This window comes from Streptomyces sp. GL_148, assembly GCF_057834205.1.
The window spans coordinates 8010289-8066417 of sequence record NZ_CM174396.1 but is presented as its reverse complement, the minus strand read 5'-3'; the positions used below and the strand labels follow the sequence as shown (position 1 = coordinate 8066417).

Below are 56129 nucleotides of genomic sequence, written 5' to 3'. Positions count from 1 at the left end.
CTGGTGGTGCTGGCAGATCGGCGCACCCCAGGCGCTGCTCGACACCGTCGTCCTGATGTACGGCCAGCTGTCGGCGGCCCAACTCGCCGGATACTGCGCCGCCGTCGACCACTTCGTCCCGGATTCGTCCGTCGCCTCCTATACGGGGATCAGTACCGGAGCGAACCGGGTGGACCTGTGCCGGGTGCTCGCGCTGCGCGGCGTGGTCGGCGGTGCCGACGCGAAGATCGCCCTGGCCCGGGACGCGCTCACACCGGTGTTCCCGTACGTCACCTCCGGTGACGGGCTCTACCGGGACGGCTCCTTCATCCAGCACACCTATGTCGCGTACACCGGCTCCTACGGCTCGGTCATGCTCGGCGGACTGGGCATGCTGTTCGGCCTGTTGAAGGGGACGACGTGGGAGGTCACCGACCCCGGCGCGCAGATCGTCTTCGACGCGGTGGAGCACGCGTGGGCCCCGTTCCTCTACAACGGGCTGATGATGGACGCCGTATCGGGGCGGGCCCCCAGCCGGGGGGTCCAGGTCGCCGATACCCTCCAGGCGCAACTGGACGACCACACCCGCGGGCACTCGGTCCTCGCCGCGATCCTGCTCCTCGCCGAGGGCGCGAGCACCGCCGAACGGACGCGCTGGCGTGGCCTGGTGAAGGGCTGGACGGCGCGGGACTACTACAGCCCGCCGCTGGCGGACGCCACCCAGAGTCTGTCGGCCCTGGCCCGCCTCTCCGAGGTCCTGGCGGACGCCGCGGTCACGGCCGCGCCCGAGCCGGTGGCGCACCGGCTGTTCCCCTCGATGGACCGGGCCGCGCACCGCAGACCGACCTGGGCGGCCTCCCTGTCCATGGCCTCGAAGCGGATCACGCACTACGAGACGGGCAACGGCGAGAACCTGCGCGGCTGGCACACGGGCAGCGGCATGCTCTCCTGGTGGGGCTCCACTTACGGGAACGGTCAGTACTCGGACGCGTTCTGGCCCACGGTCAATCCGTACCGGCTGCCCGGAACCACCGCCTCCCGCAAGGCGCTGGCCGACGGAGCCGGGGGCGACTGGGGCGCTTCCCGGCCGGATGCCACCTGGGTGGGCGGCACCACCGACGGGGAGTTCGCGTCGGTGGGCCAGCACCTGAAGGGACTGGGCAGCACCCTCACGGCCCGCAAGTCCTGGTTCTTCCTCGACGACACGGTGGTCTGCCTGGGCGCCGGGATCAGCTCCACCGACGGCGCCGCGGTCGACACGGTCATCGACAACCGGAACCTGGGCGCGACCGGCACCCACGCCCTGACCGTGGGCGGCACGGTCCAGCCGGCCACGCTGGGCTGGACCGCCTCCTTCCCCGGACCCGGCTGGGCGCACCTGGCGGGCTTCGGCGGCTATGTGATGTCGGGTTCGAACACCTTCCGGGCGCTGCGGGAGGCCCGCACCGGCCGGTGGAGCGACATCAACCGGAGCGCTTCCACCACGGTCCTCACCCGGCGCTACCTGACCCTCTGGTACGACCACGGGACGAATCCGGCCGCCGGCAGCTACGTCTACCAGCTGATGCCGGGCGCCTCGGCCGCCCAGACCTCGGCGCGGTCCGCCGCCACCGGTTGGCTCACGGTGCTCGCCAACAACCCGACCGCCCAGGGGGTCACGGTGGGCTCGCTCGGCTTCACCGGGGTGAACTTCTGGCAGCCCGCGACGATCGGCGCCCTGCAGGCGAGCGCGCCGTGTTCGGTCACGGTGCGGGAGCCCGGCGACGGCACTGCCGTGGTCTGCGTCTCCGACCCGACCCGCACCCTGTCGGGGCTGACCCTCGTGTGGAACCGGCCCGTCACCCAGGTGCTGTCCCAGCCGCCGAGCGTGGTCTCGGCGAGCACCGGGAGCACGCTCCGGCTCGACTTCGGCAGCCTCACCGCTCGGGAGGGGGCGAGCCAGGTGGTGAAGGTCAAGCTGGGGTGATCTCCGGGCAAGCCGATCCCGGACACCCCGCAGGGCGGTAAAAGCGGAACCCACAGGGTGACATAGCGTGACCTGCATGGATCAGGAGCACATATCCGGGGACGGCGAAGGCGCGGGCAGGCGGCGGTTCCTCGCCCTGGCGACGGGGGCGGCGGCCACCGCCGCCGGGCTGGGAGCCGTGGCCGGCTGCGCGAACGGGGACGCCGGGGAGGCGGACGGAGCGGACGGGGCGGGGCCCGGCGGGAGCCGGGAGCCGTCCGGTCACCCGGACAAGCAGGAGGGGCCGCGCGGCTTCGACGTCCGGGCCGAGAACGCCCGCCCGGGCAACGCCGACTGGCAGGTCGCCAAGGCCGGCCCGGCCCACGCCATCGAGGGCTTCGCCGACCGGGTCAGCGTGCTGCCCGGCGAGTCCTTCGGCCTGCACGTCTCCACCACCGCGCCCCGGTTCACCGTATCCGCCTACCGCATGGGCTGGTACGGCGGCGCCCGGGCCCGCCTGGTCTGGCGCTCCGAGGCCCTGCCCGGGGTGCGCCAGCCCGACCACACGGTGGACACCGCGACCCGTACGGTGCGCACCCGGTGGGCCCGTAGCACCACCGTGGAGACCAAGGACTGGCCCGAGGGCTGCTACCTGCTGCGCCTCGACGCGCAGGGCGGCGAGGGCCAGCGGTTCGTCCCCGTCACCGTGCGGTCCGCCGCCACGGCCGGGCGTACCGTCGTGGTCAACGCGGTGGCGACCTGGCAGGCGTACAACCGCTGGGGCGGCTACGGCAGTTACGACGGCCCCAGCGGCGGATACGCCTCGCGCTCGCTCGCCGTGACCTTCGACCGGCCCTACGAGTACGACGACGGCGCGGGCCTCTTCCTCGTGTACGAGGCTCCGCTGCTCGCGCTCGCCGAGCGGCTCGGCATCCCCCTGGCCTACACGACGACCACCGACGTGGCCCGGGAGAAGCGACTGCTGGAGGGCGCTTCGGCGGTCCTCTCCCTCGGCCACGACGAGTACTGGTCGCCCGAGCAGCGCGCGCACGTCACGGCGGCCCGGGACGCGGGCACCAACATCGCGATCCTGGGCGCGAACTGCTGCTACCGCCGGATCCGGCTGGAGGCCTCCGAGCTCGGACCCGACCGTACGGTGGTCTGCTACAAGTCCTCCTACGAGCAGGATCCCGGCTTCAAGCGGGGCCACCCCGCCACCGTCGACTTCCGTTCCCCACCGGCCGCCGACCCCGAGAGCACGCTGCTCGGCGTGATCTACGACGGCTACCCGGTGGACGCCCCCTACGTGGTGACGAACCCGGGCCACTGGCTCTTCGAGGGCACCGGCGCGAAGGCAGGCGACAGCTTCCCGCACTTGGTCGGCGTGGAGTACGACAAGGTCAACACCGGTTTCACGACCCCGCGCCCGATCGAGATCCTGGCCCACTCCCCGGTGGTCTGCGAGGGCCGGCCCAGCCACCAGGACACGGCGTACTACACGACCCCGAGCGGCGCCGCCGTCTTCGCGACGGGGACGATGCGCTGGGTGGAGGCCCTCGACGCGAAGGGCGACGGCCGCAGCCGGGCCAACCACGGCCTCGACGCGCGCTCGGGCGCCCTGACCACCCGGGTGACGGAGAACCTGCTCCGCACCTTCGCGGCGGGCCCGGCGGGACGGACGCATCCGGCGCAGGACAACCTGAAGGCGGTATACGGGCGTTAGGCCCCACCCCGAACGCACTGGACTCCACCCGTAAGGGGTGTTTAGGATCATGTCGCGGCATCGCGTGTCGGTCACCGGCTGGGTGAGGCATGGAGGTGCCGGGACGTGCCTTTCGGAGGCATCCACATGACGGTTCAGCTCAATCACACGATCATCCACTCCCGTGACCGCCGGGAGTCGGCCGAGTTCCTGGCGTACTTCCTCGGCCTGGAGGTCGGAGCCCCCTGGGGCCCCTTCATCCCCGTCGAGATCGCCAATGGCGTCACCCTGGACTTCGCGACCATTCCCGCCGAGTCCATCACCGCACAGCACTACGCGTTCCTCGTCTCCGAGGCCGAGTTCGACGAGGCCTTCGAGAAGATCAAGCGAGCGAAGCTCACCTACTTCGCCGACCCGCACGGACAGCGCCCCGGCGAGATCAACCACAACGACGGCGGCCGCGGCGTCTACTTCGAGGACCCCTCGGGCCACGGCATGGAACTGATCACGGTGCCGTACGGCGGCTTCAAGGAGTAGGACCGGCCCGGCAGCGGGGGGGCTCGCGCGTCCCCGCCGCCGGATCCCGTGCACGACGCGATGGCGTTCAGTCGAGGATGCGCCGCATGACCCACACCGGCAGCGCCGGGTTCCGGGCCGCCGCCCGCGCCGTCTCCTCATCGCCGAGCAGCCCGACCAGCGCGGGCACCGGCAGCCGCGGATGCTCCGCAGCTTCCCGGCGGACCGACGGGGACGGGTCGCGGAGCAGCCGCTCCGCCGACTCCGCGGACAGCCGGGGGTCGGTCGCCGCCCGGGCCCGGACCTCCTCGTCCTCGTCCCGGCTGAAGCGTTCCACCAGCTCCGCCGTGGAGTCCGGGTCGTCCAGCGCGAGCTGCCGCAGCCTCCGGTTGGGGTTCTCGGCGTAGCGGAGCAGGTCGCGGCCGGGGAAGTTCGGATGGCCGTAGGGGCGGTTCGGGGTGGACAGGCTGCCGGTCCACCAGGTGAAGACCTCGAGCAGCATGTCCGCCGGGGCGTCGTCGCAGCGCTCCGCGAGGAACAGCCGCACGGTCCGGTCCTCGTCCCGGGCCAGCCGCTCCACGACATCGGCCGGCAGCCGCCGGGCCATCGCCACGCTGCCGCGCAGTACGGGGTGGACGGAGCCGGCGAGCCGGCGCATCGCCTCGGGATCACCGTGCAGGGCCGTCACCCACGCTGCGGGGTGGCGCATGCCGTCCAGTTCCAGGCCCGGCAGGAAGCCGGCCCGCTCCTCCTCCGTCAGCTCGGGCCGCAGCGATACGGCGAGGCGTACGGAGTAATCCGGATCGGCGGCGAGTACGGCGACCTGGTCGGGTTCCAGGTACGGATTCTCCGCGAGGAACCTCCGCCAGGTGGGATCCGGGCTCCCGGTCAGGCGCAGCACGAGGTCCCGGGCCAGCCGCCGGCTCTCCACCAGGTCGAACGTCTTCCTCACCCGGTCGAAGAGCTCGCACGTGACCGGGACCTCCTCGTGCCGGGCCAGCGCGACCGCCGTCCGCACCACCTCGGCGCGGTCCTCGGCCAGGCGGGCCCGGATCCCCTCGTCGAAGCCCGCCCAGGCCGCCTCGGCCGCCGCCGCGCGCACGGTGGCCTCCGGATCGGCGGCCAGGGCCCGGAGCAGCCGCTCCGGCATGCGGGGCAGGCTCGCGGCGTCCGCCCGGGCCTCGGCGGAGCGGGCCGCCGCCAGCGCTTCGTACACGTCCTCGGCGAGCAGGCCCCCGGCGGCGTCCGCCAGGTACGCCAACGCGTACCGGCGCCCGTCGTCCGGCTCTCCCCGCACGAGCCGGGACCACTGTTCGGTGGTGAGGGTGACGCAGGTTCGGGTGCCGGTCCTGAGGAACCGCAACGTGACGCCCCGGTGCTCGGCCAGGCTGCCGCGCACGCGCCGGTCCGGGTGCGCGATCGCGGCCTCCAGCACCGCTTGCGGCAGGTCCGCCCGGTACAGCAACTGGTCGCTGATGCCGAGCAGCCCCACCAGGATCTCGTCGGGCGCGGCCCGGTTCATGCTCAGGCCCTCCCGTCTGTCCTGGCGCAGCCGCCGGCTCACCGCCTCCCCGAACTCCAGGGCGTCCCAGCCCGCCGTCACGTCCGTCTCAGTGCCCCGTCCGGTCCCCATCCTCCGGAAGGTAGACGATGTTCGGCGCGCCCGTCGTCGGGTGGGTGGCGATGCGGGTGCGGACCCCGTAGACCTCGGCCAGCAAGGACTCCGTCAGTACCTGGGCCGGAGTGCCCGAGGCGGCCACCCGGCCGCCCGCCAGGACGTACAGGCGGTCGCAGTACATCGCCGCCAGGTTGAGGTCGTGCAGGACCAGCAGGGCGGTGGCGGGCAGGGCGCGGACCAGGCCGAGGATCTCCAGTTGGTAGCGGATGTCCAGGTGGTTGGTCGGTTCGTCCAGGGCGAGCAGGCCGGGGTCCTGGACGAGGGCGCGGGCCACCAGGGCGCGCTGGCGCTCGCCGCCCGAGAGCCCGTCGAAGCGGCGGCCGGCGAGGGCGCCCGCGCCGACGGTGTCCAGAGCCCGCGCGACGCGGCGTACGTCGTCGGGTCCGTCCTGCTCCCAGAACCGTTTGTGCGGGCTGCGCCCCATGGCCACCACCTCGCGCACGGTCAGCCCGAAGGTGCCGGCCGCGTCCTGGGGCACCACCGCCACCCGCCGGGCACGGTCCTTGACGCCCAGCGAGGCCGCGTCCACGCCGTCCAGTAGGACGCGCCCGCCGGTCGGGCGCAGGGTGCCGTAGACGCAGCGCAGCAGTGTCGTCTTGCCGCTGCCGTTGGGGCCGACGACTCCGACCGTCTCGCCGGGGCGGGCGGTGAGGTCGATCCCGTGCAGCAGCGGCTGCCCGTCGATCTCGTAACGCACGGCCTCGACGGCGAGTTCCGCCGGCCCGGCCGCCCGCCCAGCCGCCGGCCCGGCCGCCCGCCCAGCCGCCGGCCCGGCCGTGCGCCCCGCCGCCGGACCCGCCGGCCGTCCCGCCGTCATCCCACGACCCCTTCGGTACGGGTGGACCTGCGCAGCATCCACAGGAAGAACGGCCCGCCGACGAGCGCCGTGACCACGCCCACCGGGATCTCCTCCGGCGCGGCGGCGGTACGGGCGATCAGGTCGGCCAGGGTCAGGAACACCGCCCCTCCCAGCGCGGCCACGGGCAGCAGTGCCCGGTGCCCGGCGCCGACGACCATCCGGGCGGCGTGCGGCACCATCAGCCCCACGAAGCCGATCGCCCCGCTGTAGGCCACCAGTACGCCGATGACGAGCGAGGTGAGGACGAACACGGCGGCCCGGAACCGGCTCGTGTCCAGGCCGAGCGTCTGGGCGCCCTCCTCCCCCGCCAGCAGCAGGTCGAGCGGCCGGGCCAGGGCGATGAGCAGCCCGGTGCCTAGGAGCAGGGCCCCTGCGGGGAGGGCCAGTTCGCCCCAGCGGGCCCCGCCGAGCCCGCCGAGGGTCCAGAACAGCACGCTGCGGATCTGGTCCGGACGGGCGGCCAGCACCAGGATCAGGCTGGTCAGGGCGGACAGCACGTACTGGACGGCGACTCCGGCGAGGATCAGCCGGCCGGTGGTCATGGCGCCGCCGCGCCGGGCCATCGCGTAGACGGCGACGAGCGCGCCCATCGATCCGGCGAACGCGGCGAGCGGGACGGCGGTGCCGCCCGCGAAGCCGAGGAATCCGGCGCCGAAGACGATCACCAGCACGGCTCCGGCCGAGGCCCCGGAGGAGGCTCCGAGCAGGAACGGGTCGGCGAGCGGATTGCGCACGAGGGCCTGGAGCACGGTTCCCGCGACGGCGAGTCCCGCGCCGACGACGGCCCCGAGCAGGACGCGCGGCATCCGGACGTCCCACACGATCGCCCCGAAGGCGCCTGCTCCCCCGCCGGGTCCCGGCCCTGCGAGCACGATGTCGAGCACCTGGCCCGGACGGATCCGTACCGGTCCCAGGGCCAGCCCCGCCAGCGCCGACGCGGCCAGCGCGGCGGCGAGCAGAGCCAGTACGACCGGGGTACGGGTGAACGCGCGGGCGGCCCGGAGCCTCACGGGGCGACGGGGTGGAGCTGGCCGCCCAGCGACTCGACGGCGTCGGCGACGCGTACGCCGAGCACGGCGGAGGACAGCGGCAGCACGACGAACCGCCGGTTCTTGATCGCGGGTACCTGTGCCAGCGCCGGATCGTTCAACAGACGCTGCTTCTTGGCTTCGACGGTGGTCCCGCCGTAGTCGTAGATGAGGACGACCTCGGGCCCCCGCTCGATGACCTTCTCCCACGACACGTCGCCGAAGGTGTCGTCGAGGTCGGCGAACACGTTCGTCCCGCCCGCCAGCGAGACGATCTCGTTGCCGATGCCCCTGCCGCCCGAGGTGAAGGCGGAGGCCTCGCCCGAGTCGTAGACGAAGACGGCGGGCTTGGCCCTGTCCTTCACACGTGCGCTGACGGCTTCGATCCGGCGCTGTTCGTCCGCGAGGAGCCGCTCGCCGCGCTCGGGCACGCCGAAGGTCCGTGCCACCTCGGTGATTTCGGTCCTGAGCTGGTCGAGGCTGACCTTGCCCTCGGTGCAGTACTCCACGCTGAGCCGGGAGTTGATGCCGGACTTCGCGAGTCCCTCGCGGTCGCGGCCCTGCGCCTTGTCGAAGGCGCTGGAGTAACCCCCGTACACGAAGTCGGGGTTCGCGCCGAGGAGGATCTCCTTGGCGGGGTAATCCTTCGCCAGCACCTTGATCTTGTCGTACGCGGGCCGGTAGGCGGGCAGCACGGCGTCGTCCAGGTAGGCCGTCCCGACCGTCCTCCCCTCCAGCCCGAGGGCCAGGAGGATCTCGGTGGCGTGCTGGTTCATGGCGACCGCACGCTGAGGCGGCGCCTGATAGGTGCTGGTGACACCGCAGTTGGTGACCGTGTACGGGAAGCCGGGCGCGGCTCCCACCGCCTTCACGTCCTGCGGTCCGGGAGACCCCCCGCACGCGGCCAGCGGTATCAGGAGGGGGACCGGCAGGAGCGCGCGCAGCAGCGCACGGGAGTACGAAGACATGGTGAAGCCTCTCCGGGGGATCCGCGTCCCCTGGTCGAACCGAAAAGGCGGTGCTTCAGTGTCTGACTCCCGGGTCCCCGTGCGGGGGCGTCCGGTCACAGTGGCGGGACCGCACCGGATTCACACCGGTTTCCTGTCTCGCACCGCCTGGATAACCCGGCCAGTCTGCCAGAAGGCGCGGGGCGTCATCGTCCCGGGCGCACCGCGCCGGCCGGCCGGGACGCCCGCGGCGCCCGGGACGCGAGGGTCCGCAGCGCCTCGTCGGAGGGTGATCCCGGCTCGGCCGTGTAGAGGTAGAGGGTCTGGTCGGGGTCGTCCGGGAAGGTGAGGGACTCGTACTCCAGGGCCAGTTCGCCGACAGCGGGGTGCCGGAAGCGCTTGGTGCCGTGGGTGTGCTCGAGCACGTCGTGCCCGGCCCACCAGCGCCGGAAGTCACCGTCGAACGCGGCCAGTTCATCGACGAGGGGGCTCAGCGCCGGATCGTACGGGTGCCTGCCCGCGTAGAACCGCAGCGCGGCGACGGCTCCGCGCGCGGCGCTCTCCCAGTCGGCGAAGAGCGCCCGGGCGGTGGGGTCCAGGAAGAGGAACCGGGCCAGATTGCGGCGGCGTTGATCCGGTGTACCCGACGTCTCTGTGCCCGAATCCGGTGTGCCCGACTCCGCTTCACCGGACTCGACTGTGCCCGACTCGACTGCGTCCGACTCCGCGGCGCCCGACCCCACCGTGCCCGACCCCGCCATGCCCGACCCCGGCGCCTCCGCGCCGAAGCCGGCGTAGAGGGTCTCCGCGAGCCGGTTCGCGGCCAGGACGTCGAGCCGGCGCCCCATGATCATCGCTGGGGTGCCGTCGTCCAGGGCGTCCAGTACCCGGTAGAGGCCCGCCCGGACCCGCTGCGGGCCGGCCGTCTCCACGGGGCCGGGGGCGCCGGCCGCCGTGTCGGTGGCGCGCCCGGGCCCGGGCGCCCGCTGCGGCCGGGCCAGGCCGAAGAGGTGGGACCGCTCGGTGGCATCGAGTCGCAGCGCCCGGGCCACGGCGTCGAGGACCTCGGCGGACACGTGCAGGGTGCGGCCCTGCTCCAGCCGGGTGTAGTAGTCCACGCTGACCCCCGCGAGCTGCGCGACCTCTTCGCGCCGCAGCCCGGGCACGCGGCGCCTTCCCGGATGAGCGGCGACGCCCACCTCCTCGGGTCCGATCCGGGCGCGGCGGGAACGCAGGAAGTCCCGCAGGTCGGACTGGGGCACGCGCTCGGCGGTGGGGGTCATCCCCCCAGGCTAGTAGTGCTTCGTTACGTCGGGTGATCTATCGCCTGGTGGTGGGCATCCTCCGGTTATGAGGCTTGGGGAGGTGGAACGGCTCCGTGGTGAGTTGGCGGAGTTCGTTGCTGATGTGTTCGCGTCGTTTCCGCGGCGGGATCAGCGCAGGTGGGGCGGGTGTTATCTGCGGGGTTTGATGCTGGACGGGCGGCGTAAGTCGATCCAGCCGATGGCCGAGCGGTTACCGGACGGGAACATGCAGGCCTTGCAGCAGTTCGTGAATCAGTCGCCGTGGGATCCGCTGCCGGTGCGGCGGCGGATCGCCGAGCGGCTGACGGAAGCTGTCGGGCCCGAGGTGTGGGTGGTCGACGACGTGTCGTTCCCCAAGTGCGGGACGGCGTCGGCGGGAGTGGCCCGGCAGTACTGCGGCGCGTTGGGCAAGACGGCCAACTGCCAGGTCGCGGTCAGCGTCCACGCAGCGACCGACTTCGCGTCCTGCCCGTTGGAGTGGGAGTTGTTCCTGCCCGAGGACTGGGCCGGGGACGAGGGGCGGCGGCAGAGGGCCGGGGTGCCCGACGAGATCGGGCATGTCTCCAAGATCCGTCTTGCTCTGGGTCTGCTCGACCGCCTCGCCACCTGGCTGCCGAGGGTGCCGGTGATCGTGGCCGATGCCGGCTACGGCCGCAGCGTCTCCTTCCGGCTCGCGCTGGAGGAACGCGGATGGTCCTACGTGATGGCGGTCGATCCCAAAGAAGTCGCACGGCCTGCCGCCGCCGAGCCCCTCCAGCCGGCTTACGGCGGGCTGGGGCCGCCCACACTGCCCCGCTACCGCGAGGCGGCCCGGTCCCTGCCGGATTTCATCGATGCCGGCACCTGTTTCCGGGAAGTCACCTGGCGCCAGGGCAGCAAGGGTGCGATGACCTCGCGTTTCGCTGTCCTGGAAGTGCGTCCGTCGGGCAAAGAGGCCTGCCGGACCGCCCAGGAACAGGCCGGTGGACGCAACCAGTGGAACGGGGTCCTGCCGCTGCGAACCCTGCTGGTCGAACAGCCCGCAGGAGCGGACGGGCCGACCGCTACTGGATGACCAACCTGCCCGCCACCACCCCGATCGCCGACCTGGTGCGGTGGGCGAAGATGCGCTGGCGGATCGAGCACGACTACCGCGAACTCAAGCACGGACTGGGCCTGGACCACTTCGAAGGCCGGACCTGGCGCGGCTGGCACCACCACGTCACCCTCGTCACCGCCGCCCAGGCCTTCCTCACCCTGCGACGGCTCGACCCAAAAGCACACACGCCGGCCTGACCCTCTACCAAGTCCTCGACACGCTCCAGGACCTGCTCAAGTGCTGGACCGGCACCTGCACCACCTGCGGCCACCCCCTGCCCCGCAACAGAACCAGACCCAGAACCTAACGAAGCACTACTAGGCCGTCCCTTTCGGATCTTGCCCGGCCCGCGCCGCCCGGCAGATCCGGAAGAGACGGCCCAGGCGCTCCGGGATGCCGTGTCACAGCCCCGTCACAGCGGCCCCGTGGGTGCCGGACCCGGGCGACCATGGCCCGATGCGCAGACACCACGTGATCATCGCCCTCACCGGCGCCGGACTCCTCGCCCTCACGGGGTGCGGCAGCGACTCCGACGCGCCGGCTCCCGGCAAGACCTCCGGCCCGGCCCCGGCCTCGACCGTGCCGAGCACCGATCCGAGCGGCAGGCCCAGCGTCGATCCGAGCGCGGCCCGCCCCGACAGCGGCCTCCCGCCGAGCCCCGCTCCCGCGCAGCGCGCCGCCTATCTGGCCGCGCTGAACACGATCGACCCCGAGATCGTCAACGGCAAGGACGACAAGGCCGTCTCGCGCGGCCTCGACCAGTGCCAGTCGATGAAGGGCGAGAAGGACCCGGCCAAGCGAGTGGCCGGCGCGAACCAGCGCTTCATCGGCCCCAACCACCCCGACGGCTTCGGCCCCGTCAAGTCCGCCCTGATCGTCGCGGCCGTCCAGGCCAACCTCTGCCCGACCTACTGAGTCCCTCCAAGCGTGAGGGCAGAGCCGGCCGCAGGCAGCTCGGCCAGTGCGCCGAAGCGCGGCGCGATCATGTCCGCACACCCGGCCTGCCTGTCTGCCATGGATTAAGACATGCTGTCCGAATCCGACGCGCCTTCCTCGGTCTTGAAGGTGCGGAAGCCGCGGCGGTGGTAGTTGGGCAGCGCGTTGGAGTTGTCGGCCGACGACGTGTGCAGCCATACCCGGCGCACGCCCGGCACCAGTTTCCAGCCCTGCCGGACCGCGAGCGTCAGCGCATGACCGCCGAGCCCCTTCCCAGTGAACTCCGGCAAGAGCCCGAAGGTCCTGATCTCGACGTCGGCGCCCGGGTGGAGGTCGTAGCAGACCATGCCGGCGGGCTCGTCCGCCAAGGTCAGCAGCCAGCACGTCCGGTCCGGATGCCCGGCGAACCACGCCTGCCACTCCTCGGGGCCACGTCGGGCGCTGCGCCACTGGTACGGCGCACCGATCCTGGCCATCAGGCCGGGAACCAGCGCCAGGTCCTCGCCAACGGCGACGAGCGCCAGTCCCGGGGCCGGAGCACCGGGAACGAGCTGACTCGGGTCGGTCATCTCCACATACGTCACGGTCTTCGCCACCCAAGGGAGGCTACGCCCCCGGGGCAAGCGAAAAGGGACTCCGGGAGCGTTCTCCCGGAGTCCCTTTTCGATGAATACCTGGTCAAGCATGGCAGGGGTGGCAGGGCTCGAACCTACGACAACCGGTTTTGGAGACCGGTGCTCTACCAACTGAGCTACACCCCTTCGGTGAGACCAACCATGTCACGGCGGACGCCGAAGATCCACTGAATTCGGTGATCAAACACGAGGAATTTCGTCCCGGGTCTGCACGCCGGCACATCCGAGCCGGTCGACGACCGGGCCGTCTTCGCTGGTCAGAGCGATGCCGACAGGGGTCGGCCCGCCGCGACCGATCCTATTTGATGTCCAGATTTTGAGACAACAAGTGTCGCGCCGTGGACAGTTGACCCCGCGGCACGCCCACCGGAGGCACCGCGCGAAGCCGCCCAGGGGAGGCGCCCGGCCACGCCCTGGGGTGCATCTCTCCGGAACGCACCCTCCCTCTTGCGGCCGTGGAGAACCGCACCCCGTCCCCGGTGCGTGGTACCGGCGAACGCGCTGGCGCACACACCGAATTGGGGGAAACGGGTGGCATCCAGAACGAGGGCGGGCACGGCGGCACTCACAGCCGCTGTGGCCGGGACGCTGATCATGGGGACGGCCGCGGCCGGCATCCAGCCGGCACTGGCCGCGAACTCCACCGCACAGGACGCGCAACAGGACACCTATCAGGACTCGCAGGACACGCAGGAGTCGCAGGAGACGACGGGGAGTTCGGCCGGCGCGAAGCCGCCGGCCGACGCGACGGTGACGCTGATCACCGGTGACCGCGTGGTCGTCGGCGGCGACGGCGCCGTCGTCCGGATCACGCGTGGTGCGGGCCGCGAGAAGACCACCTTCTCGGTCCGGCGCGAGGCCGGGCACACGTACGTCATTCCGATGGACGCCCTGCGCCTGCTCGGCGACGGCGTCCTGGACCGGCGGCTGTTCGATGTCGCCCAGCTGGCCAAGGACGGGTACGACGACGCGCACCGCGGCGCACTGCCCCTGATCATCGGCTACCGGAAGGACGGCGCCCCGGTGGGTGCCTTCGCGACCGGTGACCCGCTCGCCCGGGTCGCGCGCGAGCGCCGTCCGCTGCCCTCCGTGGACGGCGAGGCCTTCGAGGTGCCCAAGGCCGAGACGGCGGCCCTGTGGTCGGCGGTCACCGGCAGCATGGACGCCCGTGCGCGGGGAGCCGCTCCCACCACGCCCATCGCCCACGTGTGGCTGGACGGCAAGGTCCGCGCCTCCCTCGACACGAGCGTGCCGCAGATCGGCGCGCCCGTCATGTGGAATGCGGGCTACACCGGCAAGGGCGTCAAGGTGGCGGTCCTGGACACGGGCGTCGACCAGGACCACCCCGACCTCAAGGGCGTCGAGATCGCCGAGAAGAACTTCAGCGACTCCCCCGACTCCCTCGACCGGTTCGGGCACGGCACCCACGTGGCCTCCATCGTCGCCGGGACCGGCGCACGGTCGGGCGGCCAGTACAAGGGCGTGGCGCCCGGGGTGCGGCTCCTGGACGGCAAGGTCATCAACGACGACGGCTGGGGATCCGAGTCGGGCATCATCAGCGGCATGCAGTGGGCCGTCGACCAGGGCGCGAAGATCGTCAACATGAGCCTCGGGGGCCAGGACGACCCGGGTGTGGACCCGAAGGAGGCGGCGGTCGCCCGCCTCTCCGCCAAGGCCCTCTTCGTGATCAGCGCGGGCAACAGCGGCGACCGGCCCGGGACGATCGGCTCGCCCGGAAGCTCCCCGGCCGCGCTCACGGTCGGCGCGGTCGACAAGCAGGACCGGATCGCGGACTTCTCCAGCCGCGGCCCGACGGCCGACGGGGCGTCCAAGCCGGACATCACCGCTCCGGGCGTCGACATCACCGCCGCCCTGAGCACGCACAGTTGGAATCCCGACGACAAGAGCTACACCACCATGTCGGGCACGTCGATGGCCGCCCCGCACGTCGCGGGCGCCGCCGCCCTGGTGCTCCAGCAGCACCCCACCTGGAGCGGAGCCCAGCTCAAGGCGCTGCTCACCGGATCGGCCCGCCCCGACCCGGCGCTCACCGCCTTCGAACAGGGCTCCGGCCGGGTCGACCTGGCACGGGCCGCCACGGCCGTCGTCGTCTCCGAGTCCGGCTCGCTCAACTTCGGTACGCGGCTCTGGCCGCACGCCGACGACAAGCCGGTCGGCAAGTCCCTCACCTACCGCAACTACGGCACCAAGCCCGTCACCCTCAAGCTGAGCACGGCCGCGACCGGCCCGGGGGGCGGCCCGGCCCCGGCGGGAATGTTCACCGTCAAGGACGCCCAGCTCACCGTCCCCGCCGGTGGCACCGCGACCACCACCGTCACCGTCGACACCCGCAAGGGCACGGCCGACGGCACCTTCGGCGGCAGCGTACGGGCCGAGGGCGGCGGCCAGTCGGTGCGCACCGGCATGGTGGCCGTCCGCGAGGTGGAGTCATACGACGTCACCCTCCGGCACACCGATGTCGACGGCAAGGCTCCGCTGAGCTACTCCAGCGCACTCGCCAAGATCGACAGGGAGGTGCCGGGACGCATCGATTTCCCGGTCGTGCCGGGCGGGACCGTCGTGAAGCGGATACCCAGGGGCAACTACCACTTGGAGAGCGTCGTCTTCGGCGCGGGCGGCCGGATGGCCGTCTTCGTCCAGCCGGTCGTCAAGGTGACCGCGAAGACCACAATCGTGCTCGACGCCCGCAAGGCCAAGCCGTTCACCGTCACCACCCCGGATCCGGCAGCACGGCTGGTCGGCGGCACCCTCGGGTACACCGATCCGAACGCGCGGGTGGCCAGCTCCTGGACCTTCGACGGACGGACACCGGTCCGCACCGCCGCGCTCGGCACGACGAGCACCGGCATGCAGGCGCAGTTCAACGGGGTGTGGAAGAACCCCGGCGCGGCCGGCAAGAACGTCGACTACCGGCTCGCCTTCAACCGCACGGGCAGCTTGTTCACCGGCCTGACCAAGACCGTCACCCGGTCCGAGGTCGCCGAGTTGAAGCTCGGCTTCGCGGCGTCCGTCACCGGGGCGAAGGGCTTGCTCTGGATGACGCCCTACGACGTGACCGGTACGTCCGCCTTCGGCATGCGCGACCCCATCGAGCAGGACCTGCCGATGTCCGGCGTCCAGTACGTCAGCACCATCGGGGTCCGCTGGACCTGGAACGTGTACCAGCTCAACGCCCAGGGTGACTCGCGCCTGGGCTACGACACCGACCTCATCACCTACAAGCCGGGCAGCAGCAAGGCCGTGAGGTTCAACTTCGGCGTGGTCGGTCCCAGCATGGAGAACGGGTTCCAGGACGTCGGCGTCCACCGGACCGGCGACAACATCTACGCCAACCTCCGGCTGTTCAACGACGGCAGCGGCCACGTGGGCGGCTCATACGTCACCGGGGGTTTCACCCGACTGGAATCCGGCGGCAAGGTCATCGCCGAGGGGGCGGAAAACGGCCAGGTGAGCGCAGACGTTCCGGCCGGCTCGGCGGCGTACCGACTGAGCGCGGAGTCGAGGCGCTCTCCCCTGGACACCACGACCAGTACGAAGGTGGCCGCGGCCTGGACGTTCACCTCGGCCCGGCCTCCCACGGACGAGTCGGTCAGACTGCCGCTGTCCACGGTGCGGCTCTCCCCGACGCTGAGCCTGCGGGGGACGGCCCGGGTGGGCGACGCCCTGAAGGTTCCGCTGCACCTGGGCGGGCCGGCCGCGGGGGCCGGGCAGGTCGCCGCACTGACCGTCCGGGTCTCCTTCGACGAGGGGAAGACCTGGAAGCTCCTCGCGGTGACGACCGATGCGAAGGGGGCCCGCTCGGTGATCGTGCAGCACCCGGCGGCGGCCAAGTCCGTGTCCTTCCGGGTGGACCTGAGGGACAAGGCCGGCAACACCGTGCGCGAGACGATCACGAACGCCTACCGGCTCGTGCCGTGAGGTGACCACAGCACCGGTCCGTCCAGTCTGACGTGACCGTGGCGAACACAGGTGGGCCCCGCCGGCGGCGGGGCCCACCTGTGTTCGCCCACCACGTTTCACCCCACCCCCTTGACCCGCTGTGGTCCAGACCAATAGTTTCCGCATGTACAGCGCACGCGCCCCGGCACCACTCACCGCATCCGCAAAGGAAGCCCATGCGCCGCAGCATGCTCGGCAGGCTGGCCGTTGCCGCCTGCTCCCTCTCCCTGCTGACCGCCTTCGCCCCCGCCCACGACGGGGGCGGCCACGACGGCTCCGGGCACGGCCGCTCGTACAAGAAGGTCGGCTACTTCACCCAATGGGGCGTCTACGGACGGGACTTCCAGGTCCAGGACCTGGAGAAGAACGGCAGCGCGAGCAAGCTCACGCACATCAACTACGCCTTCGGCAACATCGGCGCGGACGGCAAGTGCTTCACCGGCAACGTCCCCGGTGAGGCCGACGCCTGGGCGGACTACGTCCGTCCGCTGGACGCCGAGAACTCGGTGGACGGCGTCGCCGACGACTGGGTGCAGCCGCTCGCCGGCAACTTCAACCAGCTCCGCGAGCTCAAGGCCAAGCACCCGGACCTCAAGGTCCTGATATCCCTGGGTGGTTGGAGCTGGTCCACGCACTTCTCGGACGCCGCGCTCACCCCGGCCTCGCGCAAGGCTCTCGTGTCCTCCTGCATCGACCTGTACATCAAGGGCAACCTTCCGCAGGACGGCAGCCGCGGCGGCGCGGGTTCGGCCGCCGGGATCTTCGACGGGATCGACCTCGACTGGGAGTGGCCCGGCTCCTCGGGCGACGCCGACACCACCTACCGCCCCGAGGACAAGAAGAACTTCACGGCGCTGGTGAGCGAGTTCCGCACCCAGCTCGACGACTACGCCCGCAGCCAGAAGCGGAAGGCGAAGTACGAGCTGTCCGCCTTCGTCCCGACCGCCCCCGCCAAGATCGACGCGGGCTTCGACGTCCGCCGGATCATGCGCGACCTCGACTTCGTGACCCTCCAGGGCTACGACTTCCACGTCTCCGGCGAGGCGACCACCGCCCAGCAGTCCGCGCTGTACGCGAGGAACGACTTCAGCGTCGACGGGACCGTGGACGCCTGGGAGCGGCGCGGCGCGCCCGCGCATAAGCTCGTGATGGGCATGCCGTTCTACGGGCAGGGCTGGACCGGCGTCAGCGGCGGCGGGGACGGCATGGGGCAGCCCGCGACGGGCCCGGCTCCGGCCGCCTGGGCATCCGGATACGCGGACTACAAGGAGCTCAAGCAGCTGGCGGCGTCCGGCAGTTACACGCTGCACCGGGATCGCCCGGGCGGCAGCGCCTGGCTGTTCGACGGCACCACCCTGTGGACGTACGACGACCCTCAGGTGCTGCGCACCAAGACCCGGTACATCCGCGAAGAGGGCCTCGGAGGCGCGATGTTCTGGTCGCTGGACGCGGACACCGCCGACGGTGAGCTGATGACCGCGGTCGACGAGGGCCTGCGCGGCCGCTGACGGCCCCGCCCCTGAACAGCGCCGCCGGGCCGCGGAAAAACGACGCGGCCCGGCGGCGCCCCAACCCTTACGCTCCCCGCATGAAGACGAAGACGGTACGCGCGGTCAACGCGCTCACCTCCCGGTGGGCCGGTCACACCGCGGCGGACGGCACGGGCACGGTGTTCACGGCCGCCGGGGTCTGGCCGCTGCTGGCCCTGCTGGCCGACGGCGCCGCCGGACCCGCCCGCACCGAACTGGAACAAGCCCTCGGCATACCCGCCGACGCGGCGGCCGAAGCCGCCCGGGAACTACTGACCGCCCTGGACGGCGTACGGGGCCTGCGCGCGGCCACCGGCCTGTGGGCGCGACGGGACCTCGCCCTGGAGACGGCCTGGTCGGACCGCCTCCCCGCCGGAGCCCGGGGCACTCTGACCGGCGACGAGGACACCGATCGCAAGGCCCTCGACGCCTGGGCCGCCGAACGCACCGACGGCCTCATCGAGAGAATGCCGGTGCCCGTCGACGAGGAGACACGCTTCGTGCTCGCCTCCGCGCTCACGCTGCGCACGCGGTGGATCCAGCCCTTCCACGCCTGGACCACCGAGATCGACGAAGGCCCCTGGTCGGGGCGGACCGTGCAGGGCCTGAGCCGCAGTACGCCCCTCCTCGACCGGGTCCGCGTGGCCCGGGCGCCCGGCGGCCCGGTCACCCTGCTGGAGGTGGTGGGCGACGGCGGAGTCGACGTCCATCTCGTCCTGGGCGAGCCGCAGGCCCCGCCGGGCCGGACCCTCCAGGCCGGTATCGCGGCCGTCACCCGGGCAATCCCGACGACGGGCGCGAGCCTGCTGCCCGAAGGGAACCCTGGGCCGGGCCTGCACATCGGCAGCATTCTCTCGGAACGCCGCGAACACCGGCTCGTCATCAGCACGGTGGCCTTCGAAGTGGAGGCGGACCACGATCTCCTCGACTCGGCCGGGCTGTTCGGCCTGGAGAGCGCCCGCGACAGCCGCAGCGGCCACTTCCCGGGCATCAGCGGCGAACCGCTGGCCGTCGGCTCCGCCCGGCAGTCGGCGGTGGCGCGCTTCCACTCCGAGGGCTTCGAAGCCGCCGCCGTGACGGCGATCGGGGCCGTCGGCGCCTGCGCGATGCCCCGGCTGAGGTACCGTGTCCGACACGCCGAGGTCGCCTTTAACCGCCCCTTCGGCTTCCTCGCCGTCCACCGGACCTCCCGCCTGGTGCTCGCCGCGGGCTGGGTGGCGGACCCCCTCCCCTACGAGGAGATGGACCACGAGGCGGAGGAAGCGGAGGCCTGGGCCAAGCTGGATGCCGAGGAGTGGGGTTGAGCAGTTCCCGCTCCGCCCGGCCCTTGCCCGTAGGCTCCGTTGCATGGACAACTCGACGGTGGAGGCGGTCAACCGCCTGACGGCACGCTGGGCGGCGGCACGGTGGCGGGCGCAGTCCCCGGACACGGCCGAAGGCACGGTGTTCACGGCGGCCGGGCTCTGGCCGCTACTGGCCCTGCTCGCGGACGGCGCCGACGGCCCGGCCCGCACCGAACTGACCGAGGCCCTCGGCATACCCGCCGACACCGCGGCCGAAGCCGCCCGGGAGCTGCTGACCGCATTGGACGGCGTACGGGGCCTGCGCGCGGCCACCGGCGTGTGGACCAGGCGGGACCTCCCGCTGGAGGAGGCCTGGTCGGCCCGGCTCCCCGCCGGGACCCGGTCGGTCCTGACCGGCGACGAGGACACCGACCGCAAGGCCCTGGACTCCTGGGCGGCCGACCGAACCGGCGGCCTCGTCGAGAAGATGCCGGTGGAGGTCGGTCCGCACGTCGACCTGGTCCTCGCCTCCGCGCTCGCGCTGAACCTGACCTGGGAACAGCCTTTCTCCGAGCGGCCGGTGCAGCCGCCCCACGGCCCCTGGACCGGGCGCTCGCTGCGCGGACTGGCCGTCACCCACGCCCTCCCCGAGCGGATCCGGGTGGCCCGGGGGCCCTCCGGCCCGGTCACCCTGCTTTCCGTACCCGGTGCGCCCGGCGCACGCGGCGTGGACGTGCACCTGCTGCTCGGGGAGCCCGGGACCGCGCCGGGAGACGTGCTGACCACCGGGATCGCCGAGGTCACCGGCGCGCTGGCCTCCTCGACCGCGAGCGCGCTTCCCGACGGCGCCGCTGGTCCCGGGCTGTCGCTGCGCACCGTGGACTCGACCAGCCCCGACCCCGTGGTCCGGATCGGCACGGTGGCCTTCGACATCCGCGCCGAGCACGACCTGCTGCTCCACTCCGAGCTGTTCGGGCTCACCTCCGCGGCCGCCCGCCCCGGCCACTTCCCCGGCATCTCCCGCGTCCCGCTGGCGGTCGGCTCGGCCCGCCAGTCGGCCGTGGCCCGCTTCCACGCGGAGGGGTTCGAGGCCGCGGCCGTCACGGCCGTCGGCATGTTCCGCGGGGCCGCGAGGGTCCCGTCGTACCGGGTCCGGCAGGCCGACTTCGAAGTGGACCGGCCCTTCGGCTTCCTCGCCGTCGACCGGGACTCCGGTCTGGTGCTGTTCGCGGGCTGGGTCACCGACCCCGATACCCTCGTCCGATGACTTCCGACAAGATCACCGCGGCCGATTCCGGCACCTGGCTCCTCGGCGACCTCCCGGTCCGCCGCATCGGGTTCGGCGCGATGCGCCTCACGCACCTCGCCGACGGCTCCCCCAGCGACCGGGACCGGGTGACCGGGGTGCTCAGGCGGGCGGTCGAACTGGGGGTCAACCACATCGACACCGCCGCCTTCTACTTCTCCGCGACCCGCTCCGCCAACGAGCTCATCAACCGGGCCCTCGCCCCGTACGCCGACGAGCTGGTCATCACCACCAAGGTCGGGCCGGGCCGCGACGCCGCCGGCGACTGGTGGTGGGCCACGCCCGGGCAGCTGCGCGGGCAGGTCGAGGAGAACCTGCGCCAGCTCGGCCGCGACCACCTGGACGTGGTCAACCTGCGCGTCCCGCGCCAGGCGGAGACCGGTTCGATCGCCGAACACTTCGGCGCCCTCGCCGAGCTGCGCACGGCCGGGCTGATCCGGCACCTGGGCGTGTCCAACGTACGGCCGGACCACCTCGCCGAGGCGCGGGCCATCGCGCCCGTGGTCTGCGTGCAGAACGCGTACGGGATCGGTTCGCCGGCCGAGGAGCACGCCTTCCTCGACACGTGCGGCGAGCAGGGCATCGCCTTCGTCCCCTTCTTCGCGATCGCGGGCGCGGGCAAGGAGGCCGGCGGGGTCACCGAGGAGGGACCGGCGGTACGCGATCTCGCGCGGGCCCACGGTGTGTCCCCGGCCCAGCTCCGCCTGGCGTGGACCCTGAGCCGGGGCGCGCACGTCCTCGCCATCCCGGGCACCGGCAACCCGGAGCACCTGACCGAGAACGTCGCCGCCGGCGCGCTGCGACTGTCGGCCGAGGACACTGCCCTGCTCGCAGCCGCGTAGCCGGGCGGCCGGGGCCCGCTCCCTGCCAGTCGTGGACCGAGCCGTCGGCGATGGGCGTCCTTGCTGTCCACCGTGCTCATGTCGTCGCCTGTCCTGTGCCGAGGAGGTGGTCTCGGTGGGCGGCCGCCAGGGCGGCCGTGTCGGTGAAATCGGGGATGCGTCCGGTGCCGCCGCGGCCGGACACGGAGAGGGAGGCGGCCGCCATCGCGTACCCGACCGCGTCCGCGAGGCCGTCGCCCAGCGCGAGCCGGGCCGTGGCGGTGCCGGTGAAGCAGTCCCCGGCACCGGTCGCGTCGACCGGGTCGGGATTGACCGGGACCGGGAGGTACGCCGCTGCCGTGCCGTCGTCCAGCAGCAGCCGGCCGGCGCCCGCGGTGACCGCGACCGTACGGGCGCCCAGGGCCCGGTAGCGGGCGGCGGCCTCGGCCGGGTCGTCGGTGTCGACCATGGCCAGCGCGTCGGCCGGGCAGGAGGTCTTCAGCAGCCCGGTCAGCGGGGCGATGATGGCCAACAGCGTGCGGGCCTCGGCCCGACTGGTCAGCCGGGAGCGGAAGTTGGGGTCGTAGGAAAGGTGTCCGCCGGCCTCGTGCACGGTCCGGGCGGCGAGCAGGACGGCTTCACGGCTGCTCGGCGACAGGGCTCCGGTGATACCGCTGGTGATGAGGGCCTTGGCGCCCGCCAGCAAGTCCCGCCAGGACTCGACGTGTTCCACCGAGAGGGTGGAACCGGCGCTGCCGGTGCGCCAGTACACGAACTCGCGGTCGCCCTCGGTGTCGTCGCAGAGCAGGTAGGCGCCGTTCGGGCGCGGGGAGCGGCGTACGTGGGAGACGTCCACGCCGAGCTCGGCCGCGCGGGCCAGCAGCGGGACGCTCAGCTCGTCCTCGCCGACGACGGCGAGCAGGGCGGTGCGGGCTCCGGCGGCGACCGCCGCGGCCGCGGCGTTGAGGGCGTCCCCGGAGAAGGAGACGCGGGCGAGGGTGCCGTCGGCGGCGTCCCGCAGGGCGGTTTCGGCGTGGATCTCGACGAGGACTTCGCCGAGGACGAGGACGTCGTACCCCTGCGGGTCGGTCCCTGCTGCGGTCCCTGCCGCGGTCGCGGCCACAGCCCCGGTCAGGGGCCCGGCCCCGGTCACGGTCGCCGCTCCGTACCCGCGCAGTCGCCGCAGCAGGGCTGGGCGAGGGCGGCGAAGACGGCGGCCAGTTCGCCCGGGTCGGCGGGCAGGCCGCTGCCTATCCCGACGGCGGCGGCGCCGGCGGCGAGCCAGTCGCCGGCCTCGCCGGGCTTGATCCCGCCGGTCGGGATGATCAGGGCGTCGGGGAGGACGGCCTTGAGGGAGCGGATGAACTGCGGGCCGCCCACGTGGGCCGGGAACACCTTCGCCGCACCGCCGGACCGGACCGCGGAGGCGATCTCGCCGGGGGTGAAGCCGCCTTCGATGAAGACGGCCCCGCGCTCCCGGGCGACCTCTCGCACCTCGGGGGCCGGGTAGGGGGAGATGAGGAAGGCGGCGCCCGCGTCGAGTGCGGTCCGCGCGGACTCGGCGGTGGTGACGGTGCCGACGCCGATGAGGGCGGAGCGCCCCTGTGCGTCGGCGAGCGGCACGGTGCGGGCCACCGCCTCGGCCCAGCCGGGGGTGGAGGTGGTGAGTTCGACGGCGCGGCAGCCGGCTGCGAGCAGGGCGGCGGTGTTGCGGACGGCCTCGTCCGCGTCGGCGTTGCGCAGGACCGGCAGCAGTCGCTGCGCGACGATGACCGCGTACGGGTGACAGGACAAAGGAGCCTCCATTTGTTCCACGTAACGGAACTTGGTATCGTGTAACGGAACTTCTGGTGCAGACCATACCCACCCCTGGAGATCCCTTGTCCACGGACGAAAGGCCCGAGTCGGCGGAGGCCGAAGGCACTGCCCGAGGCGGCCGGACCTCCGCCGCGGGTACGGCGCTGGAGAAGTCGATGCGGATCCTGGAAGCCGTGGCCGCGCCCGGCGGCCCGCACCGGCTCACCGATGTCGTGGCCGCGGCGGCCGTGCCGAAGTCGAGCACCTTCCGCATCCTGGCCTCGCTGATCGAGCAGGGCTTCGTACGCTCCGAGGGCGAGAGCCGCTACGGCGTCGGCCCCCGGCTGCGCGGACTGTCCGCCCTGGTCAGCGGCGGGGAGCCGGTCAGCATCGAGCAGATCCTGCGGGAACTGCAGGAGGCCACCGGGCAGGTGGTCCATCTCGCCCTGCACAGTGGGGAGACCATCACCTACATCCGGAAGCTGGAGAGCGAGCAGCCCTTCCAGACCGCCTCGCGGGTCGGCATGCGGATGCCGCTGCACACGACCGCGATCGGCAAGAGCATCCTGGCCCAGCTGCCCGGGGACGAGGCCCGCGAGCTGGTCGCCGCGGCCGGGCTGCCGCGCCGCACGCCCAAGACGCTCACCACGCCTCAGGCCCTGGAGGCGGAGCTGGAGAGGGTGCGGGATCGGGGGTTCGCCCTGGACGACGAGGAGAACGAGGCGACCATCCGCTGCATCGGCGCCGCGATCCTCGACTCCCGCGGCCGCCCGATCGGCGGCGTCAGCATCACCACCGTGACCTTCCTGGTCTCCCGCACGGAGATCGAGGCCTACGCGCCCGCGCTGCTCGCGGCCACCCGGGCCCTGGCACCGCTGCTGTAGCCCGCCACCGGGGGCCGCGAGCCGGCCAGCGGGGCTGCGAGCCGGTCAGCCGGGGCCGTGAGCCGGTCAGCGGGGGCCGCGAGCGGTCAGCCGGGGTCGGCCGCGCGCCGCGAGTCCTCGGGCCAGTCGGCGGCCGGGGCCCGGCCGGCGGTCCGCGCCAGCAGTTCCCGGGCCGTCCGCAGGTGCCGGTGGCCCGGTTCCAGGACGGACTCGGCCCGCGCGAGAGCGCCGGTCAGCACCTCGGCCGCCTCGGGGGCCCGGTCCCGGGCGAGCAAGGCGCGGGCCCATTCCAGGCGGGAGTAGAACACGTGCGGGTGGTCCTCGCCGAGTACCCGGGTCCGGTCGGCGGTGAGCTCCGCCCAGGCCACGGCCGCCTCGGCGGTGCGCCCCGCGCGGGCCGCCAGCGCCGCCAGGCTCCCCCGGACGGCGAGCGTGTGCGGATCGTCCGGCCCGATCCCCTCGGCGGCTTCGGCTTCGGCCAGCAGTCGCCTCAACTCGGCTTCCGCGTAGACCGGTTCACAGGGCCGGAACCAGATCAGGCTGCGCCGGGTCGCGAGCACCTGCGGATGGCCGCCGCCGTGGACCCGTAAGCGGTCGGCCAGCAGCCCCTCCAACTGGCGGGCCGCCGCGCGGGGATCGCCGCCCTCGCCGGTGAAGTAGGCCAGCTGATGGCGGGCCGCCAGGGTGTCCGGGTGGTCGGGCCCCAGCACCTGCGCCACGTCCGCGAGCAGCTCTGCGAACTGGGCCGCGGCGGCCAGATGGTTTCCCGATTCCCCTACGAAGAAGGCCAGTTGATGCCGCGCCGCCAGGGTGTCGGGGTGCCTCGGCCCGAGCCGGCCGGCGCGCCGGTGGGCGATCCCGGCCAGATCGGCGGCGGCCCGTCGCGGTTTCCCGGAGTCCCCGATGGCGATGGCCAGCGGCAGTTCGACGCCGGGGACCCCGCCGCGAGAGGCGAGGCCGAGGGCTTCGACGGCCCGCGCGAGGCGGCCCTCCTGATGGGCGACGAGCCCCATGTCGTAGGCGTCGGCGGGCTCCACCAGCGGCAGCAGTCCGCGCCACAGGTGGTCGGGCACCGGCCCGTTGCCCGGGGCGTTCAACAGGTAGTCGAATGCGGTGAATCCGGCCCCGAAGTTGCCGATGAGCAGCCCGCTCGTGGCGTAGGCGGCGGCGCACGCCCAGTCCATCGCCTCCGCGAAGGGCTCGGGCTGGAGGTCCCCGCCGCCCCGGGCCGCGAGGTAGGGGGCGTGCAGTTCGCGCAGCCAGGCGCGGCTCACCGGGCGGCGCAGTCCGGCCCGGCGGCAGTCCACCGCCGCCGCGACCACTGCGGCGCCGCGTGGATTGGCGCCCGGGGCCCAGGCGTTCTCCCAGGCCGCCAGGAGTTCCGGACCGGCCGCGAGCACCTCGGCCACCCCGAACCGCTCGCCCGCGCGCAGCGCGGCCCCGATGCGCGGATCGCCCCGGTGGGCGGCGGCCCGGCCCCGCTCCGACGCGGACCAGTGGCGGGGCAGCCTGATGACGGCCGCCTGGTGGAGCAGGTCGCGCTGGGCCCGCCAGGCGTCCCGGTCGGAGCCGGTGAGCCTGCTCTCCTCACGGGCGTCGTAGCGCCGGTACTCCTGGACTCGCATCGTCGCGATGACCACCGCCGTGCGCAGGGAGGCCAGTTGTGCGCCGCCCAGGCCGCCCGCGCCGAGGAAGTCCTCCAAGTCGTCCAGCCAGAGCACGGCGCGGCGCCGCCGCCCGGCGATCCGTACCGCTTCGGCCAGCGCGGCGCGGGAGAGCGGGCGGACGAAGGCGTGCCCGGGGTAGCGGGCACGGGCCACCTCGTAGGCGAGCCGGGTCTTGCCCGCAGTGGACTCCCCCACCACGAGGACGAAGCGGGTCCGCTCCAGGGCGGCGCGCAGCTCCGGTTCGGCGTCGCGCCGGATGTACGGGGGCGGGGCCGCGGCGGCCTCGGCCGGGTGTACTCCGGCCAGTTCGGGGCGGTCCACGTGGCGCAGCAGTGGGAGCCTGCCCGCCGCCGTGCGCAGCACCTCCCCTGCGGGCCGGGGGTCGGCGCTGGGCCGCATCCGCTCGGCGGCCAGTCCGGACAGCGTGGTGACGGCCGCGCCGATCCCGGCGGCCCAGGGCCCCGAGGTCCACACCGCCGCCAACGCCACCGCACCTGCTCCGAGCCCTACCGAAGCGAGGTATCCGGCCCAGCCCCGCGCCCGGCCGGATCCCCTGAAGAGCAACGCCGGCATGCCGCCCCCAACACGTCCCGTGGGAGCCCCATTGTCACCCCGTACCCGGCCGGCGGAACCCCAACGGAGCTACTGGGTGGGGATGTTCGTCAGTACGTGACGAAGACGCGGCGGGCCGGGCCGTCCACCGGATCCGGCCCCCGACGGGGATCACGAGCTGCGGGTCGGTGTGCCCGAGGTCCACGTCGAAGACGGCCATGGTGTCGGGGGCGTACGCGCCGAGGGCCCGCAGGACCGCCTCGCGCTGCTCGTGGCGGTAGCGCTCCCGCTCCTCGGTGTCGAGGCGCTTCTCGAAGGACCAGCTCTTCGCCCGGCCCATCAGCAGCGCGGGGAACTGCCGCAGCAGTCCGCGCTCGCCCATGCTGCGCAGGATCCAGTAGACGTCCTGGGCGCGCGGCATGTCCTCCGAGGTCTCCAGGAAGAGCACCCCGCCCGCGTACTCCTCGACGGGCCGTACGAGGCGGTCGGCCATCAGGAGCCAGGAGATGATCTCCAGATTGCCGCCCCAGCTGTTGCCCTGAACCACCCGGTCGGCGTTGTGCCACGTCCAGCCCTTGGCCGGCTCCAGGTCCGGTTCGGCGTCGAAGGTGCGGGGGTCGTCCCAGTGGCCGCCCACGTCCCCGCTGGCGCCCGCGGCGGACAGCTCGTACTCGCCCGAGGTGAACAGCGCCGCCCGCAGGGACCCGGCCGTCAGCGGATGCATGGCGCCGGGCCGTCCCAGCTCGACCATCACCGAGCTCCCGTGGTAGCCGACCAGCCCGAGGCTCCTCAGGTACAGGAGCAGGTTGGTGTTGTCGCTGTAGCCGAAGAACGGCTTGGGGTGGGCGCGCAGCAGATCGGCGTCGAGGTGCGGGAGCAGCGTGATCTGGTCGTCGCCGCCGATGCTGGCGATCACGGCCTTGATCTCGGGGTCGGCGAAGGCGGCGTGCAGGTCGGCGGCCCGCTCCTGCGGGCTCGCGCCCATCTTCCGGGTGGTCGGATACTCCACCGGTTCCAGCCCGAACTCCTCCCGGAGCCGGCGCAGGCCCAGCTCGTAGGGCTGCGGGAAGAGCGCGGGCAGCCCGGCCGAAGGGGAGAGCACCGCGACGCGGTCTCCGGGGCGGGGCTTGGCGGGGTAACGAGGATCCGTCATCGCCTGATCTTAGGAGCGGGCCCGGCCGCCCCCGTAGGGAATTTCCGAGCCTCCCTCTTCCCTAACATTCCCTATCATGCTGCATTCGCACCTCCTCGGGTAGGATCCGGACGTATGAGTGATGAAGGACGCGAGCTGTACTCGGTCGGCGAGGTCGCCGAGCTGCTCGGGCTGCATGTGCGCACCGTCCGGAACTACGTGCGCGACGGCCGGCTGAAAGCAGTCCGGATCGGCAAGCAGTACCGGATCAGCCGGGCGGACTTCGAGGCCCTGACGAGCCGCCCCGACCCGGGCGCCAAGGATCCCTCCGGCGCCGGGGAGGCGCCGAGGCGGCACCTGGAGGTGTCGAGCATCGTGCAGATCGACGCGATCGGTCCCGACGCGGCGAACCGGCTCGCGAACCTCGTCACGGCGAGCGCGCAGTCCCCCCGGGCCACCCCGGCCGCGCTGCGCGTCCAGACGGTCTACGACAAGGAGCGGGCCCGCATGAAGATCGTGATCCTCGGCGACGCCGCCACCACCGCCGATCTGCTGCAGCTGGTCGACGGGGTGCTCGGCCCGGGCAACGGCATGGGGAACGACCTGGACCACGGCCTGGACCACGACGCGGAGGCGGTGCACCGTGGCTGACCTCCTGGTGGAACACCACGGCGTACCGGTCCTGGTCTGCGCCGCCGACGGACCGCCGGTCGCCACCGAGCAGGACGCGCTCGACCAGCTGATCGGCGGCGCCTTCTACCGGACCGACGTCGTCGCCGTCCCGGTGGAGCGGCTGGACGCCCGCTTCTTCGACCTGCGCAGCGGGCTCGCCGGGGCGATCATGCAGAAGTTCGTGAACTACCGGGTCCGCCTGGTGGTCGTGGGCGACCTCTCGCGCCACCTGGGGGAGAGTTCGGCCCTGCGCGATCTCGTACGGGAGTCGAACGAGGGCCGCCACATCTGGTTCCTGCCCGATCTCGACGCCCTGGCCGCCAGGCTCGCACCGGCCGGGGAGGCTCCGGATTGCGCATCCGCAGAACCGTTCGGCGGATAAGCGTTATCAAAGTCCCCCTCGACGGTCTCCCAGGTATTGGGCATCATCGAGCGCCGGTACGGACAGGGACTTTTCTATGAGCACTCAGCACACGGCAGCGCTGGTCGCCGCGGCCCGCGCGGGCGATCCCCGCGCTCAGGACGACCTGGTCAGCGCCTATCTGCCGCTGGTCTACAACATCGTCGGGCGGGCTCTGAACGGCTCGGTCGACGTGGACGACGTGGTCCAGGACACGATGCTGCGGGCACTCGACGGGCTGGGCGGCCTGCGCGACGACCACAGCTTCCGGTCCTGGCTGGTCGCGATCGCCATGAACCGGGTACGCGCCCACTGGCAGGCCCGCCGGAGCGCCCCCGGCGAGAGCGGACTGGAAGCGGCCTGGGAGCTCGCCGATCCCGGCGCGGACTTCGTGGACCTGACCGTCGTACGGCTCCAGCTGGAGGGCCAGCGCCGCGAGACGGCCCGTGCCACGCGCTGGCTGGAGCCCGACGACCGGGCGCTGCTGTCCCTGTGGTGGCTGGAGTGCGCCGGGGAGCTGACCCGCGCGGAGATGGCGCAGGCGCTGGAACTGTCCGCGCAGCACACAGCGGTACGGGTCCAGCGGATGAAGGCCCAGCTGGAGGCGGCCCGGGTGGTGGAGCGGGCACTGGGTGCCCAGCCGCCCTGCGAGGACCTGCGGGTGGTGGTGGCGAGCTGGGACGGCCTGCCCTCGGCGCTGTGGCGCAAGCGCATAGCCCGGCACGCCCGCGCGTGCCTGCGGTGCGGCGGGTTGTGGAACGGCCTGGTCCCGGCCGAAGGACTGCTGGCCGGGCTGGCGCTGCTGCCGGTCTCGGCGGCGCTGCTCGCGGGCGTACGGGCGGCCACGGCCTCCGGCTTCACCGCCGCGGGGCCGGCCACCACCGCTTCGGCGTACGACGCGGGCGGCTCCTTCGCCCCGGGCGGCGGCCCCGGCCCCTCCGACGGCGGCGGGGCGCAGTTCGCATCGGCGTCCGTCCCCGGGGACGGACGCGCCTCGCTGCGCAGGCAGCGGCGCACCCGCGGCCGGCGCCGGGTGATCGGCGGCGCGGTACTCGCCGCCTGTGTCGTGGGAGGCGGGCTGACCTACCTCGCCACCCGGCCCCCCGCCGACTCCCCCGAGGCGCCCGCGGCCGCGCTCGTGGCTCCGCAGGCGGGGGCCGCGTCGCCCCCGGAGCCGGCCTCCCCCACCCCGAGCCCCTCGGCGTCGGCCTCCGCGAGCGCCTCGCCGAGCCCCAGCCCGAGCCCGACTCCGAGCCCGACTCCGAAGCCGACCCCCACGCCCACCCCGAAGCCGAGCCCGAAATCCACCCCGCCGAAGAGCCCCGCTCCGGCCCCGCCGGGCGGCAGCACCGTCGCCCAGGTGATATCCCTGGTCAACTCCGAGCGCGCGAAGGCCGGCTGCGGGCCGCTCAAGGACGACGCGCAGCTGCGTACGGCCGCCCAGGGCCACTCCGACGACATGGCGCGGCGGGACTTCTTCTCGCACACCAACCCGGACGGCGCGGACCCGGGCAAGCGGACCACCGCCGCCGGGTACCGCTGGTCCACCTACGGGGAGAACATCGCGAAGGGACAGCGGACCGCGGCCTCCGTCATGGATTCCTGGATGAACAGCCAGGGCCACCGCGAGAACATCCTCAACTGCTCCTTCAAGGACATCGGCGTGGGCATCCACCAGGGCGACGGCGGCCCGTGGTGGACGCAGAACTTCGGTGCCCGGATGTGACCCTCACGGCCCGGCTTCCGGGCCGGGTCCGCCGACACTCTCCCCCCGGTCCCCTGCTCTGCCCGCTCCGCCGCACCCCGCCGGTGCGATCTCCCCGCAATGATTCAAAATGAGGGCAAGATAGGAGCTGGAAGCAAACCGGCAGATCACGGTGGAGGTGGGGCGCATCAGCAGGCAGAAGCTCCGTCCGCACCAGCGCGAGGCCGTCGACGCCGCCGTGCGGGCGCTGGAACTGCCCGCCGGGCGCAGGGTCCCACGGACCGGGCTCCGTACGCAGGTCATCATGGCAACGGGCTCCGGCAAGTCGCTGGTCGCCGTGCACACGGCCGAGGAACTGCGGGCCGGCCGGGTCCTGGTGCTGGTGCCCTCCCTGGATCTCCTCGTGCAGACCGCGTCGGCCTGGCGGGAGGGCGGCCGGACCGGCCGCGCCTTCGCCGTGTGCTCGCTGCGCGGCGAGGACGCGGGAGTGCCCACCACCACCGACCCGGCCGAACTGGCCGGCTGGGCGGGCCCGCCCGTCGACCGGGTCACGGTGTACGCCACGTACGCCTCGCTGGGCCTCGGCACCATCGAACGCGCGCACCGCGAGGGGCTGCCCGGCTGGGACCTGATCGTGGTCGACGAGGCGCACCGCACCTCGGGACGGATCGGCAAGCCCTGGGCGGTGGTGCACGACAACCTCCGGATCCCCTCGGTCCGCCGGCTGTACATGACGGCCACGCCCCGGGTCTGGCAGTCCCCCGAGGATTCCGCGTCCGCCGGGAGCTACGAACCCGCCGAGGGCTCCGGCCGGCTGGAAGCAGTACGCGGCCGGGGCGAACTGGTGGCCTCCATGGAGGACGATCCGGACGGGCCGTTCGGCGCGCGCTGCCACACCCTGACCCTCTCGGAGGCCGTCGACCGGGGCATCTGCGCGCCCTACCGGGTGGTCTGCGTGGACGTCAGCGATCCGGAGTTCCAGGCGGCCGTGCTGCTCGGGCCGGACGGACGCTCCGACGCCGTGCGCGGGGTGCGGCTCGCGGCGCTCCAGACGGCGCTGGTGACGGCGGCCGTGCGGCAGGGGTTCCGGCGCACCCTCGTCTTCCACCACCTGACCAAGGAGGCCGAGGCCTTCGCCGCCGGGCTGCCGGCGGTGGCCGCCCGGCTGCGCGCCACGAGCTGGTCCCCGCGGCCGGTGTACCCGCGTACCGTCTGGGCGGACTGGCTGTGCGGGCAGCACACGGCGGCGCACCGGCGCCGGGTGCTGAGCGCCTTCGCGGACGACCGGGTCGCCGACAAGGCCTTCCTCGGCAGCGTCCGGGTGCTGGGCGAGGGCGTGGACACCAAGGAGTGCGACTCGGTCTTCTGGGCCGACGTACGGGGTTCCATGCCCGACCTGGTCCAGGCCGTCGGCCGGGCGCTGCGCATCAGGCCCGGGGAGGGCAAGGTCGCCTCCCTCGTGGTGCCGGTGCTGCTGGGGCCCGGCGAGTCCCCCGAGACGATGCTGACCTCACGGGCGTACGGGGACCTCGCGCGGCTTCTGGAGGCGCTACGGGCCCACGACACCCGGCTCGTCGAGGCCCTGGCGCAGCCCCAGGCCCCGAGCCGGCGCGCGGCTCCGGGCTCGGGCGGCGCGGAGTCCGTGGGCGGCCCCGGTCTGCGCGGCGGCGCGCAGTCGCTGCTGAGCTTCTCCACCCCCCGCGACCCGGCGCTGCTGGCGGCCTTCGTCCGGCTGCGCGTCCTGCACCCGGAGCACGAGCACTGGCGGCGCGGGGTGGAGGCGGCCCGGATCTACGCCGGGATCGCCGGGGACCTCAAGGTGCCGTTCGCGTTCAAGGTGCCCGGGAGCGGCGGGGCCGGCGCAGTCCCCGGGGCGGGCACGGCCGGCGCGGCGGCCGGTGAGATCCTCGGCGGCGAGGCTCCGTGGCCGCCGGGGCTGGCCCGGTTCCCGCTCGGCCAGTGGATCGCGGATGCCCGGCGCACGTACCGCCGCGGGGCGCTCGGCCGCCGGCGGGTGGCGCAGCTCGACGAACTGGGCATGGTGTGGAGCCACTTCGACGTGGCCTTCGAGGAGGGGCTGGCGGCGGCGAGCGGCTGGGCGGCCGAGCACGGTCACCTGCTGCCTCCGGTGGACGCGACCTGGCGCGGCGCCCCGGTAGGGGTCTGGGTCAAGAACCAGCGGGCGGCTGCCCGTCGGGAGGGCCCCGGAGCCCTGTCCGAGGAGCGCCGGGAGGCCCTGGAGGCCATCGACGCGTCGTGGTGTCCGGCCTGGGACATCTCCTGGCAGCGGGCCTTCCACCTGACCCGGGTCCACCTGGACGCGGGCGGCCGGCTCCCGACGCGCCCCGGGGAGGCCGTCGTCCAGGGCGAGGACCTCGGTGTGTGGGTGCGCGGCCAGCGCACCTCCTGGGAGCGCCTCGCGTGGGCCCAGCGCTGGCTGCTGGAGCACACCCTCGGGGTGACCCCGGCCGAGGGCGCGGACCGGCCGAAGCCCCGGGTCGCCCACGCGGACGCGTGGGCGGCGCACCTGGAGGCGGCCCGGCGGTTCCACGACCGCGAGCGGCACCTGCGGGTCCCCCGTACGCACGTGGAACGGGTCGGCGACCGGGACCTGCGCCTCGGTTCCTGGATCGCCAACCAGCGCTCCCGCGCCGCGACCCTCACCCCTGAGCGGACGGCCGCGCTGACGGAGCTGGGGATGCGCTGGCCGGCGTCCTGAGCGCGGGACCCACGGCGGACGGGCACGGACCCACCGGCGCACAGGCGCGGGCCCGCCGGCGGACGGGCACGGGCCCGTCCGGGTGGCGGCCCGTCCGGGCGGCGGACCCGCCAAGCCGGGCCCGGACGCCGCGCCGCGTCAGTGGTGGAAGCCGGACTGCGGCGGGGCCGCGGGCACGGGCTGCGGGTGCGCGATGAGGTGTTCCACGGCGAGGCGCAGATCGGAGACGAGCAGCGCGATCTGGTCCCGGGTCACCCCGTGCCGGATCAGGACCCGCTGGATGACCGTGTCGTCGCGCTCGGCGGGCAGCGGGTACGAGGGCACCTGCCAGCCGCGCATCCGCAGCCGGTCGGAGAGGTCGTAGAGGGTGAAGCCCGCACCCTCCGGGTCGGTGAGCCGGTAGGAGACGGCGGGCAGCGCGCCCTGGCCGTCGTAGAGCAGGGTGAAGGGGCCGATGGTCTCGATCTCGCGGGCCAGGTACTGGGCGGTGTCGGCGCAGGCCTGCTGGACCCGGCGGTAGCCGCCCCGGCCCAGGCGCAGGAAGAGGTAGTACTGGGCGATGATCTCGCCACCCGGCCGGGAGAAGTTGAGGGCGAAGGTGGGCATGTCCCCGCCGAGGTAGTCCACGGAGAAGACGAGGTCGGCCGGGAGCAGGTCGGCGGTGCGCCAGACGATCCAGCCGACGCCCAGCGGGGCGAGACCGTACTTGTGCCCGGAGGTGTTGACGGAGACCACGCGCGGCAGCCGGAAGTCCCAGACCACGTCGGGGTGGAGGAAGGGGGCCACGAAGCCGCCGCTGGCGGCGTCCACGTGGATCGGCACGTCCCAGCCGTGCTCGGCCTGGATCCGGTCGAGTTCGGCGGCGATCTCGGCGACGGGCTCGTAGACGCAGGTGTAGGTGACGCCGAGGATGGCGACGACGCCGATGGTGTTCTCGTCGACGTGGGCGGCGAGCTGCTCGGGGCGCAGGCCGGTGGCTCCGGGCTCCAGCGGAACCTGGCGGAGCTCGACGTCGAAGTACCGGGCGAACTTCTCCCAGCAGACCTGCACCGGCCCGCACACCAGGTTCGGCCTGTCGGTGGGCAGTCCGGCGGCGCGGCGGCGCTCGCGCCAGCGCCACTTGAGGGCGAGGCCGCCGAGCATGGCGGCCTCGCTGGATCCGGTGGTGGAGCAGCCGGTGCCGGTGGTGCCGGCGGGGGCGTTCCACAGATCGGCCAGGATGTTGACGCAGCGGGACTCGATCTCGGCCGTCTGCGGGTACTCGTCCTTGTCGATCATGTTCTTGTCGAGGCACTCGCTCATCAGCCGGTGGACCCCGTCGTCCGACCAGGTGGTGCAGAAGGTGGCCAGGTTCTGGGCGGCGTTGCCGTCGAGGAGCAGCTCGTTGTGGAGGAGCTGGTAGACCACGTCGGAGGGCGAGTGGTCTTCGGGCATTCGGTACTTGGGGAGGACCTCGCCGCTGAGGGCGGACGCGAACACGTCCGTCTCGGCGTCGCGGGCACGCAGGTCCTTCGTCTCATGGAGAGCCATGTCGGGACTATAACGGGACAGAACCGAACAGATCATCCTGAAGCCGACTTCAGGATCCTTCAGGGAGGGTTCAGGAGGGGCTCCGAGAGTGGAGTCATCACCAGCCGGTGAGACAGACAGTGAGCCAGGCGGTGAGACAGCCGCTCGGGAGGGCCCCATGAACGTCCGTACGACCGCCACCACGAAGACCCCGGCCACCGCCCGTCGGCGCCGGCTGCTGGCCGCCACCCTCACGGCCGGGGCCCTCACCATCTCGCTCACCGCGTGCGGCGGTTCGGGCTCCGACGCCGGCGTGGACAAGGCGCGCGCCGCCGGCAACGCCGCCCCGGCCGCGGCCGCCGGCTCCTCCACCGCCGCCGAGTCCCCCTCGGCGACCCCGGAGCGGGCGCCGGCCGAGCAGGGCGGACCGAAGACCTCCCGCGCCCGGGCCATGGCGACCGCCGAGAAGTCGGTGCCCGGCGGCAGGATCACGGACGTGGAGCTGGAGACCTAGGACGGCACCCAGGTCTGGGAGATCGACGTCGTGACCGCCGAGCCGCGCGTGCACAACCTCTCGGTGGACGCGGCCACCGGCGCGCTGCTGGGCAACCGGGCCGACCGGATGTCGTCGAGGACGAGGTCTCCCTGACCTCCGTCCTGCGCCGCGGATTCGAGGCCGAGGGACTCCGGGTCGACGTGGCCCACGACGGGCACGAGGGCCTGCGGCTCGCGCTCACCGACGCCTACGACGCGATCGTCCTCGACGTGATGCTGCCGGGCCTCGACGGACACCGGGTGTGCCGGACCGTACGGGCCGCCGGGCTCTGGACGCCGATCCTGATGCTGACCGCCAGGGACAGCGAGTACGACGAGGCCGAGGGCCTCGACACCGGCGCCGACGACTACCTGACGAAGCCCTTCTCCTATCTGGTGCTCCAGGCCCGCCTGCGCGCCCTGCTGCGCCGCGGGGGCGCAGCCCGGCCGGCCGTCGTCGAGGCGGGCGACCTCGCACTGGAGCCCGAGAGCAAGCGGTGCACGCGAGCCGGGACCGACATCCCGCTCACCGCCAAGGAGTTCGACCTCCTCGCGGTGCTCGCGCGGCGGCCGGGGGTCACGGTCTCCAAGGGGGCACTGCTGGAAGAGGTCTGGGACCTGCCGGCCGACAGCGATCCGAACGTGGTGGAGGTGCACGTGAGCGCGTTGCGCCGCAAGCTCCAGGGCCCCTTCGGGGACACCGCCCAGCCGCTGCTGCACACCGCCCGCGGGATCGGCTACCGGCTCGTCCCGCAGCCCGCCGCGACCCCGTGAAGCGCCTCCGGCCGCGATCGATGCGCCGGCTCCCCGGGCTCCGGCTCCCCGGGCTGCGACGCCCCGAGTTCCGGCTTCCCGAGTTCCGGCTCCCCCGGCTGCGGCTCCCGCTCGGCTCGGTCCGCGTCAGGACCACCCTCGGCGCCGTCGCCATCGTCACCGTCGCCCTGCTCGCCGCCTGCGCGGGCCTGCTGGGCGTGATCCGCCACGGACTGGTCGGCTCCGCCGAGCGCACCGCGCTGACCCGCGCCGAAGCCGTCGCCGGGGTGACCGGGTCGGGGCGGCTCGTCGACCGCCTCGCCGTCCCCGAGGGCGAGGACAGCCTGCTCCAAGTGGTCACCGACGACGGCCGGATCCTCGCCGCGAGCCACAACCTGGCCGGCCGCGGCCCCGTGGCCTCCTTCGAGCCCGCCGACGGCCACGACTCGGCCGCCCGCAGTCTGGACCTGGCACTGCGCCCCGATCCCCGCCCCCACCCCTTCCGGCTCGTCGCCGTCCGGGCGACGACCGCCGACGGCGCGGGGGCCACCGTGTACGCCGGCACCAGCCTGGAGACCGCCCGGTACACCCAGGACCTGATCCTGCGCTCCATGGTCCCCGGCATCCCGCTGCTGCTCCTCCTCGTGGCCGCCGTCACCTGGCGCTCCACCGGCCGGGCCCTGCGCCCGGTCGAGGCGATCCGCACCGAGGTCGCGGAGATCACCGAGCGGGACCTGGGCCGCCGGGTGCCGGTCCCGGCCTCGCGCGACGAGGTCGCCCGGCTCTCCCGAACGGTGAACTCCACCCTGGACCGGCTGGAGGAGTCCATGGACCGTCAGCGCCGCTTCGTCGCCGACGCCTCGCACGAGCTGCGCAATCCCATCGCCGCGCTGCGCGCCCACGTGGAGGTGGGCATCGCCCATCCGCAGCTCCTGCACGGCGGTGAGCTGCTGGAGGACGTGATCCGGGTTCAGCAGCTCGCGGACGACCTGCTGATGCTGGCCCGCCTCGACGCGGGCCAGTCCCCCGAGCGGGGCCCCCTCGATCTCCGCGACCTCGTACGGGACACCGTGGTCCGGCGCCGCGAAGGGCGGGTGCCGGTGTCGGTGGAGACCACCGGACCGGCCCTGGTCCGCGGCAACCGGGGGCAGTTGGCCCGGGTGCTGGACAACCTCCTCGACAACGCCCAGCGGCACGCCCACGAGGCCGTCACGGTGACCGTCACCGCCGGGCACGGCGCGCCCGCCGGGGTCCTCCTGGAGGTCGGCGACGACGGCGCCGGGGTCCCGGAGGCCGACCGGGAACGGATCTTCACCCGTTTCACCCGGCTCGACGCCTCGCGCAGCCGGGACGCGGGCGGGACCGGGCTCGGGCTGGCCATCGCGCGGGACATCGCAGCGGCGCACGGCGGCACGCTGAGCGCCGGACCGGGTCCCGGGGGGGCGGTTCCGGCTGCGGCTTCCAGCCGACTCTGCGGTGTGATCCCTTCCATACCCACCCCGTGCGACCGCAGGATTTCCCGTCAGTTAATCTTTTTTATATAGGTCTTCCCGTCCGGGTCGCAGGAGTCAGTCCGGACGGGAAGATCATCCAGAGAGCTCGACCTGCCAGTTATCCGTGCATGTCCGGATAACGGCCCTCCGTTCTCCGCCGTTCTCCGCGCCCTGATACCTCTTCGGGTCATGAACAAGATCACCCGCCGACAGGCCTTAGGCACCACCGCCGGCGCACTCACCGTCCTCGGCCTCGCCGGCGCCACCGCGCACGCGGCCGTCACCCGATCCCGTCCCGCCGCACCCGCCACCCCCGCGGGCACCGTCGACGAGGTCTACCAGGGCCGCCGCATACGGATAGTCCCCGCCTCGGGCGGCACGGGCGACCACGGCGGCCACCACGGCGGCCACCAGTCCCCCGGTCAGCCGACCGTCTTCATAGACGGCCGCGAACTGCACGTGATGCGCAACGCCGACGGCAGCTGGATCAGCGTCGTCAACCATTACGAGACCTTCTCCGGCCCGCTCCCGCTCGCCCGCGCCGCCGTACGCGAACTCCAGGGTGCCTCCCTCGTCCCGATGGGCGGCATGCGATGACGATCCGCAAGAACCAGGCCTCGCTCACCCCCGAGGAGAAGCGGGCGTTCGTCGCGGCGCTCCTCGAACTGAAGCGGACCGGCCGCTACGACCGCTTCGTCACCACACACAACGGCTTCATCATGAGCGACACCGACTCGGGCGACCGGGTCGGCCACCGCTCCCCCTCCTTCCTGCCCTGGCACCGCCGGTTTCTTCTGGAGTTCGAGGCGGCGCTGCAGGCGGTTGATCCAGCGGTGACCCTGCCGTACTGGGACTGGACCGCGGACCGGACCGCGCGCTCCTCCCTCTGGGCCGCCGACTTCCTCGGCGGCACCGGACGGGCGCGCGACGGTCAGGTGCTCGACGGACCGTTCGCGTACGCGACGGGCAAGTGGGAGATGGCCGTACGGGTGGACGGGCGCTCATACCTGCGGCGCGCGCTCGGCACCGGGGTGGCCCAGCTGCCCACCAGGGCCGAGGTGGACTCCGTCCTCGCGATGCCTGTCTACGACCAGGCTCCCTGGAACAGCTCCTCCGGCGGCTTCCGCAACCACCTGGAGGGCTGGCGCGGGGCCAACCTGCACAACCGGGTGCACGTGTGGGTGGGCGGCCAGATGGGTACTGGGGTCTCCCCCAACGACCCGGTGTTCTGGATGCACCACGCCTTCGTCGACAAGCTGTGGGCCGACTGGCAGGCGCTGCACCCGCAGTCGGCGTACCTGCCCGCCGCGGGCACGGCGAACGTCGTGGACCTGCACGACACCATGCGGCCGTGGAACGACGTGACCCCGGCCGACATGCTGGACCACCGGAAGTTCTACACCTTCGACACCGAGCCGGTCCCGGCGCCAACCGGGGCCGCCGCCAGCCAGCGGTAGTGCAGTTCGGGGCGGCCGACCTGGCCGTACCGGGGGGTGCGGTCCGCGCGGCCGGTGTCCACCAGGTGCTCCAGGTACCGGCGGGCGGTGATCCGGGAGATCCCGGCCGCCTCGGCCGTCCCGCCCGCGGTCAGCCCCTCGGGGGCCGCCCGCAGCAGCGCGGCGACCCGGTCCAGGGTCGGGCCGCCGATCCCCTTGGGGAGTTCGGCCGGCCGGGGCGAGCGCAGGGCCGCCATGGCGCGGTCCACGTCGTCCTGGCCGGCGGCCTCGCCCGCCGCCGTCGCGCGGAACTCGGCGTAGCGCAGGAGCCGTTCGCGCAGGGTGGGGAAGGCGAAGGGCTTCAGGACGTACTGCACCACCCCGAGCGAGACGCTCTCGCGGACGACCCCCAGGTCCCGCGCCGAGGTCACCACGATCACGTCGGCGGGATGGCCCGTGGCCCGCAGGCCGCGGGCGAAGCGCAGCCCGTGGCCGTCGGGCAGGGTCAGGTCGAGCAGCAGCAGGTCGATCCGGGTCCGTTCCAGGACGCGGGTGGCCTCGGCGAGGGAGTGGACGACCGCGACGGCGGTGAAGCCGGGCACGCGCCCGACGTACAGCGCGTGCGCGTCGGCGGCCACCGGATCGTCCTCGACGACGAGGACCCGCACCTCGGGCGTGCTCATGCGTCCGCCTCCCCGCGCGTCGGCAGTCGTACGGTGAACCGGGCGCCGCCGTCCGGCAGTCGGTCGGCGTCCGCGCTGCCCCCGTGCCGGTGGGCCACCTGCCGCACCAGCGCGAGGCCCAGACCCCGCCCCTCACCCTTGCCCGACCAGCCGCGCCGGAACACGTCCTCCCCCTCGGGGAGTCCGGGGCCGTTGTCGGCCACGCTCAGCAGCAGCCCCTGCCCGTGGGGGCCGGACGCGCCGTCGGGGCGGATGGTGACGGAGATCCGGCCGCCGGGCACACCGGTGAGGGCGTCGACGGCGTTGTCGACGAGGTTCCCGAGGACGGTGACGAGGTCCCGGGCGGGCGGACCGCCGGGCCCGGCGCCGATGGCTTCGCTGTCCGGGGTGACGACCAGCTCGACCCCCCGTTCGTGGGCCTGCGCCGCCTTGCCGAGCAGCAGGGCGACGAGCACGGGCTCGCCGACGGCGGCGATCACTTCGTCTGTCAGGGCCTGGGCGAGGGACAGTTCGGCGGTGGCGAAGTCCACCGCTTCCCTGCTGCGGCCGAGTTCGATGAGCGAGACCACGGTGTGCAGCCGGTTGGCCGCCTCGTGGGCCTGCGCGCGCAGCGCCCGGGTGAATCCGCGTTCCTGATCCAATTCACCGGTCAGGGACAGCAGTTCGGTGTGGTCGCGCAGGGTGATCACGGTGCCCCGGCGGCCGCCGCCGGCGACGCTTGCGCTGTTGAGCACGAGCACCCGGTCCGCCGTCAGGTGCACCTCGTCCACCCGGGGCCGGTCGGCGAGCAGCGCCCCGGTGAGCGGGGCGGGCAGACCGAGGTCGGCGACCGCGGTCCCCTTGACCTCCCCGCGCAGGCCGAGGAGTTCGCGTCCCGCGTCGTTGACGAGGGTGATCCTGCGCCGGCCGTCGAGCATCAGCAGCCCTTCGCGGACCCCGTGCAGGGCGGCCTGGTGGTAGTCGTACATCCGGCTCAGCTCGGCCGCGTTCATCCCGTGGGTGTGGCGGCGCAGCCGGGCGTTGATGACGTAGGTGCCCGCCCCTCCGAGGGCGAGGGCCCCGCCGGCCACCCAGGCGAGGGCGGAGAGCCGCTCGGCGAGGCGGGCGCTGACCGAGCGGACGGTGATGCCGGCGGCGACCATGCCGATGACCCGGCCGTCGTCGGTGATCGGGGTGACCACGCGGAGGGAGGGGCCGAGGGTGCCGGTGTAGGTCTCGCCGAAGGTCTCGCCCCGCAGGGCGGGGGCGGTGTTGCCGAGGAAGGGTTCGCCGATGCGCATCGGGTCGGGGTGGGTCCAGCGCCGTCCGTCCGGAGCCATGATCGTCACGAAGTCCACGCCCGCGTCGACGCGGACCCGCTCCGCGTAGGGCTGCAGGGCCTCGCGGCCGTTCCCCCGCGCCGCGTCCCGTACCGACGGGGAGTCGGCGACCGCGCGGGCCACCGCCCCGGCCTGGCGCCGGGCGGCCTCCTCGGCCTGGTCGCGGGCGGTCGCGTACGCGAAGACGGCGCAACCGGCGACGACCGCGGCGACCAGCACCACCTGCATGGCGAAGAGCTGGCCGGCGAGGCTGCGCGGCGGCCGGGGGAAGCGGAACATGGCGCTCAGTGTGCACCCGGGCGAGAACTCAATGAACGCAAGGGTGACCGGGGTCACAGCGACGGGCGATGGTCCTCCCGGGACGCCTTCGCCATCGGGGAGGCGAAGGGCACTACCGGGAGGCATCGTGGCCGCCAGGCGCGACAAGACGCATTATCTGTACATCGCGGTGATCGCAGCGGTGCTGCTCGGCATCGCCGTCGGGTTCGCCGCGCCCGGCGTGGCCGTGGAGCTCAAGCCGCTGGGCACCGGATTCGTCAACCTCATCAAGATGATGATCTCGCCGGTCATCTTCTGCACGATCGTGCTGGGCATCGGCTCGGTGCGCAAGGCCGCCAAGGTCGGCGCGGTGGGCGGGCTGGCGCTCGGCTACTTCATGGTGATGTCCACGGTGGCGCTGGCCATCGGACTGCTCGTGGGCAACCTGCTGGAGCCGGGCAGTGGGCTGCACCTGACCGAGGCTGCCCGCAGCGCGGGCGAGGCGCAGGCCAAGGCCGGCGGCGCCGAGAGCACCCCCGAGTTCCTGCTGGGGATCATCCCGACCACGCTGGTGTCGGCCTTCACCGGGGGCGAGGTGCTGCAGACGCTGCTGGTGGCGCTGCTCTGCGGGTTCGCGCTCCAGGCCATGGGCGCGGCGGGCGAACCGGTGCTGCGCGGGATCGGGCACGTGCAGAAGCTGGTGTTCCGGGTGCTCGCGATGATCATGTGGGCGGCGCCGGTGGGTGCGTTCGGCGCGATCGCGGCGGTGGTCGGGGCGACCGGAATGGACGCGCTGAAGTCCCTCGCGGTCATCATGATCGGCTTCTACACGACCTGCCTGCTCTTCGTCTTCGTGGTCCTGGGCACGCTGCTGCGGCTGTGTACGGGGATCAGCGTCTTCGCCCTGCTGCGCTACCTGGGCCGGGAGTTCCTGCTGATCCTGTCCACCTCCTCCTCGGAGTCGGCGCTGCCCCGGCTGATCGCGAAGATGGAACACGTGGGCGTCTCGCGGCCGGTGGTGGGCATCACGGTCCCGACGGGCTACTCCTTCAACCTGGACGGGACCGCGATCTATCTGACGATGTCCTCGCTCTTCGTCGCGGAGGCGATGGGCAAGCCCCTGGCGCTGGGCGAACAGATCTCCCTGCTGCTGTTCATGATCGTGGCCTCGAAGGGCGCGGCCGGGGTCACAGGCGCGGGTCTCGCCACCCTCGCCGGTGGACTCCAGTCGCACCGGCCTGAACTCGTCGACGGCGTCGGCCTGATCGTGGGCATCGACCGGTTCATGAGCGAGGCGAGGGCGTTGACGAACTTCGCGGGCAACGCGATCGCGACCGTGCTGATCGGTACCTGGACGAAGGAGTTCGACCGGGTCCGGGCGGCCGAAGTCCTCGCCGGACGACTGCCGTTCGACGAGAGCACGCTCACCGACGACGGACACGACCAGGCCACGGCCGTACCCGCCCAGCCGGGCGGCACCAAGGACGGCGTACCCGTCTGACGGGGACGCTCCGCGGACCGGCCGGGCAGGGCTCGCCCCCACGGTGCCCAGCCCGGTCGGTCCCGATACGTCGAGCGGGAGTCGATTTTCAGCCAAGATCAGATGAACCGTCTCGCTGCAAAAGGTACTTCCATACCGGGGCACGCTTCTGACATCTTGCGTCCACCACTCGTTTCGTACGGACCGGTAGGTGCCACCCGCACCGCAGGACCGTCTTCGGAGGACGCATTGATACCCCACATATCCAGCCGACCTCGACGCACCCTCGTACTGGCGGCCGCCCTGAGCGCCCTGGCCTTCGGCGCACCGGCCGCGCTCGCCGGCACGGCGCCCGTATCCCCGGCCGGCATTCCGACCGCCTCCGCACCCGCCAAGGCCAAGGCCGCGGCGCCGACTTCCCAGAGTGCGACCTGGGCTGCCGGCACCCGCGCCTACGTAGTGATCACCGCCGCCGGTGACAGCTCCGCGGTCCGTTCCGCCGTCACGGCGAACGGCGGCACGGTCTTCTCGTACTACGACCAGATCGGCGTGATCGTCGCCCACTCGACCTCCTCGACCTTCGCCGCCACCATGCGCGGGGTCAGCGGGGTCCAGAAGGTCGGCGCGACGCGCACCTCGGACGTACCGGCCGACGCCTACAACCCGGCGCTGCCCGCGAACCCGTCCCAGTCGACGACTCCCACGGGCGAGCCCGTGCGCGCCGACATGACCCAGATCAAGGCCGACCAGGCCTGGGCCGTGACCACCGGCTCGGCCTCCGTCAAGGTCGGCATCCTGGACACCGGCGTCGACGACCAGCACCAGGACCTGGCGCCGAACTTCAACGCCGCGGACTCCGCCTCCTGCGCCTACGGCAAGGCGGACACCCGGGTCGGCGCCTGGCGCGACGTGGACACCCACGGCACGCACGTGGCCGGCTCCGTGGCCGCCGCCAAGAACGGCAAGGGCGTCATCGGCGTGGCCCCGGGCGTGAAGATCTCCTCGGTCCGCGTGGCCGAGCCGGGCACCTCGCTCTTCTTCGCCGAGAACACCATCTGCGCCTTCGTGTGGTCCGGCGACCACGGGTTCAAGGTCACCAACAACAGCTATTACACGGACCCGTGGCAGTTCAACTGCCCGGACAACATCGACCAGGCCGCGATCATCGAGGGCGTCAAGCGCGCCCAGGAGTACGCGGAGAGCAAGGGCTCGCTCCAGGTCGCCGCGGCGGGCAACGAGAACTACGACCTCGCCAACAAGACCACGGACTCGGCGAGCCCCAACGACTCGACGCCGACCACCCGGACGATCACCAACGCCTGCCTCGACATCCCGACCGAGCTCCCGGGCGTGGTCACGGTCGCGGCCAACGGCACCGGTGTCACCAAGGCCTCGTTCTCCAACTTCGGCCAGGGCGTCATCGACGTCGCGGCTCCGGGCAGCAACATCTACTCCACCGCTCCGGGCGGCGGTTACAGCAGCAAGAGCGGTACGTCGATGGCCACCCCGCACGTCGCGGGCGTCGCGGCGCTCATCGCCAGCGCCAACCCGACCTTCACCCCGGCGCAGATCCGCACCGCGCTGGCCACCCAGGCCAACGACACCGCCTGCCCCTCGGACAGCCGCTGCACGGGGACCACGGCCAACAACGGGTTCTTCGGCGAGGGCCAGGTCGACGCACTGAAGGCGGTCGGCGGCTCTACCCCGCCGCCCACCGGCAAGTACTTCGAGAACCTCACCGATGTCGCCATCCCCGACAACACGACCGTGAACAGCGCCATCACCGTCAGCGGGGTGACCGGCAACGCGCCGACCACCCTCAAGGTGGGCGTGGACATCAAGCACACCTACATCGGTGACCTCAAGGTCGACCTCGTCGCCCCGGACGGCTCGGTCTACGTCCTGAGCAACCGGACCGGCGGCTCCGCGGACAACATCGTCCAGACCTTCACCGTCAACGCCTCCACCGAGGTCGCCAACGGCGTCTGGACCCTGCGCGTGAACGACAACGCCAGCCAGGACACCGGCAAGATCGACGCCTGGAACCTGACCTTCTGATCGTCGGGCCTTCCGGCCTTCTGATCAGTGGCACCACGGGGGCCACCGGGGAGCGGTACGACCGCTCCCCGGTGGCCCCTTCCCGCTTACTTGGTCCGCAGTACGCAGTCCCCGCAGAGCCCGCCGCCCGGCACCTGGTAGTACAGGCAGCAACTGCGGCGCACGAAGGCCACCCCGAGGCCGGGTTCGTGGAGATAGGTGCCGGTCCCGCCGAGCGGTCCGCCGTCGGCGAGGAGTTCGGCGGCCAGCAGCGCCGCCGCTTCCCCCGACACCCGGTCCGTGAGCACCCGGACGGCGCCGACCAGCCCGGAGGCGGCGTTGCCGCGCAGCACTTGCGGCGAGACGCCGAACCGTTCGCGCAGCGCCGTGTCGAGCACCGCGAGGTTGCCGAGCACGGTGTCCGCGAGGGCCCGCGCCGGGGTGGCCCCGGGGAGCTCGGCGGGCTCGGGCAGCCACAGCTCCAGCGAGCCCGCGCCTGGCAGCCGCCACCACAGGCGGCCGGGCCCGAGGTCCGGGACCCGCCCGGAGAGCACGGCGCAGCCGAGCCCGAGCGACCAGAGCCGTGAGACGATCCCGAACTGCGCGGTCGAGGCCGCCACCCGCCCGGGGCCGCTCCCGATCCGCCGGCCGACCTCCGCCACGTAGGCCCCGAGCTGCTCCCCGTACAGCTCGTCGAGCGGCCGGAAGCCGGGGGCGGGCGGCTCCTTCCCGTACGCCACGGTGAAGAAGGGGCCGACGGAGCGCAACTGCCGCAGTACGCCGTCCATGTCAGGCGCCGTAGCCGTCGTCGGGGCGGAAGCCGGCGGGATCCGGGCATGCGTGGTCGCGCAGGACGGCCGTCGAGGCCTTGTACAGCACCCAGTCCGCCCCCTCCTCCGGGCTCCCGTCGTCGTCCGCGACGGGCGGGGCGAAGAGGAAACCGGTCATGATCCCGGGCGAGGGCTCGGTGACCAGGGTCCGCTGGTCCGGCAGGTTCTCGTACGTCTGGGTCTGCCACACCAGACCGGCCCGGGCGAACTCGGCGGTGAGCCGCGGCTCGGTGACCCGGGTCCGCACGATGTACGCCGCATCCCGGCCGGTCCCCGGCACTTCCAGCTCCGCATGCCATGCGGGGACGTACATCCGCTCCAGCAGTCGGCACGCGCAGAAGACGATCTGAAGATCGCCGTAGCAGTACCAGTGCGGCCAGGGACTCTCCTCGTCCACACGGTCCGACCATTCGGGCTCGCCCTTCGCGGCCACCAGGTCGTAGAGGTGCGCGCCCACGTGGAAGTCACCGAGGCGGCCGGTGGCCGCGAAGCGGGTCAGTTCCGTCACGAAGTCCATCCCCGGATGATCTCAGGCACGCGGAACCCCACGGCCCGCGGGATCCGGAGGATCCGCGGGCCGTGGGACCGGCAGCCGGGGGTGCGCGCCGGTCAGATGCCCGCGAGGAAGTGCAGCAGTGCCCGGTTGAAGGCCTCCGGCTGCTCCACGCCCGGCAGGTGCCCGGCCCGCTCCACCACGGCGAGCACCGAGTGCGGGACCAGTGCGTGCAGGGACTCGGCCTCGGCCACCGGGGTGTAGACGTCGTCCCGGCCGACCACGATCAGGCAGGGCACCTCGGCCGGCAGCGCCGCGAGCACCGGGGCGTAGTCGGGCCGCTCAGCCCGCCCGCGCAGGGCGGCGGCCGCGCCCTCGGGGTCGGTGGCGTACATCATCCCGGTGACCTCGGCGGCGGCCTCCGGCATCCCGGTCACGTTGTACGGCGCGAGCATCTTGTCGATGACCTCGTCGGTATAGGGCTTCATTCCCTCCGCGAGGAGCCGCTCGGCGAGGTTTCGGCGGAAGGCTTTGCCGTCTTCCGTTTCCGGCGCGGAGGAGGTGTCGGAGAGGACGAGGGCCCGCACCCGGCCCGGGTGGCCGAGCCGCATCTCCATGGCGATCTGGCCGCCCATGGACACACCGACGACGACCGCCTGTTCGACGCCCAGACGGTCGAGCAGACCGGCGAGATCGTCGGCGAAGTCCGCGAGCAGCGTTGTGCCCGGCAGCACCGGGCTTTGCCCGTATCCCCGCAGGTCAGGGGTGATCACACGGTAACCGGCCGTGGTCAGTGCGGCCGTCTGGGGGGCCCACATCGAGTGGCGATGCGGATGTCCGTGGATCAGGATTACGGGGGCTCCGTCGCGGGGACCCAAGTCCTCGAAAAAGAGTGTCACGCCATTGCCAATTTGGGGGTTCATGAAAGGACTCTAAGGAGCTACATTGAGCCACTCGCGTTCACCTGACAGCCCGTTGCCTTTCACTCGTGTTTTGCACGGGGGGCGACGTCAGGGACGCAGACTGTGCAACCACCCCACCGCCCAGAAGGACCGAAGGCTCCGTGCCCGTACCCGTACTCCTCGCCGGCCGCTCCGTGCGGCTTGAGCCCCTCGCCCCCCACCACACCGAGGCCTTGGCCCTGGCCGGGGCCGAGGATCGTACGACTTACGCCTTCACTCCCGTACCTCACGGGTTGCAGGCGTCACACGAGTACATCGACCGTGCCCTCGCCGATCAGGCGGCGGGTCGATCGCTCCCGTTCGCGGTGGTCAGAGCCACCGACGATCGGGTGGTCGGTTCGACCCGGTTCCTGGAACTCGACTACTGGCAGGGGCCGCTGGTATGGCCCGCCGTGCCGGGGGTCCCGTTCGGCGATCCGGCGACGGCGATCCCCGATGCCGCCGAGATCGGCAATACCTGGCTGTCTCCGGCGGCCCAGGGCACCGGCATCAACACCGAGGCGAAGCTGCTCATGCTCCGCCATGCCTTCGAGACCTGGGGGGTCCGGCGGATCTCGCTGCGCGCGGACGCCCGCAACGGACGCTCGCGCGCCGCGATGGAGCGGCTCGGGTTCACCAGCGAGGGGGTCCGCCGGGCCCATTCGCGGGGCCTGGACGGCGCCGTGCGCAGTACGGCCTTCTACTCGATCCTCGACGAGGAGTGGCCGACCGTGCGGTCGGTCATCGAGCTGCGGCTGTCGGCCGCGGCGCAGCGCAAGCGGCGCCGCAAGACGCTCATCCCGGCGTAACGGTCCTTCTCGGAAATCCGCACGCCCTGCTCCCGCCCCTGCTCCCACCCCTGCCCCGCCCCCGTCCTCCCGGTGTCAGCCGAGGAAGGCGGGGGCGAGGGCCGAGGTCATCAGCCGGGCGGGGGCCCCGCCGCCGTCGGCGGGCAGGGAGTACAGGTCGGCGCCGAAGTCCCCGGGCAGCGAGTAGACGACGGTCTGGTCGTCGGTCCACACCACCTGGTCGTCGACGCTGCGCGCCTCGGCGAGCGGGGCCTCGGCCATCGTGGCGAGGTCCAGGACGTAGAGGCGCCACGGCGCGTCCGGCGGCAGGCCCGGCACCCGCTTCTTGAACACCAGCCGGGTTCCGTCGGGTGACAGGGACGGGCATTCCAGGTTCTCGCGCAGCGTGGTCACCGTGCGCGCCGCGAGGTCGCCGCGGACCAGGTGGGTCCGGCCGCCGGTGGCCAGCGTGGCGTAGAAGGTCCGCTCGTCGGCGGCGAAGGTGACACCCCAGAAGTTGACGTCCGCGGTGCGGTACGTCTTGCCGTCCTTGTGGATGGTGAAGTCCTCCAGCGAGGCGTCGTACGTCCCGCTGCGCAGGTCCAGCAGGGAGGTCCGGGTCGAGAAGTTCGTACCGGCGTACGAGTCCCCGCCCACGAAGACCGTCCAGGCGACGAGGTGGCCGCCGGGCGAGACCCGGGCCCGGGTCGGGATGCCGGCCAGCGGGCGGGAGGCGACCTCCTTCAGCCGGGCGTCGAGGACCACCGCCTGGTAGCCGTCCTGCACCCCGCCCTTGTCGGCCTGGAGGCAGACCCCGGTGCCGGCGGACGCGTGGAAGCGCAGGCAGCTGACCCCGGAGGCGGTACGCGGGCCTTCGGGCTCGCCGGCCGCCGCGGTGGCGAGCTCGTCGCGGTGCGGCCCCCAGGCCATGTTCCGGAACACGATCCGCCGGCCGCCGACGCCTGAGGCGAGGGACACCGGGCCGGGGGTGATCGGCGGCCCGCCCGCCTGGACCCGGTTCTTCTCCTCGGCGTGCGAGGAGGCCCGCACGACGGCGAGCGCACCGATGGCGGCGAGCAGGACGACGCCGCAGACGAGGATCAGGATCCGGCGCTGGAGGGGCATACCGAACACGGGCGTTACCTCCGGACAGGGGGCTGGGGCGGCGCGGAGGTACCGTACCGATCGGCATGTGCAGAGGCCAGGGATAACCGGTGACCAGACCGGAACTCGGCGCACCCTTGTCGCGCCGGGCAACGCGCTCCCCTCCGGAACCCCAAGAGAGGTAAAAATCGGGAACCCGTGGCCACGAACGCTCATCTTTTCGATCGAAAGCAGTCCCACCCCGCCCCCACGGGGCAGCACCAGCCGGAGAGCAACCGCACATGTCGCACGCACCCGACGGACAGCAGCAGCCGTACCGCTCGGAAGGGCCCTACCAGCAGCAGCCCTACGGCGAGCCGTACGACCAGCACGGGCAGCCGTACGGGCAGCCGTACGACCAGCAGTACGACCAGCAGTACGGGCAGCAGTACGGGCAGCCGCTTCCGCCGCCCCCCGCGGAGCCGCGCCGGCCGTCCCGGGTCCGGCGGTGGGTGATCGCGGGTGCCTCCGTCCTCGCGCTCGCTGCCGTCGCCTCGCTCGTGATGAGCCACTACGAGATACCGCCCTTCACCGACAAGGGCGACGCCGTCTCCTTCGGGCAGCTGCCGCCGTCCGGCTCCGCCGGGGGCGACACCGGCGGAGCGCCGGTCGCGACGCCGCCGCCGAACTCGAAGATGTCGATGCCCACCGGCCCGGCGGCCGCCTTCAAGAACTCGATGACCCTCCCCGACGGCACGCACGTCGCCGTCACCACGCTGGACGGCAAGAAGTCAGGGTTCAAGGGCAAGGTCTGGGTGTGGGCGCCCAAGGAGTACAACGACCCGAAGTTCGCCAAGAGCGGCTTCCCGGTCATGATCGCGCTGCCCGGCGGCGCCGGTTACCCGAACAACTACTGGATGGGCACCGACCTGGGCCTGCAGACCAGCATCAGCAAGTGGTACGCCCAGGGGAAGAGCAAGCCCTTCATCCTGGCCATGCCGGTGCTGAACCCGGGCCCGGACGACAAGGGCATCTACTGGGACGGATCCGACATCCCGGGCCAGCCCAAGATGGGCACCTGGCTCACCGACGACGTCCCGGACCTGATGCGGCAGAACTTCCGCACGGTCAAGTCCCGTGACGGCTGGGCCTACATGGGCTCCTCCACCGGCGGGTTCGCCAGCTTGAAGGCCGTGCTCAAGCACCCGGAGAAGTTCAAGGCCGCGATCGTCTCCGGCCCCGACATCGTCCCCGACTCCTCCCTGTGGAAGGGCCACGACAAGGAGAAGGCGCAGAACAACCCCGAGCTGCTCGCCAAGGCGCTGATCGGCAAGAAGGGCAGCCCGGACGTCTACCTGGCCTTCCAGGTCGGCACCAACGAGAGCAACAAGAACACCCTGCCGAACGTGCAGAAGTTCATCGCCGACTACGGCAAGGGGCCGATCCACACCAACCTGAGGATCATCCAGGGCGGCCAGCACAACGCCAAGACCTACGTGCCCAACATGGGCGAGGGGCCGATCCAGTTCATCAGCAAGGTCATGGAAGGACCCGTCGAGTAGTCGCCGCACCCACGCGCACCGGCTCCTCGCGCCCCGGCTCCCCGTGCACCGGCCCGCCGAACACCTTCGGCGGGCCGTCGCCGTTCCAGGGCGCCCAGCCCGGGTCCCCGTCGACGGCGAAGCGCACCCAGGCCGCGTGCATCTGCGCCGCCAGTTCCTGAGGGGCGTCCGGTCCGGCCAGCCAGGACGCCTCGGGCACGTCCAGGGTGTCGAAGACGAAGCCCAGTTCCAGGGCGTGGCAGGACCCGAGGCCCGCGACCCCGGACGGCCACGCGAACTCGTACACGAAGCTCGGCGCGCTCCGCCCGGCAGCGCCCGCCAGCACGCGCAGCGGATCGCGCAGCAGCCGGTCGGCGAGCAGGTGGCCGAGGAGGTCGGCCGGTCCGGCGCCCGGCCGCTCGGCGCGCAGCGCCCGTACGGCGGCCCGGTCCTTGCCGGAGCGGATCCGGCCCAGAGCCACGGACAGCGGACCCAGCCGGTCCAGCAGCCGCATCATGCCGGTCGGGGCCAGCCAGAGCCGGTACTCCTCGGCGGTCCAGCCCAGCAGCAGCGGTACGTCGCCCCGCGCGGCCGCCGCTTCGAGCGGATCGAGCGGCAGCGTCTGCGGGTCGGCGACCAGGCCGAAGGCGGGCCCGCCGAGCAGCGGTGAGGAGCGGCGCAGTACGGCCGCCTGGGCGGCGAGCAGGTCGGGCAGGGCCGCCCGGGTGAAGGCTTCGGCGGTGGCGGGCACCTTGAGCAGTGCGGCCATCCGCCGGACCATGGTGCGCACCCGGTCCCGCGGCCGCACCTCGGGGGCGCCGCTCTGCAGGACGGCCTGGTGGAAGAGGCCGGCGGCGCGGGGTGCGGCGAGCAGGGCGCCGATGCTGATGGCCCCGGCGGACTCCCCGAAGACGGTGACCCGGCCGGGGTCGCCGCCGAAGGCCGCGATGTTCTCCCGCACCCAGGCCAGGGCGGCGATCTGGTCGAGCAGCCCGCGGTTGGCGGGGGCGTCGGGGAAGAGGCCGTAGCCGAGGACGCCCAGGCGGTAGTTGACGGAGACGAGCACCACCCCGTCGCGGGCGAAGGCGGAGCCCTCGTAGACGGGCACGGCCGAGGAGCCCCGGGTGAGGGCGCCACCGTGGATCCACACCATGACCGGAAGCGGGGCCGAAGGCATCTCCTTCCCCACGGGGGCCGGGGTCCACACGTTGAGGTTCAGGCAGTCGTCCCCGGGAACGTCCGGGTCCGGCAGCAGCGCGGCGAACGCCTCGGGGTAGGGCACCTTGGGCGCGGTGGGGCCGTACGCACCCGCGTCGCGCACCCCGTCCCAGGCCTCGGGGGGCTCGGGCGCGGCGAAGCGGCGGGCTCCGACGGGCGGGGCGGCGTAGGGGATGCCCCGGAAGACGGCGATGCCGCCCGGCCCGGTCCTGCCCTCGACCTCGCCGTGGGCGGTCCGGACCCGGGGACGGGGGCGGTCCGGGGTCTCATGCGCCGCTGCGGCCATCACGTCCTCCTGGTGTCAGGGCTCCTAGTATCAGGCCTCCTGGTGCCGGGGCTCCTGAGTGTCGGGGCTCCTGAGTGTCGGGGCTCCTGAGTGTCGGGGCTCCGCGCCCGTCGCACGGTCGCACAGGCATGCGCGGGGTGACAAGGCGTGACCCTGCCGGGGGCGCGCCGGGTTGGGAGGGGCATGCGATCCCTGTCTCTCCCCCACACCATGCGCAGCCTCGTCCGGGCCGGATCGGTCCCCGTCCTGCTGCTGGCGGCCACGGCCGGAGCGGCGGCCGGCGGCAGCGCGTACGCGGCCGACGGCCCGAGCGCCGCCCTCGGGACCCCGACGGCCGTCGGGCCCGCCTTCCAGTACCTGGGCACGGACGACCGCCCGCACGGCATCGACTCCCCCAAGGGCTGCGTGGAGGCCCTGGGCGGCGGCGGGCGGGCGGTGACGAACAAGACCGGGAGCTCGGTGGCCCTGTACCGGGAGCCGGGCTGTGTGGGTACTCCGGTGGCGGTACTGGCGCCGGGCGCGGTCATGCCGGTGCGCCCGTACTTCTCCTCCGCCCGCTTCTCGGCCACCTCGTAGTCCGGAATCGGCCAGTGGTCCCGGACCACCGGGCGCTCCGAGATCACCAGCGGCTCAGCGACCGTGACCCTTGGGCGCTCCCCGCGTTGTACGCCATGTCAAACGCCGCAGCTTCTGTTTCCTGCGGCACCCCTGTTCTTCTCTAGGAGATCTTGATGTCGCGTATCGCGAAGGCATTCGTCATCACCGCTGCCGCCGGTAGCGCCCTGGCCGCCGGTGCGGGTCTGGCGGCTGCCGATGCCGGAGCGCACGGTGCGGCGGTCGGCTCCCCCGGTGTCCTGTCGGGCAACCTGCTCCAGGTTCCGGTGCACGTCCCGGTCAACGTCTGCGGCAACACCGTCAACGTGATCGCCCTGCTGAACCCGGCGTTCGGCAACACCTGCGTCAACGCGTCGGGTGGCGGCGGCGACCACCACACCGAGGGCAACTACGGCGGCTGACTCGCCTGGTGACCCGAAGGGCCCCCGCCGGACGGCGGGGGCCCTTCCTCGTGTCGTCCGCTGCCACCGGATCCGCCGGGGCTCACTCGTAGCGGCGGCGGGGCTCACTCGTAGCGGTAGATCCCCTGGTGGCCGAGCATCTCGCGCGGGGTGACGTCCCACGGCGGCATCGGCTCGTCGAGGGCGATCACCCGGCCGCGCTGGAGGTCACCGAGGGCGAGCGGGGCGGCGGGCAGGTAGCCGGAGTCCGGGTGCCGCTGCTGCCAGCGGTCCCAGAGCAGGTCCACGAAGGCGTGGTGCAGCCAGAAGGCCGGGTCGTTGGGGGCCGTGCCGCCGGTCATGTGGCCGCCGATCCACTGGTGCACCTTGTTGTGGTTGCGCCACTTCTCGCTCTTCGGGGCGGCCCAGCCCTCCAGTTTGTTGCGGAAGCCGCCGCGCCCGGCCGTGGAGTCCCAGGGCGAGCTGTCGTACAGCGGGTCGTCGATCGCCCACTGGAGTTCGGCCCGGGTCGGCAGGCTGATCGGGTTCAGCGGACGGCCCAGGTTACGGGTGAGGAAGGCGGCCTCCGTGATGCCGACCGTGACCGTCCAGTTGCCCTTGCCGTAGGCGAATGGTCCGCTCATCACCTGGCGGTCGCTCTCCCGGCCGGTCCCGCCGAGGAAGTCCTCCGCCCACAGGGAGGAGGCCGGGCTGTTGTCGGTGGTCCAGTCCCAGTACGGGATGGTGACGCCCGCGTCGACGGCCTGGAGCTGCCGTTCGAACTCCAGCAGGTAGCGCCGGTGCCAGGGGAAGAAGGACGGCGACATGTGCCCGACGCGCAGTTTGCTGTCGCGGTCGGGGACGAAGTACTTGCCATGGGTGCGCACGAACGCGTCGTAGGTGCCGTTGCGCTTGAGCTCGATCACGGCCGCCGTGAAGCGCTTCTTCTGGGCGCTGGTCAGGTTCTTCTGGTTCTGCCGGATGTACACGCCGTGCTACTCCTGTCGCCCGTGGTGCGCAGCGGCGAACGCCAGCTGGGTGGTGCCCATTTCGTCGACGGCCGCGCGGGCGAGCTCCAGCGGGGTCGCGTAGGACTGGAAGTGGTTGATCCCGCTGAGGTACGTGCCGTCGGAGCGCCGCATGACGTGCAGGGCACGGCCGTCGATGCGGACGCTGGTCCCCGCCGGGTCGACGGCGATGTGCCGGCCGCGGTACGTCTCCTCGCCCGCCGGGGTCAGCGGGGCCGGTGTGAGGGTCTGCCGGGGACGGCGGGCGCGCAGTACGGGGGCCAGCGCCGCGGCCGTGCCGGCGAACACGGCCGCGGTGAAGGCCGTACGGAGGACCGCGCGGCGGGTGAGTGGTGCGGCGGGTGCTGCGTACATACGGTCTCCCTCGCTCGGTGGCCGGTGGCTACGGGTCTAACGCGGCGCGGCGGGTGAGGTCACCGGGGAGCCCCCCGCCGGTTCATGTGGTTGTAGGAGGAAACGGGCTGGACACCGGCCTCCGCGGCTGGACTCGGCCGCGGACGCGGCCGTCTCCGAGGTGGCGACCCGGTTCGTGGAGAGCGACCGGTTCGAGACCGTGTGGACCACCGCCAACCGGCCGGAGTGTGCCGGCCGCCTACCGTCCTCTCCCTGCTCGCGGCCGGTGGCCGCTGCGCCGACCGCGCGGACGGCGGTAGCCGCGCAACGTCACGGCGTCGCAGGGTCCTCGGGCGTGCGGAGCCAGGCCGCCGGGAGGGGTTCGTGGGCCACCACGTACCCGACGGCGATGGCGAGGGTGACCACCATGAAGAACGCGATGAGCCAGGACAGCAGGACGAAGACCGAGCCGAGGCTGCCGAACTCCTGCAGGCTGCGATCCACGGCATGGGGCATGTAGACCCGCGACGCCACGGTAAGGGCCCGGCTGCACGCGGTCGCCGACAGCAGGGTCACCAGAATTCCCACTCCGCCGGTGCTCGCGACGGCCGTGGCGTCGACTGCGGAGTACACCGACTGCACCTGGTCCAGTGCGGCGTCCGTGAGCCCCAGTGTCGTACGGATGGACGTGACCAGCTGTTGCTGGAGCCAGTCGGGTGCGAGTGCCGCGATGACGAAGACGGCCGGCACCGCGCCGAGGAAGGCCTGGGCTGCCAGCCTGGTCGCACAGTCCAGCACCCTGACCGATCCGAGCTGCTCCAGGAGCCGGCCCAGCAGCGGGGTGTGCTTGCGCATCCACCCCGGGACGACGCGCATGTGAGGGATCGTCGCCGGTTCAGACACGGTGAGACTCCTCGGGGCGAGGTTCCCGGCGGCTGTGAACCGCCCTCCCAGAACCATGGCGGAAGAGCCCGTTTCCGGCATTTCGCCGGGCGTCAGGCCGTGGTGCGCTGGAGCCGGGGCAGGTGCAGATCGCGGAAGATCGCGGTCATGCGCAGGGCGAAGACCAGGGAGGCGGACACCACGATGTCGGCGGTGTCCGGGACGCCGGCCCAGTGCAGGCCGAGGTAGGAGAGCGCCCCGGCGAGCGCGGCCGTCGCGTACACCTCTTCGCGCAGGAGCAGCGGCGGGAACTCCCCGCAGAGCACGTCGCGGACGACCTCGCCGGTGACGCCCGTCAGGACGGCCAGGATGAGCACAGCGACGGGGGTGACGTGCGCGTCGATCGCGGCGCGGGCGCCGATCACGGTGACGACGGCGAGGCCGACGGCGTCGACGACCATGAGCGCGCGCTGCGGGAGCTCCCGGCGGCGCAGGTAGAGCATGGTGGCGACGGCGACGGATCCGATGAGGACGAGCAGCAGCCAGTCGTGTGTCCAGTAGAGCGGGTGCCGGTCGAGGATGAGGTCGCGCAGGGTCCCGCCGGAGATGCTGGCCGCGAAGGCGAGGACGAGCCCGCCGAAGGGGTCCATGTTGGCGCGGTGTGCGGCGAGGACGCCGGATGCGGCGAAGGCGGCGATGCCGAGGAGGTAGAGGGCGTGCAGCATGGCGCCTCCTTCGAGGGGCGGGGCGGTACGAGGGGACCCGTAGAGGGTGCCGGATCCGCCCGGGCGCCCGCATCGGCCGTTCGGCCAGGGCGGGACGGGACGGCGTGACGGACGGCGGTACGGGGCGGCGGTACGGGGCGGCGGTACGGATCCGGCCCCGGGCCCCGTCCCGGAAGCGGCGCGTCAGCCGGCGTCGCCGAGCCGGTCGCGCTGGATCCGGTGCGCGAGGGTGCGGCGCACTGCGGCCGGGGTGTCCGTAGTGGCCCCCGAGGGGACGTCGAGGCCTCGGCTGATCGCGTCGTACGCCTCGCGGTAGGCGGCGGGCACCTCCTCGTGGTGCAGCCTCAGGTCCTCCTCGACGAGGCGTCGCAGCTCGTCCACGTCCCGGGGCGTGAAGCGCTTCTTGCCCCGGGCTACGGCGTCGACGTGGCGGGCACAGCGCGCGGTGTC

The 56129-nt window shown here is 72.9% G+C and carries 48 protein-coding genes, 1 tRNA gene, 2 pseudogenes and 1 riboswitch (2 of these 52 only partly in view); of the genes and pseudogenes, 26 read left to right on the top strand and 25 right to left on the bottom strand.

Features of this window, described 5'->3' with window-relative positions; translation table 11 throughout:
- The 3 genes from AC3IYI_RS36420 to AC3IYI_RS36410 all read left to right on the top strand — a co-directional run.
- Positions 1-1945, top strand: the 3' portion of a protein-coding gene (locus AC3IYI_RS36420; protein WP_489407700.1) for a polysaccharide lyase 8 family protein. The gene continues 449 nt to the left of window position 1, outside the view; the window shows 1945 of its 2394 coding nt (coding positions 450-2394); the start codon falls outside the window, past its left edge; its stop codon occupies positions 1943-1945.
- A gap of 76 nt (positions 1946-2021) precedes the next feature.
- Entirely contained in the window at positions 2022-3647 is a 1626-nt protein-coding gene (locus AC3IYI_RS36415; protein ID WP_489407699.1) for a N,N-dimethylformamidase beta subunit family domain-containing protein, read from the top strand.
- Positions 3648-3773: 126 nt separating this feature from the next.
- Positions 3774-4163, top strand: coding sequence for a VOC family protein (locus tag AC3IYI_RS36410; protein ID WP_489407698.1), 390 nt, complete (start codon positions 3774-3776; stop codon positions 4161-4163).
- A gap of 67 nt (positions 4164-4230) precedes the next feature.
- On the opposite strand, the gene AC3IYI_RS36405 is transcribed toward AC3IYI_RS36410, so the two are convergent.
- From AC3IYI_RS36405 to AC3IYI_RS36385, 5 genes are all read right to left on the bottom strand, one after another.
- A complete protein-coding gene (locus tag AC3IYI_RS36405) occupies positions 4231-5775 on the bottom strand; it encodes a PE-PGRS family protein (RefSeq protein ID WP_489407697.1) in 1545 nt (514 codons plus the stop codon).
- On the bottom strand, positions 5753-6637 hold the full coding sequence (locus tag AC3IYI_RS36400) for an ABC transporter ATP-binding protein (protein ID WP_489407696.1): 885 nt from the start codon (positions 6635-6637) through the stop codon (positions 5753-5755). Before AC3IYI_RS36400 ends, AC3IYI_RS36405 begins: the two co-directional genes overlap by 23 nt.
- A complete protein-coding gene (locus AC3IYI_RS36395; RefSeq protein ID WP_489407695.1) occupies positions 6634-7689 on the bottom strand; it encodes a FecCD family ABC transporter permease in 1056 nt (351 codons plus the stop codon). Before AC3IYI_RS36395 ends, AC3IYI_RS36400 begins: the two co-directional genes overlap by 4 nt.
- Complete coding sequence (locus tag AC3IYI_RS36390) at positions 7686-8675, bottom strand: ABC transporter substrate-binding protein (RefSeq protein ID WP_489407694.1); 990 nt, start codon at positions 8673-8675, stop codon at positions 7686-7688. The genes AC3IYI_RS36395 and AC3IYI_RS36390 overlap by 4 nt, the downstream gene beginning before the upstream one ends.
- Positions 8676-8731: 56 nt before the next feature.
- A riboswitch (cobalamin riboswitch) is annotated at positions 8732-8811 on the bottom strand.
- 49 nt (positions 8812-8860) lie between these two features.
- Entirely contained in the window at positions 8861-9937 is a 1077-nt protein-coding gene (locus tag AC3IYI_RS36385; protein WP_489407693.1) for a helix-turn-helix transcriptional regulator, read from the bottom strand.
- A gap of 67 nt (positions 9938-10004) precedes the next feature.
- Here AC3IYI_RS36385 and AC3IYI_RS36380 point away from each other — a divergent pair.
- Together AC3IYI_RS36380 and AC3IYI_RS36375 are read left to right on the top strand one after the other, a co-directional pair.
- A pseudogene (locus AC3IYI_RS36380) lies at positions 10005-11233 on the top strand (IS701 family transposase).
- Between the two features lie 259 nt (positions 11234-11492).
- Positions 11493-11951: a DUF732 domain-containing protein gene (locus AC3IYI_RS36375; RefSeq protein ID WP_489407692.1), complete on the top strand. Its 459-nt coding sequence runs from the start codon at positions 11493-11495 to the stop codon at positions 11949-11951.
- Between the two features lie 104 nt (positions 11952-12055).
- On the opposite strand, the gene AC3IYI_RS36370 is transcribed toward AC3IYI_RS36375, so the two are convergent.
- Positions 12056-12568: a GNAT family N-acetyltransferase gene (locus tag AC3IYI_RS36370; protein WP_489407691.1), complete on the bottom strand. Its 513-nt coding sequence runs from the start codon at positions 12566-12568 to the stop codon at positions 12056-12058.
- Between the two features lie 89 nt (positions 12569-12657).
- Positions 12658-12733, bottom strand: a tRNA-Trp gene (locus AC3IYI_RS36365).
- A 468-nt stretch (positions 12734-13201) separates the two neighbouring features.
- On the opposite strand from AC3IYI_RS36365, the gene AC3IYI_RS36360 reads away from it, so the two are divergent.
- The 5 genes from AC3IYI_RS36360 (at position 13202) to AC3IYI_RS36340 (ending at position 21527) form a co-directional block, all read left to right on the top strand.
- Entirely contained in the window at positions 13202-16546 is a 3345-nt protein-coding gene (locus AC3IYI_RS36360) for a S8 family serine peptidase (protein WP_489407690.1), read from the top strand.
- A 197-nt stretch (positions 16547-16743) separates the two neighbouring features.
- Complete coding sequence (locus tag AC3IYI_RS36355) at positions 16744-18075, top strand: glycoside hydrolase family 18 protein (protein WP_489407689.1); 1332 nt, start codon at positions 16744-16746, stop codon at positions 18073-18075.
- Between the two features lie 80 nt (positions 18076-18155).
- On the top strand, positions 18156-19400 hold the full coding sequence (locus AC3IYI_RS36350; RefSeq protein WP_489407688.1) for a serpin family protein: 1245 nt from the start codon (positions 18156-18158) through the stop codon (positions 19398-19400).
- A 43-nt stretch (positions 19401-19443) separates the two neighbouring features.
- Positions 19444-20646, top strand: a complete 1203-nt coding sequence (locus tag AC3IYI_RS36345; protein ID WP_489407687.1) for a serpin family protein — start codon at positions 19444-19446, stop codon at positions 20644-20646.
- Positions 20643-21527: an aldo/keto reductase gene (locus AC3IYI_RS36340; RefSeq protein ID WP_489407686.1), complete on the top strand. Its 885-nt coding sequence runs from the start codon at positions 20643-20645 to the stop codon at positions 21525-21527. The genes AC3IYI_RS36345 and AC3IYI_RS36340 overlap by 4 nt, the downstream gene beginning before the upstream one ends.
- A 76-nt stretch (positions 21528-21603) precedes the next feature.
- Here the strand turns inward: AC3IYI_RS36340 and AC3IYI_RS36335 are convergent, their stop codons facing one another.
- Entirely contained in the window at positions 21604-22659 is a 1056-nt protein-coding gene (locus AC3IYI_RS36335) for a sugar kinase (protein ID WP_489407685.1), read from the bottom strand.
- Positions 22656-23300 (bottom strand): bifunctional 4-hydroxy-2-oxoglutarate aldolase/2-dehydro-3-deoxy-phosphogluconate aldolase, encoded by a 645-nt coding sequence (locus AC3IYI_RS36330; RefSeq protein ID WP_489407684.1) that lies wholly within the window; start codon positions 23298-23300, stop codon positions 22656-22658. Before AC3IYI_RS36330 ends, AC3IYI_RS36335 begins: the two co-directional genes overlap by 4 nt.
- Before the next feature lie 86 nt (positions 23301-23386).
- Between AC3IYI_RS36330 and AC3IYI_RS36325 the strand changes: the two genes are divergently transcribed.
- Positions 23387-24187, top strand: a complete 801-nt coding sequence (locus AC3IYI_RS36325) for an IclR family transcriptional regulator (protein ID WP_489407683.1) — start codon at positions 23387-23389, stop codon at positions 24185-24187.
- A gap of 86 nt (positions 24188-24273) precedes the next feature.
- Here AC3IYI_RS36325 and AC3IYI_RS36320 read toward each other — a convergent pair whose 3' ends face one another.
- The gene (locus AC3IYI_RS36320; protein WP_489407682.1) at positions 24274-26343 is read right to left on the bottom strand and encodes a tetratricopeptide repeat protein; all 2070 of its coding nucleotides are present in this window, start codon (positions 26341-26343) and stop codon (positions 24274-24276) included.
- A 173-nt stretch (positions 26344-26516) separates the two neighbouring features.
- A pseudogene (locus tag AC3IYI_RS36315) lies at positions 26517-27559 on the bottom strand (S66 family peptidase).
- Between the two features lie 114 nt (positions 27560-27673).
- Between AC3IYI_RS36315 and AC3IYI_RS36310 the strand changes: the two are divergent.
- The 4 genes from AC3IYI_RS36310 to AC3IYI_RS36295 all read left to right on the top strand — a co-directional run bounded on the left by AC3IYI_RS36310 (position 27674) and on the right by AC3IYI_RS36295 (position 33034).
- Positions 27674-28189 carry a helix-turn-helix domain-containing protein gene (locus tag AC3IYI_RS36310; RefSeq protein ID WP_489407681.1) on the top strand — a complete coding sequence of 172 codons (516 nt, stop codon included), beginning with the start codon at positions 27674-27676 and terminating at the stop codon, positions 28187-28189.
- Entirely contained in the window at positions 28182-28592 is a 411-nt protein-coding gene (locus tag AC3IYI_RS36305; RefSeq protein WP_489407680.1) for a DUF4180 domain-containing protein, read from the top strand. The genes AC3IYI_RS36310 and AC3IYI_RS36305 overlap by 8 nt, the downstream gene beginning before the upstream one ends.
- Positions 28593-28668: 76 nt before the next feature.
- The gene (locus AC3IYI_RS36300) at positions 28669-30336 is read left to right on the top strand and encodes a sigma-70 family RNA polymerase sigma factor (RefSeq protein ID WP_489407679.1); all 1668 of its coding nucleotides are present in this window, start codon (positions 28669-28671) and stop codon (positions 30334-30336) included.
- 157 nt (positions 30337-30493) lie between these two features.
- The gene (locus AC3IYI_RS36295) at positions 30494-33034 is read left to right on the top strand and encodes a helicase associated domain-containing protein (RefSeq protein ID WP_489407678.1); all 2541 of its coding nucleotides are present in this window, start codon (positions 30494-30496) and stop codon (positions 33032-33034) included.
- Between the two features lie 138 nt (positions 33035-33172).
- Here AC3IYI_RS36295 and gad read toward each other — a convergent pair whose 3' ends face one another.
- Complete coding sequence (gad, locus tag AC3IYI_RS36290) at positions 33173-34564, bottom strand: glutamate decarboxylase (RefSeq protein WP_489407677.1); 1392 nt, start codon at positions 34562-34564, stop codon at positions 33173-33175.
- A 157-nt stretch (positions 34565-34721) separates the two neighbouring features.
- Here gad and AC3IYI_RS36285 point away from each other — a divergent pair, with 157 nt between their 5' ends.
- Complete coding sequence (locus AC3IYI_RS36285; protein WP_489407676.1) at positions 34722-35057, top strand: hypothetical protein; 336 nt, start codon at positions 34722-34724, stop codon at positions 35055-35057.
- Here AC3IYI_RS36285 and AC3IYI_RS36280 read toward each other — a convergent pair.
- Positions 35054-35248: a hypothetical protein gene (locus tag AC3IYI_RS36280; protein ID WP_489411911.1), complete on the bottom strand. Its 195-nt coding sequence runs from the start codon at positions 35246-35248 to the stop codon at positions 35054-35056. The two genes, AC3IYI_RS36285 and AC3IYI_RS36280, sit on opposite strands and share 4 nt — an antisense overlap.
- On the opposite strand from AC3IYI_RS36280, the gene AC3IYI_RS36275 reads away from it, so the two are divergent.
- The 4 genes from AC3IYI_RS36275 to melC2 all read left to right on the top strand — a co-directional run bounded on the left by AC3IYI_RS36275 (position 35189) and on the right by melC2 (position 38780).
- On the top strand, positions 35189-35851 hold the full coding sequence (locus tag AC3IYI_RS36275) for a response regulator transcription factor (protein WP_489411800.1): 663 nt from the start codon (positions 35189-35191) through the stop codon (positions 35849-35851). The two genes, AC3IYI_RS36280 and AC3IYI_RS36275, sit on opposite strands and share 60 nt — an antisense overlap.
- Before the next feature lie 20 nt (positions 35852-35871).
- Positions 35872-37374, top strand: a complete 1503-nt coding sequence (locus AC3IYI_RS36270) for a sensor histidine kinase (protein ID WP_489407675.1) — start codon at positions 35872-35874, stop codon at positions 37372-37374.
- A gap of 138 nt (positions 37375-37512) precedes the next feature.
- Positions 37513-37920: an apotyrosinase chaperone MelC1 gene (melC1, locus tag AC3IYI_RS36265; protein WP_489407674.1), complete on the top strand. Its 408-nt coding sequence runs from the start codon at positions 37513-37515 to the stop codon at positions 37918-37920.
- The gene (melC2, locus tag AC3IYI_RS36260) at positions 37917-38780 is read left to right on the top strand and encodes a tyrosinase MelC2 (RefSeq protein WP_489407673.1); all 864 of its coding nucleotides are present in this window, start codon (positions 37917-37919) and stop codon (positions 38778-38780) included. The genes melC1 and melC2 overlap by 4 nt, the downstream gene beginning before the upstream one ends.
- On the opposite strand, the gene AC3IYI_RS36255 is transcribed toward melC2, so the two are convergent.
- Entirely contained in the window at positions 38720-39442 is a 723-nt protein-coding gene (locus tag AC3IYI_RS36255; RefSeq protein WP_489407672.1) for a response regulator, read from the bottom strand. The genes melC2 and AC3IYI_RS36255 overlap by 61 nt on opposite strands.
- Positions 39439-41040 (bottom strand): sensor histidine kinase, encoded by a 1602-nt coding sequence (locus AC3IYI_RS36250; protein WP_489407671.1) that lies wholly within the window; start codon positions 41038-41040, stop codon positions 39439-39441. Before AC3IYI_RS36250 ends, AC3IYI_RS36255 begins: the two co-directional genes overlap by 4 nt.
- Positions 41041-41167: 127 nt before the next feature.
- On the opposite strand from AC3IYI_RS36250, the gene AC3IYI_RS36245 reads away from it, so the two are divergent.
- Positions 41168-42520: a cation:dicarboxylate symporter family transporter gene (locus AC3IYI_RS36245; RefSeq protein ID WP_489407670.1), complete on the top strand. Its 1353-nt coding sequence runs from the start codon at positions 41168-41170 to the stop codon at positions 42518-42520.
- Positions 42521-42748: 228 nt separating this feature from the next.
- Positions 42749-44557, top strand: coding sequence for a S8 family peptidase (locus tag AC3IYI_RS36240; RefSeq protein WP_489407669.1), 1809 nt, complete (start codon positions 42749-42751; stop codon positions 44555-44557).
- 86 nt (positions 44558-44643) lie between these two features.
- On the opposite strand, the gene AC3IYI_RS36235 is transcribed toward AC3IYI_RS36240, so the two are convergent.
- From AC3IYI_RS36235 to AC3IYI_RS36225, 3 genes are all read right to left on the bottom strand, one after another.
- Complete coding sequence (locus AC3IYI_RS36235) at positions 44644-45324, bottom strand: (2Fe-2S)-binding protein (RefSeq protein WP_489407668.1); 681 nt, start codon at positions 45322-45324, stop codon at positions 44644-44646.
- A gap of 1 nt (position 45325) precedes the next feature.
- Complete coding sequence (locus AC3IYI_RS36230) at positions 45326-45883, bottom strand: hypothetical protein (protein WP_489407667.1); 558 nt, start codon at positions 45881-45883, stop codon at positions 45326-45328.
- Positions 45884-45975: 92 nt separating this feature from the next.
- Complete coding sequence (locus AC3IYI_RS36225) at positions 45976-46782, bottom strand: alpha/beta fold hydrolase (RefSeq protein WP_489407666.1); 807 nt, start codon at positions 46780-46782, stop codon at positions 45976-45978.
- A gap of 140 nt (positions 46783-46922) precedes the next feature.
- On the opposite strand from AC3IYI_RS36225, the gene AC3IYI_RS36220 reads away from it, so the two are divergent.
- Entirely contained in the window at positions 46923-47609 is a 687-nt protein-coding gene (locus tag AC3IYI_RS36220; protein ID WP_243332231.1) for a GNAT family N-acetyltransferase, read from the top strand.
- Between the two features lie 75 nt (positions 47610-47684).
- Here the strand turns inward: AC3IYI_RS36220 and AC3IYI_RS36215 are convergent, their stop codons facing one another.
- A complete protein-coding gene (locus AC3IYI_RS36215; protein WP_489411799.1) occupies positions 47685-48713 on the bottom strand; it encodes a TolB family protein in 1029 nt (342 codons plus the stop codon).
- A 260-nt stretch (positions 48714-48973) separates the two neighbouring features.
- Here AC3IYI_RS36215 and AC3IYI_RS36210 point away from each other — a divergent pair, with 260 nt between their 5' ends.
- On the top strand, positions 48974-50233 hold the full coding sequence (locus tag AC3IYI_RS36210) for an alpha/beta hydrolase (RefSeq protein WP_489407665.1): 1260 nt from the start codon (positions 48974-48976) through the stop codon (positions 50231-50233).
- On the opposite strand, the gene AC3IYI_RS36205 is transcribed toward AC3IYI_RS36210, so the two are convergent.
- The gene (locus AC3IYI_RS36205) at positions 50211-51716 is read right to left on the bottom strand and encodes a carboxylesterase/lipase family protein (RefSeq protein ID WP_489407664.1); all 1506 of its coding nucleotides are present in this window, start codon (positions 51714-51716) and stop codon (positions 50211-50213) included. The two genes, AC3IYI_RS36210 and AC3IYI_RS36205, sit on opposite strands and share 23 nt — an antisense overlap.
- A 183-nt stretch (positions 51717-51899) precedes the next feature.
- Here AC3IYI_RS36205 and AC3IYI_RS36200 point away from each other — a divergent pair, with 183 nt between their 5' ends.
- Complete coding sequence (locus AC3IYI_RS36200; protein ID WP_489407663.1) at positions 51900-52292, top strand: hypothetical protein; 393 nt, start codon at positions 51900-51902, stop codon at positions 52290-52292.
- A gap of 155 nt (positions 52293-52447) precedes the next feature.
- Complete coding sequence (locus AC3IYI_RS36195; protein ID WP_489407662.1) at positions 52448-52732, top strand: chaplin; 285 nt, start codon at positions 52448-52450, stop codon at positions 52730-52732.
- Positions 52733-52836: 104 nt separating this feature from the next.
- On the opposite strand, the gene AC3IYI_RS36190 is transcribed toward AC3IYI_RS36195, so the two are convergent.
- The 5 genes from AC3IYI_RS36190 to AC3IYI_RS36170 form a co-directional block, all read right to left on the bottom strand.
- Positions 52837-53700 (bottom strand): tyrosinase family protein, encoded by an 864-nt coding sequence (locus AC3IYI_RS36190; protein WP_489407661.1) that lies wholly within the window; start codon positions 53698-53700, stop codon positions 52837-52839.
- 6 nt (positions 53701-53706) lie between these two features.
- Positions 53707-54093, bottom strand: coding sequence for a tyrosinase family oxidase copper chaperone (locus AC3IYI_RS36185; protein ID WP_489407660.1), 387 nt, complete (start codon positions 54091-54093; stop codon positions 53707-53709).
- 309 nt (positions 54094-54402) lie between these two features.
- The gene (locus tag AC3IYI_RS36180) at positions 54403-54975 is read right to left on the bottom strand and encodes a hypothetical protein (protein ID WP_489407659.1); all 573 of its coding nucleotides are present in this window, start codon (positions 54973-54975) and stop codon (positions 54403-54405) included.
- A 92-nt stretch (positions 54976-55067) separates the two neighbouring features.
- Entirely contained in the window at positions 55068-55679 is a 612-nt protein-coding gene (locus AC3IYI_RS36175; protein WP_489407658.1) for a trimeric intracellular cation channel family protein, read from the bottom strand.
- A 183-nt stretch (positions 55680-55862) separates the two neighbouring features.
- Positions 55863-56129: the 3' end of a sigma-70 family RNA polymerase sigma factor gene (locus tag AC3IYI_RS36170; protein WP_489407657.1), read on the bottom strand. 336 nt of this gene lie beyond the right edge of the window; only the last 267 of its 603 coding nucleotides appear in the window; its start codon lies beyond the right edge, outside the window; its stop codon occupies positions 55863-55865.

Bases quoted from the DNA above. Each gene is read 5' to 3' on its own strand.
- AC3IYI_RS36410 (WP_489407698.1), top strand. From the start codon at position 3,774: ATGACGGTTCAGCTCAATCACACGATCATCCACTCCCGTGACCGCCGG.
- AC3IYI_RS36400 (WP_489407696.1), bottom strand. From the start codon at position 6,637: ATGACGGCGGGACGGCCGGCGGGTCCGGCGGCGGGGCGCACGGCCGGG.
- AC3IYI_RS36215 (WP_489411799.1), bottom strand. From the start codon at position 48,713: ATGCCCCTCCAGCGCCGGATCCTGATCCTCGTCTGCGGCGTCGTCCTG.
- AC3IYI_RS36360 (WP_489407690.1), top strand. From the start codon at position 13,202: ATGGGGACGGCCGCGGCCGGCATCCAGCCGGCACTGGCCGCGAACTCC.
- AC3IYI_RS36350 (WP_489407688.1), top strand. From the start codon at position 18,156: ATGAAGACGAAGACGGTACGCGCGGTCAACGCGCTCACCTCCCGGTGG.
- AC3IYI_RS36385 (WP_489407693.1), bottom strand. From the start codon at position 9,937: ATGACCCCCACCGCCGAGCGCGTGCCCCAGTCCGACCTGCGGGACTTC.
- AC3IYI_RS36285 (WP_489407676.1), top strand. From the start codon at position 34,722: ATGAACGTCCGTACGACCGCCACCACGAAGACCCCGGCCACCGCCCGT.
- AC3IYI_RS36300 (WP_489407679.1), top strand. From the start codon at position 28,669: ATGAGCACTCAGCACACGGCAGCGCTGGTCGCCGCGGCCCGCGCGGGC.
- gad (WP_489407677.1), bottom strand. From the start codon at position 34,564: ATGGCTCTCCATGAGACGAAGGACCTGCGTGCCCGCGACGCCGAGACG.
- AC3IYI_RS36340 (WP_489407686.1), top strand. From the start codon at position 20,643: ATGACTTCCGACAAGATCACCGCGGCCGATTCCGGCACCTGGCTCCTC.
- AC3IYI_RS36175 (WP_489407658.1), bottom strand. From the start codon at position 55,679: ATGCTGCACGCCCTCTACCTCCTCGGCATCGCCGCCTTCGCCGCATCC.
- AC3IYI_RS36225 (WP_489407666.1), bottom strand. From the start codon at position 46,782: ATGAACCCCCAAATTGGCAATGGCGTGACACTCTTTTTCGAGGACTTG.
- AC3IYI_RS36210 (WP_489407665.1), top strand. From the start codon at position 48,974: ATGTCGCACGCACCCGACGGACAGCAGCAGCCGTACCGCTCGGAAGGG.
- AC3IYI_RS36205 (WP_489407664.1), bottom strand. From the start codon at position 51,716: ATGGCCGCAGCGGCGCATGAGACCCCGGACCGCCCCCGTCCCCGGGTC.
- AC3IYI_RS36230 (WP_489407667.1), bottom strand. From the start codon at position 45,883: ATGGACTTCGTGACGGAACTGACCCGCTTCGCGGCCACCGGCCGCCTC.
- AC3IYI_RS36375 (WP_489407692.1), top strand. From the start codon at position 11,493: ATGCGCAGACACCACGTGATCATCGCCCTCACCGGCGCCGGACTCCTC.
- AC3IYI_RS36345 (WP_489407687.1), top strand. From the start codon at position 19,444: ATGGACAACTCGACGGTGGAGGCGGTCAACCGCCTGACGGCACGCTGG.
- AC3IYI_RS36405 (WP_489407697.1), bottom strand. From the start codon at position 5,775: ATGGGGACCGGACGGGGCACTGAGACGGACGTGACGGCGGGCTGGGAC.
- AC3IYI_RS36255 (WP_489407672.1), bottom strand. From the start codon at position 39,442: ATGAGCACGCCCGAGGTGCGGGTCCTCGTCGTCGAGGACGATCCGGTG.
- melC1 (WP_489407674.1), top strand. From the start codon at position 37,513: ATGAACAAGATCACCCGCCGACAGGCCTTAGGCACCACCGCCGGCGCA.
- AC3IYI_RS36310 (WP_489407681.1), top strand. From the start codon at position 27,674: ATGAGTGATGAAGGACGCGAGCTGTACTCGGTCGGCGAGGTCGCCGAG.
- AC3IYI_RS36270 (WP_489407675.1), top strand. From the start codon at position 35,872: ATGCGCCGGCTCCCCGGGCTCCGGCTCCCCGGGCTGCGACGCCCCGAG.
- AC3IYI_RS36200 (WP_489407663.1), top strand. From the start codon at position 51,900: ATGCGATCCCTGTCTCTCCCCCACACCATGCGCAGCCTCGTCCGGGCC.
- AC3IYI_RS36415 (WP_489407699.1), top strand. From the start codon at position 2,022: ATGGATCAGGAGCACATATCCGGGGACGGCGAAGGCGCGGGCAGGCGG.
- melC2 (WP_489407673.1), top strand. From the start codon at position 37,917: ATGACGATCCGCAAGAACCAGGCCTCGCTCACCCCCGAGGAGAAGCGG.
- AC3IYI_RS36355 (WP_489407689.1), top strand. From the start codon at position 16,744: ATGCGCCGCAGCATGCTCGGCAGGCTGGCCGTTGCCGCCTGCTCCCTC.
- AC3IYI_RS36390 (WP_489407694.1), bottom strand. From the start codon at position 8,675: ATGTCTTCGTACTCCCGTGCGCTGCTGCGCGCGCTCCTGCCGGTCCCC.
- AC3IYI_RS36185 (WP_489407660.1), bottom strand. From the start codon at position 54,093: ATGTACGCAGCACCCGCCGCACCACTCACCCGCCGCGCGGTCCTCCGT.
- AC3IYI_RS36250 (WP_489407671.1), bottom strand. From the start codon at position 41,040: ATGTTCCGCTTCCCCCGGCCGCCGCGCAGCCTCGCCGGCCAGCTCTTC.
- AC3IYI_RS36195 (WP_489407662.1), top strand. From the start codon at position 52,448: ATGTCGCGTATCGCGAAGGCATTCGTCATCACCGCTGCCGCCGGTAGC.
- AC3IYI_RS36235 (WP_489407668.1), bottom strand. From the start codon at position 45,324: ATGGACGGCGTACTGCGGCAGTTGCGCTCCGTCGGCCCCTTCTTCACC.